The 42,175-nt window shown below is 65.8% G+C and carries 40 protein-coding genes, 2 tRNA genes and 1 pseudogene (1 of these 43 running past the window's edge); 27 read left to right on the top strand and 16 right to left on the bottom strand.

Annotated features, from left to right (window positions below; all coding sequences use genetic code 11):
• Window positions 1-306 precede the first annotated feature (306 nt).
• Window positions 307-749: pseudogene (locus PKE80_RS02970) on the top strand (transposase); the annotation flags it as partial.
• Here PKE80_RS02970 and PKE80_RS02965 read toward each other — a convergent pair.
• The 3 genes from PKE80_RS02965 to yghU all read right to left on the bottom strand — a co-directional run bounded on the left by PKE80_RS02965 (window position 750) and on the right by yghU (window position 2,152).
• Window positions 750-914: an Arm DNA-binding domain-containing protein gene (locus PKE80_RS02965; protein ID WP_271181215.1), complete on the bottom strand. Its 165-nt coding sequence runs from the start codon at window positions 912-914 to the stop codon at window positions 750-752.
• A gap of 219 nt (window positions 915-1,133) precedes the next feature.
• Window positions 1,134-1,208: transfer RNA gene (locus PKE80_RS02960), tRNA-Gln, on the bottom strand.
• A 98-nt stretch (window positions 1,209-1,306) separates the two neighbouring features.
• The gene (gene yghU / locus PKE80_RS02955; RefSeq protein WP_271181214.1) at window positions 1,307-2,152 is read right to left on the bottom strand and encodes a glutathione-dependent disulfide-bond oxidoreductase; all 846 of its coding nucleotides are present in this window, start codon (window positions 2,150-2,152) and stop codon (window positions 1,307-1,309) included.
• Between the two features lie 186 nt (window positions 2,153-2,338).
• Between yghU and PKE80_RS02950 the strand changes: the two genes are divergently transcribed.
• A complete protein-coding gene (locus PKE80_RS02950; RefSeq protein ID WP_271181213.1) occupies window positions 2,339-2,926 on the top strand; it encodes a DUF7700 domain-containing protein in 588 nt (195 codons plus the stop codon).
• Window positions 2,927-2,947: 21 nt separating this feature from the next.
• Here PKE80_RS02950 and PKE80_RS02945 read toward each other — a convergent pair whose 3' ends face one another.
• On the bottom strand, window positions 2,948-4,048 hold the full coding sequence (locus tag PKE80_RS02945) for a branched-chain amino acid aminotransferase (protein ID WP_271181212.1): 1,101 nt from the start codon (window positions 4,046-4,048) through the stop codon (window positions 2,948-2,950).
• A gap of 783 nt (window positions 4,049-4,831) precedes the next feature.
• The gene (locus PKE80_RS02940; RefSeq protein WP_271181211.1) at window positions 4,832-5,392 is read right to left on the bottom strand and encodes a hypothetical protein; all 561 of its coding nucleotides are present in this window, start codon (window positions 5,390-5,392) and stop codon (window positions 4,832-4,834) included.
• A gap of 49 nt (window positions 5,393-5,441) precedes the next feature.
• Between PKE80_RS02940 and PKE80_RS02935 the strand changes: the two genes are divergently transcribed.
• The 8 genes from PKE80_RS02935 to PKE80_RS02900 all read left to right on the top strand — a co-directional run bounded on the left by PKE80_RS02935 (window position 5,442) and on the right by PKE80_RS02900 (window position 11,060).
• A complete protein-coding gene (locus PKE80_RS02935; RefSeq protein ID WP_271181210.1) occupies window positions 5,442-6,218 on the top strand; it encodes a TlyA family RNA methyltransferase in 777 nt (258 codons plus the stop codon).
• A gap of 89 nt (window positions 6,219-6,307) precedes the next feature.
• A complete protein-coding gene (locus PKE80_RS02930; protein ID WP_271181209.1) occupies window positions 6,308-6,862 on the top strand; it encodes a TspO/MBR family protein in 555 nt (184 codons plus the stop codon).
• A 41-nt stretch (window positions 6,863-6,903) separates the two neighbouring features.
• Entirely contained in the window at window positions 6,904-7,155 is a 252-nt protein-coding gene (locus tag PKE80_RS02925) for an accessory factor UbiK family protein (protein ID WP_271181208.1), read from the top strand.
• Window positions 7,156-7,234: 79 nt separating this feature from the next.
• Entirely contained in the window at window positions 7,235-7,498 is a 264-nt protein-coding gene (locus tag PKE80_RS02920; protein ID WP_008832516.1) for a hypothetical protein, read from the top strand.
• A gap of 27 nt (window positions 7,499-7,525) precedes the next feature.
• The gene (recO, locus tag PKE80_RS02915) at window positions 7,526-8,131 is read left to right on the top strand and encodes a DNA repair protein RecO (protein WP_271181207.1); all 606 of its coding nucleotides are present in this window, start codon (window positions 7,526-7,528) and stop codon (window positions 8,129-8,131) included.
• A 10-nt stretch (window positions 8,132-8,141) separates the two neighbouring features.
• Window positions 8,142-9,185: a 3-isopropylmalate dehydrogenase gene (leuB, locus tag PKE80_RS02910; RefSeq protein WP_271181206.1), complete on the top strand. Its 1,044-nt coding sequence runs from the start codon at window positions 8,142-8,144 to the stop codon at window positions 9,183-9,185.
• Window positions 9,186-9,243: 58 nt separating this feature from the next.
• Window positions 9,244-10,440 (top strand): glycosyltransferase, encoded by a 1,197-nt coding sequence (locus PKE80_RS02905; protein WP_271181205.1) that lies wholly within the window; start codon window positions 9,244-9,246, stop codon window positions 10,438-10,440.
• Complete coding sequence (locus PKE80_RS02900) at window positions 10,425-11,060, top strand: DUF2238 domain-containing protein (protein WP_488168475.1); 636 nt, start codon at window positions 10,425-10,427, stop codon at window positions 11,058-11,060. The genes PKE80_RS02905 and PKE80_RS02900 overlap by 16 nt, the downstream gene beginning before the upstream one ends.
• On the opposite strand, the gene PKE80_RS02895 is transcribed toward PKE80_RS02900, so the two are convergent.
• A complete protein-coding gene (locus PKE80_RS02895) occupies window positions 11,047-12,327 on the bottom strand; it encodes a phospholipid carrier-dependent glycosyltransferase (protein ID WP_271181203.1) in 1,281 nt (426 codons plus the stop codon). The genes PKE80_RS02900 and PKE80_RS02895 overlap by 14 nt on opposite strands.
• 208 nt (window positions 12,328-12,535) lie before the next feature.
• Between PKE80_RS02895 and PKE80_RS02890 the strand changes: the two genes are divergently transcribed.
• The 4 genes from PKE80_RS02890 (at window position 12,536) to PKE80_RS02875 (ending at window position 15,203) form a co-directional block, all read left to right on the top strand.
• The gene (locus PKE80_RS02890; RefSeq protein ID WP_271181202.1) at window positions 12,536-13,744 is read left to right on the top strand and encodes a trans-sulfuration enzyme family protein; all 1,209 of its coding nucleotides are present in this window, start codon (window positions 12,536-12,538) and stop codon (window positions 13,742-13,744) included.
• 73 nt (window positions 13,745-13,817) lie between these two features.
• A tRNA-Asn gene (locus PKE80_RS02885) sits at window positions 13,818-13,892 on the top strand.
• An 86-nt stretch (window positions 13,893-13,978) separates the two neighbouring features.
• Window positions 13,979-14,377 (top strand): Co2+/Mg2+ efflux facilitator ApaG/CorD, encoded by a 399-nt coding sequence (apaG, locus tag PKE80_RS02880; protein ID WP_008831267.1) that lies wholly within the window; start codon window positions 13,979-13,981, stop codon window positions 14,375-14,377.
• A gap of 37 nt (window positions 14,378-14,414) precedes the next feature.
• A complete protein-coding gene (locus PKE80_RS02875) occupies window positions 14,415-15,203 on the top strand; it encodes a LysR family transcriptional regulator (protein ID WP_271181201.1) in 789 nt (262 codons plus the stop codon).
• A gap of 203 nt (window positions 15,204-15,406) precedes the next feature.
• Here PKE80_RS02875 and rlmN read toward each other — a convergent pair whose 3' ends face one another.
• On the bottom strand, window positions 15,407-16,735 hold the full coding sequence (gene rlmN / locus PKE80_RS02870) for a 23S rRNA (adenine(2503)-C(2))-methyltransferase RlmN (protein ID WP_271181200.1): 1,329 nt from the start codon (window positions 16,733-16,735) through the stop codon (window positions 15,407-15,409).
• Window positions 16,736-17,036: 301 nt separating this feature from the next.
• Here rlmN and PKE80_RS02865 point away from each other — a divergent pair, with 301 nt between their 5' ends.
• A complete protein-coding gene (locus tag PKE80_RS02865; protein ID WP_037520291.1) occupies window positions 17,037-17,708 on the top strand; it encodes an outer membrane protein in 672 nt (223 codons plus the stop codon).
• Between the two features lie 53 nt (window positions 17,709-17,761).
• On the opposite strand, the gene PKE80_RS02860 is transcribed toward PKE80_RS02865, so the two are convergent.
• From PKE80_RS02860 to PKE80_RS02840, 5 genes are read right to left on the bottom strand one after another with little or no spacing between them, the layout of a single operon-like run.
• Window positions 17,762-18,256 (bottom strand): hypothetical protein, encoded by a 495-nt coding sequence (locus PKE80_RS02860; protein WP_271181199.1) that lies wholly within the window; start codon window positions 18,254-18,256, stop codon window positions 17,762-17,764.
• A 1-nt stretch (window position 18,257) separates the two neighbouring features.
• Window positions 18,258-19,031 carry a TSUP family transporter gene (locus PKE80_RS02855; protein ID WP_309298974.1) on the bottom strand — a complete coding sequence of 258 codons (774 nt, stop codon included), beginning with the start codon at window positions 19,029-19,031 and terminating at the stop codon, window positions 18,258-18,260.
• Window positions 19,031-19,510, bottom strand: coding sequence for a transcription elongation factor GreB (greB, locus tag PKE80_RS02850; protein WP_036523799.1), 480 nt, complete (start codon window positions 19,508-19,510; stop codon window positions 19,031-19,033). The genes PKE80_RS02855 and greB overlap by 1 nt, the downstream gene beginning before the upstream one ends.
• 30 nt (window positions 19,511-19,540) lie before the next feature.
• Entirely contained in the window at window positions 19,541-19,837 is a 297-nt protein-coding gene (locus PKE80_RS02845; RefSeq protein WP_271181197.1) for a hypothetical protein, read from the bottom strand.
• Window positions 19,838-19,856: 19 nt separating this feature from the next.
• The gene (locus PKE80_RS02840) at window positions 19,857-21,848 is read right to left on the bottom strand and encodes a lytic transglycosylase domain-containing protein (protein ID WP_271181196.1); all 1,992 of its coding nucleotides are present in this window, start codon (window positions 21,846-21,848) and stop codon (window positions 19,857-19,859) included.
• Between the two features lie 100 nt (window positions 21,849-21,948).
• Here PKE80_RS02840 and dapA point away from each other — a divergent pair, with 100 nt between their 5' ends.
• Complete coding sequence (gene dapA, locus PKE80_RS02835) at window positions 21,949-22,830, top strand: 4-hydroxy-tetrahydrodipicolinate synthase (RefSeq protein WP_271181195.1); 882 nt, start codon at window positions 21,949-21,951, stop codon at window positions 22,828-22,830.
• 49 nt (window positions 22,831-22,879) lie between these two features.
• Here dapA and PKE80_RS02830 read toward each other — a convergent pair whose 3' ends face one another.
• Window positions 22,880-24,832 carry an alpha/beta hydrolase family protein gene (locus PKE80_RS02830; RefSeq protein WP_271181194.1) on the bottom strand — a complete coding sequence of 651 codons (1,953 nt, stop codon included), beginning with the start codon at window positions 24,830-24,832 and terminating at the stop codon, window positions 22,880-22,882.
• Between the two features lie 225 nt (window positions 24,833-25,057).
• On the opposite strand from PKE80_RS02830, the gene smpB reads away from it, so the two are divergent.
• From smpB to recA, 4 genes are all read left to right on the top strand, one after another.
• Window positions 25,058-25,540, top strand: coding sequence for an SsrA-binding protein SmpB (smpB, locus tag PKE80_RS02825; RefSeq protein WP_008831278.1), 483 nt, complete (start codon window positions 25,058-25,060; stop codon window positions 25,538-25,540).
• Between the two features lie 6 nt (window positions 25,541-25,546).
• A complete protein-coding gene (locus PKE80_RS02820; protein WP_271181193.1) occupies window positions 25,547-26,134 on the top strand; it encodes a DUF2062 domain-containing protein in 588 nt (195 codons plus the stop codon).
• Between the two features lie 13 nt (window positions 26,135-26,147).
• Window positions 26,148-28,583: a hybrid sensor histidine kinase/response regulator gene (locus PKE80_RS02815; RefSeq protein ID WP_271181192.1), complete on the top strand. Its 2,436-nt coding sequence runs from the start codon at window positions 26,148-26,150 to the stop codon at window positions 28,581-28,583.
• A gap of 122 nt (window positions 28,584-28,705) precedes the next feature.
• Window positions 28,706-29,776: a recombinase RecA gene (recA, locus tag PKE80_RS02810; RefSeq protein WP_008831281.1), complete on the top strand. Its 1,071-nt coding sequence runs from the start codon at window positions 28,706-28,708 to the stop codon at window positions 29,774-29,776.
• Between the two features lie 409 nt (window positions 29,777-30,185).
• Here recA and PKE80_RS02805 read toward each other — a convergent pair whose 3' ends face one another.
• Window positions 30,186-30,386: a hypothetical protein gene (locus tag PKE80_RS02805; RefSeq protein WP_271181191.1), complete on the bottom strand. Its 201-nt coding sequence runs from the start codon at window positions 30,384-30,386 to the stop codon at window positions 30,186-30,188.
• A gap of 72 nt (window positions 30,387-30,458) precedes the next feature.
• Between PKE80_RS02805 and alaS the strand changes: the two genes are divergently transcribed.
• Complete coding sequence (gene alaS, locus PKE80_RS02800; protein WP_271181190.1) at window positions 30,459-33,107, top strand: alanine--tRNA ligase; 2,649 nt, start codon at window positions 30,459-30,461, stop codon at window positions 33,105-33,107.
• Between the two features lie 142 nt (window positions 33,108-33,249).
• Window positions 33,250-34,185 (top strand): glutaminase, encoded by a 936-nt coding sequence (locus tag PKE80_RS02795; protein ID WP_271181189.1) that lies wholly within the window; start codon window positions 33,250-33,252, stop codon window positions 34,183-34,185.
• Between the two features lie 106 nt (window positions 34,186-34,291).
• Here PKE80_RS02795 and PKE80_RS02790 read toward each other — a convergent pair whose 3' ends face one another.
• Window positions 34,292-35,230 carry a DMT family transporter gene (locus PKE80_RS02790; RefSeq protein ID WP_271181188.1) on the bottom strand — a complete coding sequence of 313 codons (939 nt, stop codon included), beginning with the start codon at window positions 35,228-35,230 and terminating at the stop codon, window positions 34,292-34,294.
• A 113-nt stretch (window positions 35,231-35,343) separates the two neighbouring features.
• On the opposite strand from PKE80_RS02790, the gene PKE80_RS02785 reads away from it, so the two are divergent.
• Window positions 35,344-35,820: an Lrp/AsnC family transcriptional regulator gene (locus tag PKE80_RS02785; RefSeq protein ID WP_271181187.1), complete on the top strand. Its 477-nt coding sequence runs from the start codon at window positions 35,344-35,346 to the stop codon at window positions 35,818-35,820.
• Here the strand turns inward: PKE80_RS02785 and PKE80_RS02780 are convergent.
• Entirely contained in the window at window positions 35,817-37,595 is a 1,779-nt protein-coding gene (locus tag PKE80_RS02780) for a cation:proton antiporter domain-containing protein (RefSeq protein ID WP_271181186.1), read from the bottom strand. The two genes, PKE80_RS02785 and PKE80_RS02780, sit on opposite strands and share 4 nt — an antisense overlap.
• Before the next feature lie 100 nt (window positions 37,596-37,695).
• Between PKE80_RS02780 and PKE80_RS02775 the strand changes: the two genes are divergently transcribed.
• The 4 genes from PKE80_RS02775 to recN all read left to right on the top strand — a co-directional run.
• Entirely contained in the window at window positions 37,696-38,490 is a 795-nt protein-coding gene (locus PKE80_RS02775) for an outer membrane protein assembly factor BamD (RefSeq protein ID WP_271181185.1), read from the top strand.
• Window positions 38,491-38,938: 448 nt separating this feature from the next.
• On the top strand, window positions 38,939-41,476 hold the full coding sequence (locus PKE80_RS02770; RefSeq protein WP_271181184.1) for a TonB-dependent receptor: 2,538 nt from the start codon (window positions 38,939-38,941) through the stop codon (window positions 41,474-41,476).
• A 259-nt stretch (window positions 41,477-41,735) separates the two neighbouring features.
• The gene (locus PKE80_RS02765; RefSeq protein WP_271181183.1) at window positions 41,736-41,888 is read left to right on the top strand and encodes a hypothetical protein; all 153 of its coding nucleotides are present in this window, start codon (window positions 41,736-41,738) and stop codon (window positions 41,886-41,888) included.
• A gap of 65 nt (window positions 41,889-41,953) precedes the next feature.
• On the top strand, window positions 41,954-42,175 hold the start of the coding sequence (recN, locus tag PKE80_RS02760; protein WP_271181182.1) for a DNA repair protein RecN. It continues 1,443 nt past the right edge of the window; 222 of the gene's 1,665 nt are visible here — the first part of the coding sequence; its start codon is at window positions 41,954-41,956; its stop codon lies off the right edge, out of view.

The following is a 42,175-nucleotide window of genomic DNA, read 5'->3' as shown; positions in this document are numbered from 1 at the left end:
AACCTGATCCTGCCGTAGATCGACGGTTCCTACACCACCCCGCGGGACACGACCGAAAGGGGTGGTAAGCGGTCATAGGTTAGCTGCTCTGAAGGCGACACAAGTGACATAAAATTTCTGGTGTCATTGGTGCGCGCATATTGATCCCGAGCGCAGTTCCGACACCGGGCACCTCGAAGGCAAGCCTTACCTCCACGCGATCGTCCCGAGGCACGCTGATCTCAGTTAGCCCCCCATAGCGACTGACGTGCTCCCCTGAAATGTGACCGATTTTGAGTAGAGTCCGACGAGAAGGAGTCGGACGGAATGAAGCGCAGCAGGTTCAGCGAAGAGCAGATCATCGCGATCTTGAAGGAGCAGGAGGCCGGGATGGCGACAGCGGATGTGTGCCGCCGCCACGGGATCAGCTCAGCGACGTTCTACAAGTGGAAGTCGAAGTATGGCAGCCTGGAGGTGTCGGAGGCTCGGCGCCTGCGCACGCTCGAGGAAGAGAACAGCCGGCTGAAGAAGTTGCTGGCCGAAGCCATGCTCGACAACGTGGTGTTGAAGGATCTGGCATCAAAAAAATGGTGACGCCCGGCGCTAAGCGGGATGCCGTCGCCCATGCCCGTGAGCATCACGGGCTGAGCGAGCGTCGGGCGTGCAACCTGGTTGGCGTGAGCCGGCGGGTGATCCGGTATCGATCGTCGCGTCCGGACTATGGTCCGCTGCGACAGCGTCTGCGCGAGCTGGCGGCCGAGCGTCGCCGCTTACTCGCCGCCATAGAAAGTCTTCTGCTTGCCGTCGAAGCGATAGGCGAGACGCCAGCGCTTCTTGCCGTTGGGCATGACGATGATGTGCAGGCCGCCGGCATCGGATTTCTTGATCGGCTTGTCGCGGGCGGTGAGGGTGGTGAGGATTTGGTCGGTCAGCATGGTCGGCACCTTGGGCTCTGCTGTCGCTGATCCGTTCCTGCCTAGGCCGATTTAGCTGCCTTCGAGGCCTGTTTTACCAACAGGATGACCAACAAATCGCATGACACTGCCTGATCGGAATGGCTCCGGTGTGAGACAGATTATCCGAAATATGTCATTGAAAAAGTAGATTTTTTCGATACCTCTTGAGACCTTGTTGGTCAAAATGGGCCGAAATATTGGCTGGGGCGGCAGGATTCGAACCTGCGAATGCCGGTACCAAAAACCGGTGCCTTACCACTTGGCGACGCCCCAGCGGATCGGCCGTGCATGGCGCCGCCGATCGGGAGAGGGGCGCTTAGCGTGTTGTCCCGGCGCTGGGAAGAGGTTTTCCAGCGTCGGGCACATCATTTTCAGGCGTTCAGCACCGCGTCGATGTCGGCGGCGCTGTGGCGCTCGGGCAAGAAGCCTTCGCCCTTGCGGTTAACGATGCGGCCACGGCGCACCGGCTCGCGCGCGCCCAGTTCCTCGCCCCAGCGCGTGAGGTTCTCGTAGCTCGGGACGTCGAGGAACGTCGCCGCGTCGCCATAGGCGTCGCCGCGCACGAAGCCGCCGAACCAGCCGTAGGCGGCAATGTCGGCGATGGTGTACTCGTCACCCGCCAGATAGCGCGTTTCGCCGAGGCGCTTGTCGGCGACGTCAAGGATGCGCTTGGCCTCCATCGCGTAGCGGTCGATCGGGTACTGGTACTTTTCCGGCGCATAGGCGTAGAAGTGGCCGAAGCCGCCGCCCAGCATCGGCGCGCTACCCATCTGCCACATCAGCCAGTTCATGCATTCGGTGCGGCCGGGGCCGGAGGTGGGCATGAAGGCGCCGAACTTCTCGGCAAGGTGGAACAGGATCGAACCCGATTCGAACACGCGTACCGGCTCTGGGCCGGACAGGTCGAGCAGGGCGGGGATCTTGGAGTTCGGGTTGATCGACACGAAACCCGAGGAGAACTGGTCGCTGTCCGAGATCGAGATCAGCCACGCATCGTATTCTGCGGCATATCCGGCGGCGAGCAGCTCCTCGAGCATGATCGTCACCTTCTGTCCGTTCGGGGTGCCGAGCGAATGGAGCTGGAAGGGATGCTCCCCGCGCGGCAGTTCGCGTTCGAAGCGGGCACCGGCGGTCGGGCGGTTGATGCCGGCGAACTCGCCGCCGTTAGGCTGGTCCCAGGTCCAGACCTTGGGCGGGGTGTAGGTGAGATCGGCCATGCTGGAACGCTCCTTGGGAGATGGAATACGGCGCACAGGTAGGTTCGCGAGGGGGCGCCGACAAGGCCGGGACATGGCAATAAAGGCGCTCCGTCCGGACGTTCGATCAAGCCGGTACGGTTGACAGCGGGGAGCTTCGCGCGTGCAATCCGCCTATCGGATAAAGGGACGAGGGGAGACCGCGCCATGAACACCACCGTCGCCATGCGGCCGGCAGGTAACCGCACCGTCGAGACGATCCGGGGGCAGCATCACAAGTTCATGCTCATCCCGATGATCGAGCGCAATGCCCGATGGTTCGACGCCGGGCCGGTCTCGATCGCGGTGGAGGCACGGGCGCTGGGGGATTCGCCGCAGCGCATGGTCCGGGGGCCGAGCATCCACGTCTTCAACGCCGCTCGCACCGAAGAATACCTGCGCTTCGATGTTTTCGGGCGGGTGCTGCACTATCACTACATCCTCAATGCAGAGGGGCACAACGTGCTGTGGGGCTACGACCCGGACGTCAACGGGCCGATGATTCCGTGGGTGGTCGCAGCCTTGCTGCACCGGCTGCCGGTGATGCTGCGCCGTGCCGGGACCGAGGTTCTGGCGGACGAAATTGAGCAGCAGGGCTGGGACAGCTCCGTCCTGCCCGATGTCGCACGGGAGGCGGCGGCGGCGCTTGCTCCGCGCGAAGACGACATGGTCAGGGCGCGCGAGGGGATGGACTGGATGTACGAATGGAAACGCATCCATCCGCAGTTCAATACGGTGGAGGAGGGGGAGTACTGAGCCTCCCCCGAATCCCCTGCTTCAGCCGATCTTGCGGATCCAGCCGTGAGTGTCCGGCGCTTCGCCGCGCTGGATCGACACGAGGCGGTTCTTCAGCTTGCCGGTCAGCTGGCCGGGGCCGCCGGTGCCGATGGTGAAATCTCCATCGCGGCCCGAGACCTTGCCGACCGAGGTGACGACCGCAGCGGTGCCGCAGGCGAACGTCTCGATCAGCTTGCCCGAAGCGGCATCCGCGCGCCACTGGTCGAGGCTGTAGCGGCCTTCCGTCACCGTCAGGCCCTCTTCACGGGCGAGTTGCAGCAGGCTGTCACGGGTGATGCCGGGCAGGATGGTGCCGGTCAGTTCAGGAGTCAGCAGGGTGCCGTCGTCGAACGCGAAGTACAGGTTCATGCCGCCCAGTTCCTCGATCCACTTGTGCTCGGCGGCGTCGAGGAAGACGACCTGGTCATGGCCGCGCGCGATCGCTTCGGCTTGGGGGACGAGGCTGGCGGCGTAGTTGCCGCCGCACTTGGCTGCGCCGGTGCCGCCGGGGGCGGCGCGGGTATAGTCCGAAACCCAGATCGAGACGGCAGGCGCGCCCGACTTGAAGTAGTTGCCCGCCGGACTGGCGATGACGATGAACTTGTACTGCTTGGCCGGGCGCACGCCGAGGAACGCCTCGGTGGCGATCATGAACGGGCGCAGGTAGAGCGACGCGCCTTCGCCCTCGGGAATCCAGGCGCGGTCGATCTGCACCAGCTTCTCGATGGCTTCGACGAACACATTCTCGGGAAGCGCGGGCATGGCGAGACGCTCGGCCGACTGGTTGAAGCGCGCGGCGTTGGCTTCGGGGCGGAACAGCGCGATGGCGCCGTCGGCCTGCTTGTAGGCCTTGAGGCCCTCGAAGATTTCCTGCGCATAGTGCAGCACCGCCGCCGCCGGATCGAGCGGGATCGGCTGGCGAGGGCCGATTACCGCGTCATGCCAGCCCTGACCTTCAGTCCACTCGATCGTCACCATATGGTCGGTGAAATTGGTGCCGAAGCCAGGGTTCGCCAGCACGGCTGCGCGCGTCTCGGCGCTGGCGGGGGCGGGGTGGGCAAGGGTGGTGAAAGTCAGGCCGGCATCGGCGAGAGTCGCCATCGAACGTATCCTCAAGTCTGCAACAGAATTGCGCCGTTGAACGAAAATTTCGCAGAATGCAACCCGGAAGCAATATTGCTACTCAGACATTCAGTCTTAGCACGATGGTCCGGAGAGGCAAATCATCGAAGAATACCCCTCCGTCAGCGACTTCGCCGCTGCCACTTCCCCATCGCTTCGCGACAGGGAGGATCAAGCCCATCCTCCCTGTCGCGAAGCGATGGGGAGGGGAACCGCCGACGCAGTCGGCGGTGGTGGGGCGCACAAATGAGAAGGGCCGCACCGGCTTGCCGGTACGGCCCTTCGCATGGTCAGCGGCCGGGAAGTGCCGCCAGCGAAGCCTTTATCGCTTGTTTATCAGCGATAATGCCTCGCGACGGGAATTGCCGACCTCTCTGCTGAACCATGAGACATCGGATCACCTCCTTTCGCGCTGTTTAGCCATAGTGCGCCGCTTTCACGGCTGGGACTTCGGCTGCTCCCGGGCGCGTATCCCGAAGGCCGTTGTCTTGAGTGAAATCTGGTATATTCCGCAGCGCACAACAAGTCTTGAAAACTAATTTTTTCAGGTCATGATCTTCGCTTCCGGCCAGTTATCCCCAGCCGCGCGGTGATTTGAAATCGCTGCTTTTGGGGGCTCTGGAGTGCGGCCTGAAATCACCCTTTTTGATGTTGTGCGCGGCTTGGCTCCGTTCGACAGGCTCAGCCTGAGCGGGATTCAAAAGTGATCTCTCAATCCCGCTCACGCTGAGCTTGTCGAAGCCCCGTCGTTAAAGCGCTCCCTCAGCGGCAATCCTCGATCACACGCGAGATTTCGGTCCAGCTCGGCAGGTAGAGCGTGGGCTCTCCGGTCACTAATACGGCGAAGCGGCCGCGACTGAATGCCATGGCGTCGAGCGCCGAATCGCGGGCGGGCAGAGTGACGACCACGCCGCGCGGCGTGGCCGTGCCGGTCAGCGCGCGTGCGCCAGTGGAACTGGTGATCGACATGCCCACCGCTCCTGCCCGGGGCGCTGCGGCGCGCAGGAGGGTGACGGTGCGCGCGGTGTCGCACTGGACGATGAACTGGCCGTTCCCGAACGTCGCGCCCGAGGCGGCGCCGTTGCCCGCGTAGCTCCAGTTGCCCGGCGTCTGCGGTGCATCGCGCCAGTCTGCGGCCATTGGCGAGGGCGGCGGGGCAGTCGGAGTCGCCGGGCGGGGCTGCGGTGCATGCGTGGTGCCGGGGCGCGGGGCGGGCGTGCTCGGCGGCGGCGGTACGCATCCCGACAAAGCCGCCGTTGCAGCGAGACCGGTAAGAAGCAGGGCGGAAAGAGGGGTGGCGCGGCTGCGCGGATTTGCCTTCATGCCCGTGGTATGGAATGAGGCGCCGCCCATCTCAAGTGCATACCATCCCATGACCGACACGCCTCGCCCCCGTTCCCCTGACAAGAAACCTGCCAAAGTGCGGGTCGACCAGCTGTTGGTCGATCGCGGGCTGGCGGAGAGCCGTACCCGCGCGCAGGCGCTGGTGCTGGCGGGCCTCGTGTTCTCGGGCGAGACCAAGATCGCCAAGCCGGGCCAGTCGGTGAAGGACGACGCCGCCATCGAAGTGCGCGGCCGCGACCATCCCTGGGTCTCGCGCGGGGGGATCAAGCTGGCCCACGCGATCGAGCATTTCGGGCTCGATCCGAAGGGCGCGGTCGCCATGGACATCGGCAGTTCGACCGGCGGCTTTACCGACGTTTTGCTGACCAATGGCGCGAAGCGGGTGTTCGCGGTCGATTCGGGCACCAACCAGCTCGCGTGGAAACTGCGCACCGATCCGCGCGTGACCGTGCTTGAGCAGACCAGCGCTCGCATCCTTACCCCGGAGCAAATCGACGCGCCGTGCGACTGGGTGGTGTGCGACGCCAGCTTCATCGGCCTCGCCAAAGTGCTCGAAGTGCCGCTGCGCCTCGCCGCGCCGCGCTGCCGGGTGGTCGCGCTGATCAAGCCGCAGTTCGAGGTCGGGCGCGGCGAAGTGGGCAAGGGCGGCGTGGTCCGCGACCCGGCTCTCCACGCCCGCGTGTGTGAGGAAGTGCGCGAATGGCTGGAGGGCGACGGCTGGGAAATCCAGGGCATCGTCGAAAGCCCGATCAAGGGTCCTGAAGGAAACTTGGAGTTTCTCGTTTCGGCACACCGGGGTGACTGACTGTTCGCTAACGATTGCGCAGCGGCCCGCCGCGTACCACAAACCGCGCCATTCTTGGGTAAATTCCTGATTCGGGACCTTTTGCGCGCATGAACCTGTTAGCTTCCCCCGGCCAGTTGCGCGCCAGCCTGATGCGCTGGCTGCTGGTATGCGTTCCCGTCGTGCTGCTGCTGGGGTTCCTCTCCGGACAAATGGCGGGAAGCGGGCCGGGCAATCCGTGGTTCGACGCATTGGTGAAGCCCGCCGTCTATCCGCCGCCGGTGACTTTCGCGATCGTGTGGTCGGTGCTCTACGTGATGATGGGCGTGGCTCTGGCGATGGTGCTCGCGGCGCGCGGCGCGCGTGGACGCGGGATCGCGGTGCTGGCCTTCGCGGTGCAGTTCGTGCTGAACCTGGCGTGGTCGCCGGTGTTCTTCGGCATGCACCGGATGAGCGCGGCGCTGGTGCTGATCGCGGCGATCCTGCTGGCGGCGGTGGTGACGACGATACTCTTCGCCCGCGTGCGCACTGTCGCGGCGGCGCTGCTACTGCCTTACGTATTGTGGCTGGTCTTCGCGACTTATCTCAACTTCGCGTTCCTGCACGCCAACCCGGGCATGGACGGCGTGCAGCGTTCGAGCGCGGTGGAGCGGTTCGACATCTGATACCCCTTGCGCCTTGCCTTCGCGCGCTCCATTTAGGGCCCATGCAAAGCGAAAACCCCTTCGTCGCCGACTTCGCCAAGATGTTGAACAGCGCCGCCGGCACTCTTGCGGGCATGGGCCGCGAGGCGCGCGATTCCGCGCGTGAGCGCGTGAAGGAGTTCATGGGTGACATGGACTTCGTCAGCCGCGAGGAATTCGACGCGGTCAAGGAACTCGCCGCCACCGCGCGTGCAGAGACGGAATCGCTCAAGGCGCGGCTCGACGCGCTCGAGGCCAAGCTGAGCGCCAACTGATCAGCTTGCGTTATGTGCGCCGGGAACGTTTCTCGCGCACGCAGGGTTGAACATCGCGATAGCCCATGAAAGGCACGCGATGTTCACGCAGCTCAATCCTACTATTCCGCTTCACGTCGTCGGCAAGGGCGATGGCTATGCCATCGGCATGATCGACTACGGGCAGGAGCATAATCTGATCTGGGTCACCGCTCTCGACGGTTCGGGCGAGATCTGGTGTGCGCCCAACCAGACCGTCCGCCTCGGTCGCAACTGGACGATGGGGCGAGTGGAAAACCCCCTCATCACCAAGGACAAGCAGGCCGAGCACGCGCGCGCCGAGGTCGAGGAAATTTGCAACTGACGCATTGAACCGGCAGAGGAAGGCGCGATGCACTTTCGCGCCCCCGCCCTTGTCTGCGCCGCCCTGCCGCACGGCGAGAACGCCGTCATTGCGCGCCTGCTGACCGCCGACCACGGCCTCGTCGCGGCCTTCATCGCCGGGGGAAGGGGGCGCGAACTGCGGCCGGTCCTGATTCCCGGCAACACCGTCGAGGCGGACGTCCGCTCGAAGTCCGACACCCAGCTTCCCTTCGCCCGCCTTGAACTGCTCCAGAGCCGCGCGCCCTGGATCACGGAGCCGTTGCCCGCCGCCGCGATCGGCTGGGTCACCGCACTCGCGGCCTCGGTCCTGCCCGAGCGGCAGCCGTTTCCCGCTCTCTACGAGGCGCTGTCGGGCGTGCTGGAGGCGATCTGCGTCGCGCCGTCCGCGCGCGGCTGGGCGCTGGGGCTCCTGCGCTACGAAGTGCTGACATTGCGCGAACTGGGCTACGGCGCGCGAATTGCGCGCCCGCCGGAGCACGATTGGCCCGCGCTGCTGGCCACCTTCGACGCCATTGGTCGAGAATTGGCCCGCTACCCGCTTGCCGATCGCAGAAGAGACGTTATGGCGGCGCGCGTCCTGCTGCGCGAGCGGCTGGCTCGGATCGAGGCTTGAGGAAACGACTATGCGCATCGCTGTATTTGCCGGAGACGGGATCGGTCCCGAAGTGACTGCCGAGGCAGTCCGCGTGCTCGAAGCGCTGCAGATCGACGGTCTTGAGCTGGTCGAGGGCGACGTCGGCGGCGCGGCTTATCGCAAGCACGGCCACCCGCTGCCCGCCGCGACGCTCGAGATCGCGCGGTCTTCCGACGCGATCCTGTTCGGCGCAGTGGGCGACTTTTCGCTCGACCACCTGGAGCGCGCGCTGCGCCCCGAGCAGGCGGTGCTGGGCCTGCGCAAGGAGCTGGGCCTCTTCGCCAACTTGCGTCCCGCGACGGTGTTCAAGGGCCTTGAGGACCTCTCCACCCTGCGTCCGGAAGTCGCCGGCAAGATCGACCTGCTGATCGTGCGCGAACTCAACGGCGACGTGTACTTCGGCGAGAAGGGCACCCGCACGCTGGAAGACGGCCGCCGTCAGGGCTGGGACATGATGTCCTACGCCGAGGACGAAGTTCGACGCATCGCCCACGCCGGTTTCAAGGCCGCGCAGGGTCGCTCGAAGAAGCTGTGCTCGGTGGACAAGGCCAACGTGCTGGAAACCTCGCAGCTTTGGCGCGACGTAGTGATCGAGGTTTCGGCCGAGTACCCGGACGTCGAACTGACGCACATGTACGTCGACAACGCGGCGATGCAGCTGGTGAAGAACCCCGGCGCCTTCGACGTGATCGTCACCGGCAACCTGTTTGGCGACATTCTGAGCGATCAGGCCAGCATGTGCGTCGGTTCGATCGGCCTGCTCGCATCGGCCAGCCTCGCGGAAGGCAGCTTCGGCCTCTACGAGCCGATCCACGGTTCGGCCCCGGACATCGCGGGCAAGGGCCTGGCTAATCCGATGGCGACGATCCTTTCGGCCGCCATGCTGCTGCGCCACTCCTTCGGTCTCGAAGCCGAAGCCGCCCGCATCGAAGCCGCCGTTGCCGCTGCGCTCGCGGACGGTATCAAGGGCGGCGACCTCGGCGGCTCGGCCGGCACGAAGGAAATCGGTGACGCGGTGCTCGCGCGCCTGTAAAGGTTGCGCCGCTACGCAATAATCGTTTCTTGACGTTTACAACCTAAAAACAGGGCGCATGAACATTTCCACGACCGATCTCGCGCAGGCTTCCGAAGCCGCCGTTCGCGCAGTTTCGCCGCAGGCGAAGCCGCTGGAACTGGCGGTGGTCCTGCCGACCTACAACGAGCGCAAGAACATCGCGACGATGATCGAGCGACTCGACAAGGCGCTCGCCGGAATCACGTGGGAAGCCATCTACGTCGACGACAACAGCCCCGACGGCACCTCGGACGAGGCGCGCCGCCTGTCGCTGTCCGATCCGCGCGTGCGCTGCATCCAGCGCATCGGCCGCCGCGGCCTCGCCAGCGCCGCGATCGAGGGGATGTGCTCCACCGCCGCTCCTGTCGTCGCGGTGATGGACGCCGACCACCAGCACGATCCCGCGCTGCTGCCGGGCATGCTCAAGGCCGTCGCCTCGGGCGAGTACGACCTCGCCTATGCCTCGCGCTTCGCCGAGGGCGCCAGCACCGAGGCATGGGGCCGCCCCGACCGCGTCAAGGCATCGGGCTTCGCCAACCGCATCGCCAACAAGGTGACCGGAGTGGAGCTGACCGACCCGATGAGCGGCTTCTTCATGCTGCGCACCCAGACCCTGCGCGCCGACGCGCACCGCTTGTCGGGCGTCGGCTTCAAGATCCTGCTCGACATCCTGGCGACGGTGGACACCCCGCTGCGCGTCAAGGAATTCCCCCTCAACTTCGCCGCGCGAGCAGAAGGCGAAAGCAAGCTGGACCAGACCGTCGTGTTCGAATTCCTCGTGGGCCTTTACGACAAATGGCTGGGCCGGATCATCCCGACCCGTTTCGCGCTGTTCGGCACCGTGGGCGCCATGGGCGTGGTGGTGCAGCTGGCGGTGCTGTGGACGATGCTCCACGTCGTCTTCGGCGAGCGTTTCGTCTACGGCAACTGGTCCGAGAGCACGACCTTCAACATTGCGAACACGATCGCCGCGCTGGTGGCGATGACGTTCAATTTCGTGCTCAACAACGAACTGACCTATTCGGACAAGCGCCTGCGCGGCTTCGCGCCGTTGATGCGCGGCTGGGCGCAGTTCGCGCTGACCTGCTCGCTGGGCCTGCTCACCAACATCGGTTCGGCCGCCGTGCTCAAGACCATCGGCATCCACGACGTGCTGGCGGTGATCACCGGCGTGCTGCTGGCCTCGGTGTTCAACTTCGCGCTCTCGTCGAAGTTCGTCTGGGGCAAGTACTGATCCCGAACCGCACGCAAGCGGTTCTGCTGGGGCTGACGGCGCTATGGGCGCTCGTCAGCCTCATTGATTCGCCGTACCCGACCCTCGCGCCGCTGCAGAACCTGCCGACGCTGGTGATCGTCGCGGGGTTGTGGCTGGCGCTGCGGCGCTGGCCGATGCCGACGAGCGCTGTAGCCTGCGCCTGCCTGTTCCTGTGGCTGCACACGCTAGGCGGACGCTACATCTATTCCTTCGTTCCCTATGAGGACTGGGCGAGGGCGCTCGGCCTGCCGTCGCCCGCTGCGACGCTGGGATTGCAACGCAATTCGTGGGACCGGCTCGTCCATTTCAGCTTCGGGGCCTGCTGGGTCCATCCCATCTCGGCCTGGCTGGCACGGCACCGCAAGCTCTCGCTTTCGCTGGCGACTTACATCGCGGTCGAGTTCGTGCTGGCGGGCAGCGCGATCTATGAAATCTTCGAGTGGCTGTTGACCGTGTTCATGGCCGGGCCCGACGCGCTTGCCTACAACGGGCAGCAGGGCGATCCGTGGGACCCGCAAAAGGACATGGCGCTCGCCGGGATCAGCGCGGTGGCGGCGGCAGGGTTCCTGCGGCTGCGCACGCGGCTTACCGCCAGCTAGGCAGCCACATCCACAGGTTGTAGGCGTCCTTGAAGGGCAGCGGCCAGCCCGAGATGATCGGGTAGAACACCACGAACAGCGCCAGCGACAGGCCGAAGACCCACCGCGCCACCAGTCGCCAACGGTCGCGCCGGTCCCACAAGGCGTCGAGGCCGAGCGCCAGCAGCGCCATCAGGAACGCGCCCGGCAGCAGGTAGTGGTAGTAGAACTGCACCGGCTTGCCGTTCACCGCCCACATGCCCACGCACACGAAATAGAGCACCGCGAAGAACAGCACGTCCCGGCGGCCGCGGAAGAGGGCGGCCCACACACTCCAGAAGAACGCGAGGAGGCCCGCGATCATCGCCATCGGATTGCCGATCATCACCACGCCGCGGTGCGCGCCGTCGACGTTCTGGAACAGATACCAGATGCCCCGCCAGTCGACGATCCACTGATACCAGTACGTCTTGTAGGGGTGCGGCTTCTTCACGCTATCCTGCAGGCGTACCATCAGTTCGTGCTGTTGGACGAAGCCCCAGGGCGAGAGGGTATGGTGCGGGTAGAACATCGCCGGGATGAACGTCGCCCAGTAGACCGCGATCGGAAACAGGCCGAGCCACAGCGCGGCTTCGAGCAGGCTCACGCCCTTGATCGGCCCGGCCCCGCGCTTGCCGATGAAGACCGGCCCGGTATCCGCGATGCGCATGGCCAGGAAGGCAAGGCCGGGCATCGCCAGTGCCGGAGCACCGCTCCACTTCGCGCCCAGCGACAGGCCGAGGGCCAGGCCGCTCAGGATCAGGTGCAGGCGCGCGATGCCGGTGCGCTTCGCCCGCCAGGCGGCGGCGAACTGCCACAGGCCCACCATGCACATGCCTGCGGCGATCATGTCGAGCATGGCGATGCGGCTTTGCACGAACCACATGAAGTTGGTGGCCAGCAGCGCCGTCGCCAGCACCGCCGCGCGGCGCAGCTGCGTCACGTGCCAGACCAGCCGCGCAAAGGCGAACAGGCCGAGTCCGCCGAATAGTGCCGGGCCGAGGCGCCACGCCAGCGGCTTGTCGCCCAGCAGGTGGATGAAGCCGGCGATCACTTCCTTGGCGAACAGCGGATGTTCGCGGTTGGCGGGGATCAGCTCCAGCAGCTTGAGCGCGGCGGGGACGTAGTGAACCTCGTCGAAGTAGTAGCGCGAGGGGATCGTCAGCCGCCACAGCACCAGCGCCTGGAACGCAGCGACGATGAGAAGGCACCAGCCGAGCGGATCGCGATTTTGACGGGAGAGTGGCATCGGATGCGCGGATAAAGAGGGGCACGGGTTTGGGCAAGCGCTTGAGCGGTTCGCCCCACCCCGTCCGGCTAAGCCGCTTCGCGGCCAAGCCTACCGCCCATCCCGCATGGGGGAGGGGTAGCGAGACTTGGCAGTTTGCTGCCTAGTCGCAGCGGGGTGGGCCCAGCGCGCTTGCACAGACTCGCGCGCGCCCTTAGAGGCTTGCGCCATGAAACGCACCACCGGACAGGACCGCAGCCAGACCCAGAGCTGGCGCCCCGCAACCCGCGCCATCCGCGGAGGCACCTGGCGTTCGGAAATGGGCGAGACCAGCGAAGCGCTGTTCCTGACTTCGGGTTACAGCTACGACGATGCCGCCACGGTCGCCGCCCGCTTCCAGGGCGACGAGGAAGGCATGACCTACTCGCGCCTGCAGAACCCGACGGTGGCGATGCTGGAGGAGCGCATCGCCCTCCTCGAAGGCGCGGAAGCCTGCCGCACCCAGGCCACCGGCATGGCGGCGATGACCGCCGCGCTGCTGTGCCAGCTCTCGGCGGGCGACCACATGGTGAGCGCGCGCGCCGCCTTCGGTTCGTGCCGCTGGCTGGGTGATCACCTGCTGCCGCGCTTCGGCGTCGAGGTGACGCTGGTGGACGCCGGTGACACCGCGCAGTGGGAAGCGGCGATCCGCCCCAACACCAAGGTCTTTTTCTTCGAGACCCCGGCGAACCCGACCATGGGCGTTGCCGATCTTGCCGCTATCGCCGAGATCGCCAAGGCGCACGGCATCACCACGGTCGTCGACAACGCCTTCTGCTCGCCCGCGCTGCAGCGGCCGATGGAATTCGGCATCGATGTCGTCGCCTACTCCGCGACCAAGCTGATGGACGGGCAGGGGCGTGTGCTCGCGGGCGCCGTCTGCGGCTCCGAACAGTTCATCAACGACGTGCTGCTGCCGTTCCAGCGCAACACCGGCCCGAACCTCTCGCCCTTCAACGCCTGGGTCGTGCTCAAGGGCCTCGAGACGCTGGACCTGCGCGCCAAGAAGCAGAGCGAGAACGCGCTGGCTCTCGGCAAGTTCATGGAAGATCGGGTGCCCACGATCCTGCACCCCTGGCTCGACAGCCACCCGGCGCAGGCGCTGGCGATGAAGCAGATGGATGCTTGCGGGCCGATCTTCTCCTTCGTGCTCGACGGCGGCCGCGAACAGGCACACGGGTTGCTCGATGCGCTCAAGCTCATCGACATATCGAACAACATCGGCGACTCGCGTTCGCTGATGTGCCACCCGGCCTCGACCACGCACCACAACATGGGGGCGGAAGGCCGCGAGGCGATGGGCATCGGCGAAGGCATGCTGCGCATCAACGTCGGCCTCGAGGATATCGAAGACCTCAAGGAAGACATGGACCAGGCGTTGAAGGCCATCGGCCTTTAAAGTAGCGCCGACGCGGTCGCGTTGAAGAGCGACTGCCAGTTTAGCCTGCCAGCCCCCGACGCTGGCAGGCCGTTCCCCGATAGCTCAGCGGTAGAGCATTCGACTGTTAATCGAATGGCCGTAGGTTCGAATCCTACTCGGGGAGCCAAAGTCCGATAGCGGAGCAGATTGCCGGAACCTGCTCACTTCTACACGGTTGTAGCCTGAAAGAATCGTGGTTAGGTTGCCCGTGTCATGAAGGAACTGTTCCAGCACTCCGCGATCACCGACGGCCTCACCGTGCGTGTGGCCGTCAATTTCCTGCCCGAGCAATCGCGTATCGAGGCGGGTAAATGGTTCTGGGTGTATCACATCCGGATCGAGAACGAGACCGACCACACGCTGCAACTGATGACCCGTCACTGGCGCATCACCGATGCCAACGGCAAAGTCGATGTGGTCGAGGGCGAAGGCGTTGTTGGCGAACAGCCGTTGCTCGAACCGGGCCGCAGTCACGACTACGTCTCGGGATGCCCGCTCTCGACGCCGCAGGGTTCGATGGAGGGGTATTACACCTTCCGCCGCGATGACGGCACCGAATTCCGCGCCAGCATCCCCTTCTTCCCGCTTGCTGCGCCCGCGACCGCAGGCTGATATTGCCCCGCGCGATTGTGGCGCTTAGGGAAGCGTCATGAAGCGCACGCACCTGCCCCTCAACGCCCTGCGCGTCTTCGACGCAGCGGCACGCCATCTCTCGTTCACCCGCGCCGCCGACGAACTGGCGGTGACGCCCGCCGCCGTCGGCCAGCAGATCCGCGCGCTGGAAGACCTGCTCGGCGTGGTGCTGTTCCGCCGGACCAGCAAGGGGCTGGAACTGACCGAAGAGGCGGGCGCCGGCCTTGCCGCGCTGCGCAGCGGGTTCCTCCATTTCGAGGACGCCGTGCAGGCTATGCAGGCGGGGCAGTCGAGCCACGTCTACACCATCGCCTGCCCGCGCGAGTTCTTCGCCGCCTGGCTGGCACCGCGCCTTGCCGCATTTCGCGCGGCGAATCCGCAAGTGCGATACGTGCTGGTCGATGGCGAGATGACGGATTTCACAGAAGCTAACCTCGACCTCGCGGTGCGCTGGACGGATGGGCCGGGCGACCTTGAGGGCGTGGCGCTCGGTAGCGCCGAATGGGTCGAGGTCGGCTCGGGCGACTGGATCGGCTGGCCGGGCGACCCCGAGCCGGACGGTGAGGGAGAAGAGGCCAAGCCGCCGGTCGTGGTGAGCGATGCCGGGCAGGCGATCGCCGCCGCGCTGGCCGGGATCGGCCGTGCGCGCATTCCGGCGCTGCTTGCGGCGGGCGTCGCCGGGCGCGATGCGGCGGTAGGTGAACCTACGCCGAGCCGTCGTGGCTATTGGCTGGTCGCGCCCACGCCGCAATGGCGGCAGAAGAAGGTCAAGGAACTCGTCGCGGCGCTTACCGGAGATCAGTGAGACCGCAACCTCGCGCACGGTCCTTCGACAAGCTGAGGACGAGCGAGGTTTGGTAAAACCACCATCGTCATTGCGAGCGTAGCGAAGCAATCCGGGGCGGCTCAAGACTGCCCTGGATTGCTTCGCTACGCTCGCAATGACGATCGGTTCGGTTCGCGCTCAGGCTGAGCCCATCGAAGCCCCGGCGTGCGGGGCTTGACCGTTCAACCCAGCAGCGCGGCTTCCTTCTCCGCCAGCAGGCGGTCGATCTCGGCGCGGCTCTTCTTTTCCGCCGCCGTCTTGAGCTGGCCGCAAGCCGCATCGATGTCGCGCCCGCGCGGCGTGCGGACCGGCGCGGAAATCCCGCCCTGGAACACGATCTCCGAGAACGAACGGATGCGCTCGGGCGTCGAGCATTCGTAAGGCGCGCCGGGCCAGGGGTTGAACGGGATCAGGTTCACCTTGGCGGGCAGCTTGTAGTGCTTGAGCAAGCGGACCAGTTCGCGCGCGTCGTCATCGCTGTCGTTCTTGTCCTTGAGCATCACGTACTCGAAGGTGATGCGCCGCGCGTTGCTGGCGCGCGGATAGTCGGCGCAGGCCTGCAGCAACTGCTCGATGCCGTACTTCTTGTTCACCGGCACGATCTCGTCGCGCACTTCCTTGGTCACCGCGTGGAGCGAGACGGCAAGGTTGACGCCGATCTCCTCGCCGCAGCGCTCCATCTGCGGGATCACGCCCGAGGTGGACAGCGTGATGCGGCGCTTCGACAGGGCGAGCCCGTCGCCGTCCATCACCAGCTTGAGCGCATCGCGCACGTTGTCGAAGTTGTAGAGCGGCTCGCCCATGCCCATCATCACGATGTTGGTCAGCAGGCGGCCGCTGGGGTGGTAGCCGCCTTCCTCGTCATCGTCGTCACCAATGTCGTCCATCAATGCGGCGAGGCGGCGACTGTCTTCGGCGTTCTTGGGCCACTCACTGAGCGAATCGCGCGCCAGCATGACCTGGCCGACGATCTCGCCCACGGTCAGGTTGCGCACGAGGCGCATGGTGCCGGTGTGGCAGAAGCGGCAGTTGAGCGTGCAGCCGACCTGCGAGGAGACGCAGAGCGTCCCGCGATCGGCGTCGGGGATGAACACCATCTCGAAGTCGTGCGCGTCTGCCGTGCGCAGCAGCCACTTGCGGGTGCCATCGCTGGAATGCTGCGCCTCGACGATCTCCGGGCGGCCGATGACGAAGCGCTCCGCCAGCCAGGGACGCATGGTCTTGGCGATGTCGGTCATCGCCTCGAACTCGGTCACGCCGCGGTGGTAGAGCCAGTGGTAGACCTGCTTGGCGCGCAGCTTGGCGGCCTTCACGTCCAGTCCCGCGCCCTCGAACAGCTCGGCGATGCGCTTCTTGGGCAGGCCGATGAGGTCGATGCGCCCGTCCTCGCGCGGGGTCACGCCGTCCACCAGTGAAGGACGCGCCACGGTCATCGGGTCGACGTTGCCCGGGATCGGCGTGAGGCCGGCGGCGGTCGAGACCGCTGCGGGGGAGATGTGCTGCTCTGACATGATCGGCGGGCATATAGTGCATATCGCCCCGAAACGGAAGATGCGTGCCCATGCGAGCGAACGCGCGGGCCTGCGCGAACGGCGAGCGCTTCGCCAGGTTCCCGTCACACATCGCGCAAGGAACTCCGTCCATCGACGCAGTGTTGCGAAAAAACATCAACGATTTCGTTGTGTTAGGTTCAGGAAACTCCGGACCGTAGATCGGCTTTTGACCAGTCCAAGGCGGGGCGACCCGCTCACTGGCACCCGATGGGCAAGCGGGAACAGCCCGCCTCACGGGATCGTTTTTGGAGTACCGTTTATGAAGAAGATCCTTGTTTGTCTCGCCGCAGGAACCGCCATGGCCTCGGCCGCTCCGGCTTTCGCGCAGAATGTCGCGCCGGTCGATCCTTTTTCGCAGTTCCACGTCGAGGCGCTGGGCGGCTACGACGCCACCAAGGCGGGGAGCAGCGTTGACGACGACGTCAACGAGGACAACAACAAGACGGTCGACGGGTTCACCTACGGCGTCGGCGCGGGCTACGACTTCCGCGCGGGCAACCTTGTGGTCGGCCCCGAGGCAGAAGTGACCTGGTCCACCGCCAAAACCCGCTTCAACGACGGCGAGTTCGAGGGCTTCGGCCTCGGCAACGTCAAGGCGAACCGTGATCTCTACGTCGGCGCGCGCGTCGGTTACGTGATCAGCCCGAAGACGATGCTCTATGCCAAGGGTGGCTACACGAACGCCAAGTTCGACGTTCGCAGCACCTTCGGCACGGTCGACACCAATCGCGACATCGATGCCGACGGCTGGCGCATCGGTGCGGGCGTCGAGCAGGCGGTGACGAACAACGTCTTCGCCAAGATCGAGTACCGCTACTCGAACTACAGCAAGGGCGAGATCGACTACACGAACGAAATCCCCGACAGCCAGCGCTTCAACCTCGACCTCGACCGTCACCAGGTCATGGCGGGCGTGGGCGTGCGCTTCTAAGGTTTCACGACCTCATGGCGAGGGAAGGGCGGGGCCGTGGCTCCGCCCTTCTTCTATCTGAGCCGGGAGCAGCCGATCAGCGCGGCGTCCATGGCGGAAGCGGCCCCGGGCAGGACATACGTATCGCCGAAAGGCAGCCCCCGGTCGTCGCGCGCGCCGATGGTCATCGTGCGGGCAGAGCGCATGGCGGCGCTGATCGCGGCGTTGTCGGCATCGCTGCGCGGCCATGCATCGCCGCCGCCGCCGGTCAGTTGCAGGCGCCTGTCACCGATGCGAAGGGTGATCACCGCATTCTGCGCGAGCTTGCGCGACAGCCGGAAATGCACCTGCCCCCGCGCTCCGCGACTCGGCCATGTGCCGATCGCCGCGTAAGGCTGGTAGTCACGCCGCTTTGCGCTCGGCTCGGCCTTGGCGATGGCGTAGCAGCGCGGGACGAGCGGATCGCGAAAGGCGCCCCATGTGCCGTAGAGGCCGAGGCTCTCGCGGGCCTGTGCCGAGGGGGCGAGCGCAAGGCATGACAGGGACAGGAGAGCTGCGAAGCGAAGCATTTCAGAACAGGCTCCACAGCGGGTTCTTCGGGTCGGAGAGCAGCTTCACCGTCAGTGCGAAGGACATGACGACGAGCAGCGGCCGCACGCCCTTGCCGCCGTAGCGGATCGCGAGACGCGCGCCGACCTGGTTGCCCGCGACGTTCGCCGCCGCCATGCCCGCGCCCAGCAGCCACAGTACCTTGCCGCCCGCGATCATCGCCAGCAGCCCGGCGACGTTGGTGGACAGGTTCAGGAACTTGGTATTGGCGATCGCGCGCACGAGGCCGAGCCCGCCCAGCGCCACCAGCGCCGTCGTCAGGAACGAGCCGGTGCCGGGGCCGAAGAACCCGTCGTAGAAACCGATGCCGGTGGTGATCAGCGTCAGCCCCACGCGGCCGACGCGGGCGTGGCGATCGACCTCGCTCATCGGCGGGGCGAGCAGGAAGTAGAGCCCCATCGCGATCAGCAGCACCGGCACGAAGGCGGCGAGGAACTTGGGATCGACGAACTGCACCGCCGTTCCGCCCGCCACCGACCCAATGAAGGCGCCGAGCGCCGGAAAGGCGAAGGCTTTCAGGTCTACATGCCCGGCGCGGTGGAAGGTCAGGAAGGCGGAGGACGTGCCGATGGTGCTCTGCAGCTTGTTGGTCGCCAGCGCAGAGACGGGCGGTATGCCCGCTGCCATCAGCGCCGGGATCGTCAGCAGCCCGCCGCCGCCCGCCAGCGCGTCGACCCCGCCCGCAAGAAAGGCGATGGCGATGAGGAAGCCGATCGCTTCGACGCTCAACTCCATCATGGGTAGCTTACCGCCATGATCTCCCACTCCTTCTCGCCGGACGGGAGGCGCACGATGCGCAAGTCGCCCACGCCTGCGCCGCGCAGGGCGCGGGCGATCGGGGCGCTCCAGCCGATGCGGCCGGTGGAGGCGTCCTGTTCGTCGTCGCCGACGATGGTGATGGTCAGGCGCTCGTCGTCCTCGTCGGCGAGTTCGACGGTGGCGCCGAAGAAGACTTTGCCGCGCTCGGTCTGGTCGGCCGGATCGACGACCCGCAGCGCCTTCATGCGGCGGGCGAGGAAGGCCAGTTCGCGGTCGATCTCGCGCATACGCTTGCGGCCGTAGAGATAGTCGCCGTTCTCGGAGCGGTCGCCGTTGCCCGCCGCCCACGATACGATCTCCACGATCTCGGGGCGCTCCTTGCCGAGCAGGTGGTCGTAGCGGGCGCGCAAGGCGGCCATGCCAGTGGGAGAGATGGGAGGACCGGCGGGTTTCATGTCGCCGCTGATAGGGCGAGCGGCGCCCGATTAGAAGCGGCGTTTGCGCGTCATCAACCATGCCAGCGCGCAGGTGCCGACGAGCGGGCCGATCCAGTCGATCCACTGGTCCACCTTGGGCCAGACGCGCAAATCGAACGGCCCCCACCACGGCATGTTCGCGCGCAGGCCGTGGCCGAACTGCTCGATCCAGCGATACTCCGCCTGCGCCGCCTCGCGCCCGATGAAATAGGCGCTTGCGAGCGCCGCGCCGGTCCACCAGTTGCCGGTCAGGCGGGCGACGAGGACCTGCACCGCCAGCGCCAGCAGCAGATGTTCGAGGTACATCACCGGGCGGGCGCAGCGATCAGCCCGGCGCGCGCTTGCCCGGCATCAGCCGCGAGAGCTTGTTCGCGCCGTTGTAGTCCGACTTCTCCGGATACATCGTCTCGTAGACCACGGCGTTTTCCAGCACGCGCTGGACGTAGTTCTTGGTCTCGTAGATCGGGATCTGCTCCAGCCAGTCGAGCCACTCGACGGAGCCGGTGCGCGGATCGCCGTTGGCGCGCAGCCACTTGTTCACGTTGCCGGGGCCGGCGTTGTAGGCGGCAATGGCCAGCGGAAGCGCACCACCGAAGTAGTCCTTCACGCGGCGGAAGTAGGCGTCGCCCAGCAGGATGTTGTAGCTGGGATCGCTGATCAGCGAGTCCTGATTGTAGGCGAGGCCCATCTTGCCCGCCTGCTCGCGCGCGGTGCCAGGCATCAGCTGCATCAACCCGCGTGCGCCCGCGTGGCTGAGCGCGTTCTGGGCGAACTGGCTTTCCTGCCGGGCGAGGGCATGCACCATCGTCCAGTCGGTGCCCTGCGGGGTCGGCACCAGCGGGAAGGAAATCTTGCCGAACTGGTCGAACCCGCCCGCGTGCGCGCTCTGGCCCATGATGACGGCGAGGTCGCGGCGGCCGATCTCACGCGCCAGATCGGCGACGAGCACGTAGTCCTCGGCGGTCTGCGCCTGGTTGGAGATCTCGCGGTAGAACTGCACGCCGGTGCGCCAGTCGGCGTCGCGGGCGACGTCGCGCACCGCCCGCGTGATCGGCAGCGAGGCGAACGAGGTGCGCTGGGCCATGCTCGGCACCGCGCTCGGCCGGGTGTCGAGGTTGGGGATCGGGCGGCTCAGCCGTTCGAGCGAAAGCTGGCCGTAGAAGTACTGCGGATACTGCGCCGCCATCTCGAAGTAGCGGTTGGCGCCTGCCGTGTCGCCGCCCATCGCGGCGGCGCGGCCAGCCCAGTAGAAGCCCTTGGAGCGCGTGCCCGGCGTCTGCGCGGCGGCGCCGTAGCGGTAGAACAGCGGTGCGGCCTGACGGGGGCTGGAGAGGCTCCACAGTGCCTTGGTGCCGCCCAGCCACATCAGCGTGGTGTAGTCGTCGCGCACGCGGAAGGACTGGCGGCTGACGTCCGTGCCGGGGGCGAAGGCGTCGTCGATCGAGGCGGCGATGCGCACCGCGCTCGATGCGTCGGCGGCTTTCGCGGCGGTGAGCAGTTCGCGCACCCACTGCTCGGGCTGGGCTACCGGGCGCGACAGTGGCGGGCGATTGGCGAGCAGGCTCACCGCACCGGCGCTGTTGCCCGAACGGCGCGCCTGCACCGCGCGGTTGTAGATATAGCCGGGGTCGGACGCGATGCCGGAGGGCAGGCTCATCCCCAGCGTACCGGGGGCGGAGCCTTGCAGCAGCGTCAGGCGCTCCATGAACTCGGAGCGGCGCGCGGCGGAGACGAAGGAAATCTGCCGCTCGGCCTGCGCGGTTTCGCCCTGCCACAGCAGCGCATCCATGCGCGCGTCGTGATCGGCGGCGGTGAACTGGCCTCGATAAAGGCCGAGGAGGGCGGCCTCGTCCGAATCGATCAGCGCCCCCATGCGCCAGGCGGCGACGGCATTGGTCGCGGCATCCGCGCGGCGCATCGTCGAGAGCGCCACGGCATAGCGGCCCGCCGCGCGGCTGCCGATCGGGGCGAAGCGGTCGAAATAGCCGATCACCGCCTGGGCCGAGGGCGATTCGGTCAGCAGCGCCTTTTCGGCATAGCCCCTGATCTTGTCCTGCTGCGGATAGCCCGGATAGGTCAGCAGGAACGAGGTATAGGCGGCGAAGCCCATGCGGTCGTTGGCGCTCAGCAGCTTCCACTGGTCGATCGACTGATGAACGTTCATGTCGTGCGTCTGCATCGACTGCGCCCTTGCCGCATCCCATTCGCGGCCGTCCGGCGTCCCGTAGGGCGACGTTGACTGGGCGAGTGCGGGAACGGCAAAAACGGTGAAAGAAATGCTCAGCAGCAGGTGGGGGGCGCGCAACATGCTGGACATTTTCTCAAGAGGCTCCTTATCAGGCGCTGAACGTGACGTTCAGCAAGCGGGGTTGTTCCCCGGCTGAGCGATCATTGAGCATCGCTAAGAGGTAAAGTCCATGTTCTCCGGCTCGATTCCCGCGCTTGTCACACCGTTTCGCGACGGGGCGTTCGACGAACAGGCTTTCCGCCGCCTTGTCGACTGGCAGATCGAATCGGGCTCCTCCGCGCTCGTCCCCTGCGGCACCACGGGTGAGAACTCGACGCTGTCGAACGCCGAACACCACCGCGTCATCGAAGTCTGCATCGAGCAGGCGGCGGGCCGCGTGCCGATCATCGCCGGCTGCGGCAGCAACGACACGATGAACGCGCTGCTGCACATGAACTTCTCGAAGAAGTGCGGCGCGGCCGCCGCGCTGCTGGTCGCGCCCTACTACAACCGCCCGAGCCAGGCGGGCCTGCTGGCGCACTTCAGCTATCTTGCCGAGAACAACGATCTGCCGATCGTGCTTTACAACGTGCCCGGCCGCACCGTCACCGACCTGTTGCCCGAGACCGTCTGCGAACTCGCCCGCCGCTTCCCGGGGCGCTTCATCGCGATCAAGGACGCGAGCGGCGACCTCAGCCGCGTGACCGACCACCGCATGGGCATCGGCAAGGACTTCGTGCAGCTTTGCGGCGATGACGAACTGGCGCTGCCGTTCAACGCGGCGGGCGGCGTCGGCTGCATTTCGGTGACCGCCAACGTCGCGCCTGCCTTGTGCGCCGAATTCCAGGCCGCCTGCGCCGCCAATGATCTGGAGAAGGCGCGCGAGTTGAACGACCGCCTCTACCCACTGCACTACGCCATGTTCGAGGACAGCTCGCCGGGGCCGTGCAAGTACGCGCTGGCGCAAGTCCACGACTGGATGGAGAACGAACTGCGCCTGCCGCTCGTCACCTGCGGCGAAGCGGCGATGAAGTCGGTGGACGAGGCGCTGGTCCACGCCGGCCTGGTGTAAGGCTTCCGCGGCGCCCCGGCACAAGTCCGGGGCGCCGCGCCTTTCCGCCTTACTCCGCGGGATTATGCTGCTGAACGAAGCGCATCGCCGCTGCCAGCATCTGCTTGCGGGTCTCCTCGCGCGAGAGCCAGTGGTCCTCGCCCGCCAGCGTGACCAGTTCGTAGGGCTTACCGGCATCCTTCAGCGCATCGGCCATGACCAGGCTCTGGCGATAGGGGACGACCGTATCGTCCTTGCCGTGGATCAGCAGCACAGGCGCATCGGCCCGTGCGGCGAAGCGGCGCGGCGATGCGGCTTCGAAACCCTTGCGGTCGCCGAGTTGCTCGACCAGTGAACGGCCCAGCATCTTGGATCCCCCGCTTTCGCGAAGATCGGTGTCGTACATCAGCTTGATGTCGGCGACGCCCGCCACCGAGACCGCGCACTTGTAGAGCCCCTGCTGGATCGTCACCCCGGCCAGTGCGGCATAGCCGCCGTAGCTGGCGCCGACGATGCAGGCCCGCTTCGGATCGACGATGCCGCGGCTGGTGAGTTCTGCAACGCCATCGGAAATGTCGGTCTGCATCTTGCGACCCCACTCGCCGTCACCGGCATGGCGAAAGGCGTCTCCGCGTCCGGTCGAGCCCCGGAAGTTGGGCTGGAACACGGCATACCCGCGCGAGGCGAAAGCCTGCGCCCACCAGTCGAACGCAGGCTTGTCGTAGGCGGCCGGGCCGCCGTGGGGCAGCACGACGAGCGGCAGTCCCTTGGCCTCGCGTCCCGGTGGCAGCGTGAGGATGCCGTCCATCTCCAGCCCGTCCTGCGCCTTGTAGTCGATGGCCGAGATCGGTCCGACCTGCTCGGGAGCGATGCTTGGCCTTTCGTCGCCGACCGGATCGGCCCGGCGCTGCGCGACGTCGACGAGATACCAGGTGCCGCTGTCCTGGTTGCCGCTGGTGCGCAGCAGGACCTTGGAGAAGCCCGGCGTCCAGTCGATCAGGTCAACCTGCCTGCCCGCGAAGGCTTTGAAGATGCGGGTGATGGCGTGCTGCTGCACAGGATCGTCCATGACCGTGCGCGGCACTTCCTCCATCGTGCGGTAGCCGATGAGGATGCCGGTGGTGCGGTCCACGAAAAGGCGATCGATGGCGATGCCGGGCAGATACTCCTGAGGTGTTCCCCCGGCGAGCGGCACTTCGAACCAGCGCTGGACGCCGTCCTTGTCCTCGATCTGGTAGATCACGCTCGCCCCGCCGCGCCCGAAGGCGACAAGGCTGACGTCGCCGGTCGGGTCGACGCCGCGCACCAGTTCCTTTCCGCGCAGCGTGTCGATCGTCCACAGGCCGCTTTCCTCCGCGATGTCGAGCGTGACCGAGACCGTGCCCGAGGCATCGACGAGCCAGTCGCGATAATGGTTTTCCGAGGCTGGAGGAGCGACCACGCGCGGTTTGTTGGTGGCGATGTCGACGGCGTAGAGCGTCGTGCGCCCGTGCTTCCAACTCGGCTCGCCACGGGTGGTGGTGTCGAGTGCGATGCCGCCGAAGAAACCTACCGTGCGCCCGCCGATGGTGCGCAGGCCATAGCGGCCGCGCGTGGCATTCACGATCGCGCGGTTCTTGCCGAAGACCAGCCCGGTCTCGTTCCCCGCCTTGAGCGGGATCAGCACGGTGCCGTTCATCTCCACCTTGTCGGCGGTGAAGCCGAACAGCGGCACGGTGGCGCTGTTGGTGAGGAGCACGGTGTCGGCATCGGCCCAGTCGATCCGTCGTATCTTGTTGGTGCCGCTGGCGGCGTTGAAGCGAACCTTGCCGTCCCGGGTGACCACCAGGATCCGGCGCTCGCCCTGGGACTGGGCGACGCTGGCGATGGAACCGCCGTCAGGCGAGAGGGCGGCATCCTCCACGCGCGGCAGTTCTCCATAGGCATCGAGCGGTGGCGGTTCGACCGTCGCCGCCGAAGCTGCCGGCAGCACTTGCAGGAAGAGAAGGGCGGTCGGAACGGCCGCCCGCAGGACTGTGCGCATATGAGAAATTCCCCCGAATTTGTACGCGATATTCCCGCAATTCCGGGCGTTTGCAACGCAAGGTTGATCCGGAAGGCGATGACAATCCGTTAACACCGCCGTTCATTCGCGGGCGCGGCTGTCCATCCGGTTCGGCCGCTTCGTGGCGCGTGGAGGATTTCTCGCGCTGAACCGGATCAAAGGGGCGTTTTCTTTTCGCCGTCTTGTCCCTACATGCGGCTGATCATGGCACGCCCTCAAAACTCCGTATTCGACAAGTTCAAGACCGTTGCGGAAAACCGCAAGGCACGGTTCGACTATTATATCGAGGACAAGTTCGAGGCCGGCATCGCGCTCACCGGCACCGAAGTGAAGTCGCTCCGTTTCGGCGAGGGTTCGATCGCCGAATCCTTCGCCGAGATTCGCGGCGGCGAATGCTGGCTGGTCAACGCCAACGTGCCTGAATTCAGCCACGGCAACCGCTTCAACCACACGCCCAAGCGCCCCCGCAAGCTGCTGCTGCATGAACGGGAAATCTCCCGTCTGCAGGGCGCTGTGGAGCGCAAGGGCATGACGCTCGTGCCGCTGTCGATCTACTTCAACAGCCGGGGCCGCGCGAAAGTCGAACTGGCGCTCGCCAAGGGCAAGAACGCCGCCGACAAGCGCCAGACGATCAAGGACCGCGACTGGAAGCGCGACCAGGCCCGCATCATGCGCGACCACGGCTGAGCCGGGATGAGCGCAATCCTCCACCGCATGTCCGTGTGGCTGCACCGGCAGATGCCCACTCACGCCCAGCTTGAGGGGAATCGCTTCACCGCGCCTTTCGCAAGGCGGCAGGAACTGTTCCGCTTCACCCGCCGCTCGGTCCCGCGCGGCATGGCGGTGGGCATGTTCATCGGCATCTTCGCGCTGATTCCGGGCGTACAGATCGTCGGCGCGGCGCTGATGTGCGTGCCGTTTCGCGGCAACATCCCGCTCGCGGCGGCGGTGACCTTCATCTCCAATCCGTTCACGACGCTGCTGATCATCCTCCCGCTCGCGGTTTCGATCGGCAATAGCTTCGGTTACCATGCCGACATCGCCACGGTGAACGCGATGGTGCGTGAAGGCGCGGGTTTCCAGCAGTGGTGGCACTGGCTGCTTTCCGATACCGCGCCCGCCGTGGTGATCGGACTGTTCATCCAGTCGGTCATCGCCGCTTTCGTCAGCTATTTCCTGACCTTGTGGTTCTGGCGCTGGTGGATCGGCCACAAGCACCGCGCCCGCCGCCTGCGGCCGAAACGGGATCGCATTGAAGCCCCCACGGAAACCCCCGCATGAATGAAGTCTCTGCATGAACTCTGGCATACAGCGCCCCGGACTGCGCACTGACGTCCTCGTCGTCGTCGGAGCCCTGCTTCTGAGCGCCGTGCTGATCTGGATCGTCTCGGGCGACGTGCTGCTGATGGCGACGTTCCTCGCCGCGATCCTCGTGTTCGGTGCAGGCGCATGGGCGCTTGCCCGTCGCCGCGCGCCCGCCGCCGAGGTCGAGTTCGCCCAGCCCGACTGGTCGGTCACCGTCGCCGGGATCGAGCGCGCCGACATGGCGATTGCCGTCACCGACCGTGCCGGGCGCCTGACTTGCGCCAATTCCTGTTTCGAAAACTGGTTCGGCCCCGCTGCCGCGCCGCCCAGCCTGCCGGTTCTGCCGATCTCGCTCGAACGCCTCGCCGAAGCCACTCGTCGCGCCTGGCGCGACGGTCACGGCACGGCCGAGATTGCCAACGAGGACGGCGTCCACTGGCGCGCAGACGTGCGCCGCACCGGCAGGGGCGACGATTTCCTCGTCTGGCGCATCGGCGCCATCGGCTCCAGCGACCCGGTCGGCGAACTCGTCGCGCAGCTTGATGGCAAGCTGGGACGCGGCCTTTCCAAGGCGGGCATCGCCGCCGCGCTGGTCGATCCCGACGGCACCATCCGCGCCGCGAGCGCCGGTTTCGCCCTGCGCGCCACCGGTGATGCCCATGCCGACATGACCGGCGCCGACTTCGTCGCGCTGCTCGGGCAGGAGGAGGGCGAGCGGATCGGCTGGGCGCGCGATGGCGGGCGCGGCGGCGCGCTGGTACTCTATCACGTCCCCGTCACCGACCCTGACCGTACCGACGAGGCCGACCCCAACACGACCCCGTCGCTGATGCTCGTGGTCGAGGCCTCGCAGGGCATCGGCACCGGAGGCGGCGGCACCGGCTCCGCGCCGCATCTGGAGGCACTTCTCAGCCAGCTCCCGCTTGGCCTCGCCATGGCCGACCGCGACGGACGCCTCCTCTTCGCCAACCCGGCCTTCATGCGCGCGGCCGGCCACGAAGGGCAGGAGCCGCCGACCTACCCGACCGACCTCGTCGTCAAGGATGACAAGCGCGCGCTGTCCGAAGCGATCCGTCGCTTCGCGCAAGGCCCGGCTGCGGCGGGAGACCTCGCGATCCGCCTGACCAGTCAGCCGGATGATCCCGTCTCGCTCAGCCTCGCGGGCGTGCGCGGCCTTGGCGATGCCGCTGTGTTGCTCGGGCTTACCGATACCTCTGAGGAAATGCGCCTCAAGCGTCAGGTCGCACAGGCCACCAAGATGCAGGCGGTGGGCCAGCTTGCGGGCGGCGTCGCGCACGATTTCAACAATGTGCTCACCGCCATTCTCGGCACCTGCGACCTCATGCTGATGCGCCATACGCCGGGCGATTCGGACTATGACGACATCCAGCAGATCCGCGCCAACTCCAACCGCGCCGCCTCGCTGACCCGCCAGTTGCTCGCCTTCTCGCGCCAGCAGACCCTGCGGCCCGAGGTGATCCAGGTGCCCGACGTCGTCGCCGACGTCTCGCAGATGCTGCGCCGCCTGATCGGCGAGAAAATCCAGCTTGCCGTCACCCACGACCGCGATCTCGGCCCCGTCCGTGCCGACCCGACGCAGCTTGAGCAGGTCATCGTCAACTTGTGCGTCAACGCCCGCGACGCCATGCAATCGCGCGGCGACGGCGCGGGCAAGCTGACCCTCGCCACTCGCCGCATCACCACCACCGATGTGCGCGCGATGCGCTCGGAAATCATCCCGGCGGGCGAGTACACCGCCCTCATCGTTGAGGACACCGGCGGTGGCATCCCGCCCGAAATCCTCGGCAAGATCTTCGAGCCGTTCTTCACCACCAAGGAGCAGGGCAAGGGCACCGGCCTCGGCCTCTCGACGGTCTACGGCATCGTCAAGCAGTCGGGCGGCTTCATCTTCGCCGAGACCGACGTGGGCCAAAACGGCAAAGGCGGCGGCACGCGCTTCACCGTCTATCTTCCCGTCCACCACGCGACCCCCGGCAGCCTCCCTGAAAAGGCGATCGTCGCCCCCACCCCGCCGCCGACGCAGTGGGCGGGCGGCGGTTCGATCCTGCTGGTCGAGGACGAAGACCCGGTGCGCATCGTCGCCGAACGCGCGCTCACCCGGCAGGGCTACCAGGTCACCTGCGCGCGCGACGGTGAAGAGGGCCTCGAACTGGTGGAGGAGGGCGGCCAGTTCGACCTCGTCGTCTCCGACGTCGTCATGCCCACGCTCGACGGTCCGGCCATGGCGCGCGAGATTCGCCGCTTCGCGCCCGACCTGCCGGTGCTGTTCATGTCGGGCTATGCGGAGGAGCAGCTGCGCAAGCAGATCGGCATCCCCAACGCCTGGTTCATGCCCAAGCCGTTCTCGGTCCAGCAGCTCTCCGAAAAAGTCGGGGAAGTTCTGGCGCAGACCGTCAAGGGCTGATTCCCGCGTTAAAAAACGGAAATCTGCCGAAGTTCCTGTCTTGTTCTGGTGGAACGAAGCGAGTACAGGTCGCTTCGTGACGTTGACCTTTCCGGTCAGCTAGGTAGCAGGAGGTAAGTAATATGGCCGCTCAGCTCAAGCTGATCCAGGAAGGCAAGGAAAAGGACTCCATGGACCGTCAGAAGGCGCTCGAAGCCGCGCTCGCACAGATCGACAAGGCGTTCGGCAAGGGCTCCGCGATGAAGCTGGGCTCGAAGGAGACCATGCAAGTCGAAGCGATCTCCACCGGTTCGCTCGGTCTGGATATCGCACTCGGCGTCGGCGGCCTGCCGCGCGGCCGCGTGATCGAGATCTACGGTCCGGAAAGCTCGGGCAAGACCACGCTCGCGCTGCACTGCATCGCCGAAGCGCAGAAGACCGGCGGCACCGCCGCCTTCATCGACGCCGAACACGCGCTCGACCCGGTCTATGCCAAGAAGCTGGGCGTCAACATCGACGAACTGATCGTCTCGCAGCCCGACACCGGTGAGCAGGCGCTGGAAATCGTCGACACGCTGGTGCGCTCGAACGCGATCGACGTGCTGGTGGTCGACTCGGTCGCCGCCCTCGTCCCCCGCGCCGAAATCGAAGGCGAGATGGGCGACAGCCACGTCGGTCTGCAGGCCCGCCTGATGAGCCAGTCGCTGCGCAAGCTGACCGGTTCGATCAGCCGCTCGCGCTGCATGGTGATCTTCATCAACCAGCTGCGCATGAAGATCGGCGTCATGTACGGCAACCCGGAGACGACCACGGGCGGCAACGCGCTCAAGTTCTATGCCTCGGTCCGCCTCGACATCCGCCGCACGGGCGCGATCAAGGACCGCGATGAAGTCGTCGGCAACGCCACCCGCGTCAAGATCGTCAAGAACAAGGTCGCCCCGCCGTTCAAGCAGGTCGAATTCGACATCATGTACGGCGAAGGCGTCTCCAAGATCGGCGAAATCCTCGACCTCGGCGTCAAGGCCGGCCTCGTCGAGAAGTCGGGCGCATGGTTCAGCTACGATTCGATCCGCATCGGGCAGGGGCGTGAGAACGCCAAGACCTACCTCAAGACCAACCCCGAAGTCTGCGATCGTCTCGAGAAGGCGATCCGCACCAAGACCGACGGTCTGGCGGAGGAAATGATGGTCGGACCTTCCGAGGACGACGCCTGATCCGACAAGGAACCCCGGCAGGAATGTCGGGGTTTTTTGTTTCGGGAAGAGATTGAAGTATGAATGCGAGGGTTAACACCCTCGCGCTCCCGGGACTGTCGGCCTCGCGTCTTGCAGCGGCGTTGGGCTGTCGGGCAAAGTCCTCGTCATTGCGAGCGCAGCGAAGCAATCCATGGCGGTTTACGCTGCCCTGGATTGCTTCGCTGCGCTCGCAATGACGAGCGATGGAAGAAATCAGAGGTGGGACAGGGCCAGGATGGTACCGGCTACTGTCACGGCGGCGCCGATGCTCAGTTGGATGGGATTGGTCAGGCGCCGCAAGGGCAGGGCGAGGGATTGTTCGATCTTGGACATCCTCTGAATATACGACTGAAGCGCTTGCAGTGCTCACGCAGAGAATCGTTCACAGTCATGCGCTTTCCGCGGCGAAGCCGTCTTCCATGTCGAAATAGCCCGCGGCACCGTGATCCACGAAGGCAATGCGTACCCAAGACTGCTGCACGCGCGGCGACGACAGGTAATGGGGGTGCAGGGGGGCTATGCTCCCCTGCGTCTTCTTCCCTTCTTCCGTAACCCGCCCGCCACTATGGTGCAAAAACCGGCGTATCATCGCAATTCCCGACCAGTCTGACCGCAGACTCCCGCTTGCCGCCGCGCGCGGTGTCCATTATCGGCGCAAATCATGCAGACTACGAACGACATCCGCCGGTCCTTCCTCGACTACTTCGCCAGCAATGGTCATGAGGCCGTGCAGTCCGCGCCGCTCGTTCCTTACAACGACCCGACGCTGATGTTCGTCAATGCGGGCATGGTGCCGTTCAAGAACGTGTTCACCGGCCTGGAAACCCGCGCCACGCCGCGCGCCACGTCCTCGCAGAAGTGCGTTCGCGCGGGCGGTAAGCACAACGATCTCGATAACGTCGGCTACACCGCGCGCCATCACACGTTCTTCGAGATGCTCGGCAATTTCTCGTTCGGCGATTACTTCAAGGAGCAGGCGATCACCCATGCGTGGACGCTGCTGACGAAGGAGTGGGGCCTGCCGGTCGAGAAGCTGCTGGTCACCGTCTATCATACCGACGACGAAGCCTTCGACTTGTGGAAGAAGATCGCCGGTCTGCCCGAGCAGAAGATCATCCGCATCCCCACGAAGGACAACTTCTGGGCGATGGGTGATGAAGGCCCGTGCGGTCCGTGCTCGGAAATCTTCTTCGATCATGGCGACCACATCTGGGGCGGCCCTCCGGGATCGCCGGAAGAGGACGGCGACCGCTTCATCGAGATCTGGAACCTCGTGTTCATGCAGTTCGAGCAGTCGGCGGGCGAGATCGTCGGCAACCTGCCCAAGCCCTCGATCGACACCGGCATGGGTCTGGAGCGCATCTCCGCCGTCATGCAGGGCGTGCACGACAACTACGACATCGACACCTTCAAGGCGCTGATCGCCGCGTCGGAAAGCCTGACCGGCGTTGCCGCCGAGGGTGACAGCCGCGCCAGCCACCGCGTGATCGCCGATCACCTGCGCTCGACCAGCTTCCTGCTGGCCGATGGCGTGCTGCCTTCGAACGAGGGTCGCGGCTATGTCCTGCGCCGCATCATGCGCCGCGCCATGCGCCATGCGCACCTGCTGGGCGCGCACGATCCGTTGATGCACCGTCTAGTGCCCGCGCTAGTCGCTGAGATGGGCCAGGCCTATCCCGAACTCGGCCGGGCTCAGCCGCTGATCGAAGAGACGCTGGAGCGCGAGGAAGTACAGTTCCGCCGCACCCTGTCGAACGGCATCAAGCTGCTCGACGAGGCGACCACCGGCATGGGCGAGGGCGGCGAACTTCCGGGCGAAACCGCGTTCAAGCTCTACGACACTTTCGGCTTCCCCTATGACCTGACCGAAGACGCCCTGCGTTCGCGCGGCATCGCGGTCGACAAGGCGGGCTTCGACGCCGCCATGGCGCAGCAGAAGGCCGCCGCGCGCGCCGCGTGGAAGGGTTCGGGCCAGGCCGCCGACAGCGAAGTGTGGTTCGACATCGCCGAGCGCGAAGGCGCCAGCGAGTTCACCGGCTACACCTCCACCACCGGCGAAGGCCAGGTCGTGGCGCTGGTGAAGGACGGCAAGGAAGTCCAGTCGGCGAACGCGGGCGACGAGGTCGTCGTGCTCACCAACCAGACCCCGTTCTACGGCGAATCGGGTGGTCAGGAAGGCGATCGCGGCTCGATCTCTGGCGCGAACGGCCTCAAGATCACCGTAACCGACACCGCCAAGCCGCTCGGCCGCCTGCACGCGATGAGCGGCACGGTCGAGGCGGGCACGATCAAGCTGGGCGATGCCGTCGCCATGGCGGTCGATGTCGAGCGCCGCGATGCCGTGCGCGCCAACCACTCCGCGACGCACCTGCTGCATGCGGCACTGCGCGGCCGTCTGGGCGACCATGTCACGCAGAAGGGCTCGCTTGTTGCGGCGGACCGTCTGCGCTTCGACTTCTCGCACCCCAAGGCGCTTTCCGACGACGACATCGCCGCGATCGAGGCCGAGGTGAACGCCGAAGTCCGTGCCAACGAGCAGGTGCTCACCCGCCTGATGACGCCGGAAGACGCCATCGGAGCAGGCGCCATGGCGCTGTTCGGCGAGAAGTACGGCGACGAAGTCCGCGTACTCTCGATGGGCCGCCATTCCGGCGACCGGACGTATTCGGTCGAGCTTTGCGGCGGCACCCACGTGCGCGCCACCGGCGACATCGGTGTGTTCCGCATCGTGTCGGAAAGCGCGGTGTCCTCGGGTGTGCGCCGTATCGAGGCGATGACCGGCGAGGGCGCGCGCCAGTGGCTGGTCGGCCGCGAGGATGCGCTGAAGAACGCCGCCAGCCTGCTGCGCACGACGCCGGAGGACGTGGAAGCCCGCGTCGCCGCGCTGCTCGACGAACGCCGCAAGCTGGAGCGCGAACTGGCCGAGGCGAAGAAGGCGCTTGCCCTCGGCGGTGGCGGCGCGAAGGCCGAGGCGGCTGACGAGGACGTAGGCGGCGTGAAGTTCTCCGGGCAGGTGCTCGAAGGTCTCGATCCCAAGGAATTGCGCGGGCTGCTCGATCAGGCCAAGCAGCGGCTCGGTTCGGGCGTGGCGGCGATCGTCGCGGTGAACGAGGGCAAGGCGAGCATCGCCGCTGCCGTCACCGAAGACCTCACCGGCACCGTCAGCGCGGTCGAACTCGTCCGCAAGGGCGTCGAGGCGCTTGGCGGCAAGGGCGGCGGCGGCCGCGCCGACATGGCGCAGGGCGGCGGTCCCGACGGCGACAAGGCGGCGGATGCCATCGCGGCGGTGAAGGCGGCGCTGGCGGGGTAACCGCTGGCTGCGAATGAGGCGTCGTCCCGGACTTGATCCGGGACCGGTGGCTGTCTTTAGGTGAGAGGCGGCCGCGCGCGGTGCGAGGTGGGTCGTTCACGGCCAGCGGTCCCGGATCAAGTCCGGGACGACGGGAGTTGTAATGGCGTCCGACCTTGCTGAAATCGTCGCCGATATCGCCGAGGAAATGCGCGGCATTGCCGAGCGCGGCACCGTCGCCTCCTATATTCCGCCGCTCGCGTCGGTTCCGGCCGACAAGTTCGGCATCGCCGTGGTCATGGCCGACGGCACGGTTCACGCCGCAGGCGATGCGGACGAGGCGTTTTCGATCCAGTCGATCTCCAAGGTCTTCGCGTTGACGCTGGCATTGGGCGCGGTGGGGGACCAGTTGTGGAACCGGGTGGGCCGCGAGCCTTCGGGGTCGGCGTTCAACTCCATCGTCCAACTGGAAACCGAGCACGGCATTCCGCGCAATCCCTTCATCAACGCCGGGGCTATCGTGGTGTGCGATGTGCTGCTTGGCCGGTTGCAGCCGCGCGAGGCGATCGGGCAGATGCTGCGTTTCGTGCGCGAACTGGCGGGCGACGACGATACGATCCGCATAGACGAGACCGTCGCCCGCGCCGAGCAGGAGACCGGCTTTCGCAACATGGCGCTGGCCAATTACATGCGCGCCTTCGGGAACATCCATGGCGACGTGGAACTGGTGCTGGGCACCTATTTCCACTTCTGCGCGCTGGCGATGAGCTGTCGGCAGTTGGCAATGGCGGGGCGCTTCCTGATGGGGGACGGGCGTGTGGAGGGGCACCGGGTGGTCACTGCACGGCGGGCGCGGCGCATCAATGCGCTGATGATGTCCTGCGGGCACTACGACAATTCGGGCGACTTCGCCTATCGCATCGGCCTGCCGGGCAAGTCGGGGGTCGGGGGCGGCATCTTGTCGGTGGCTCCGGGGATCGCCAGCATCGCGGTGTGGTCGCCGGGGCTGAACGAGGCGGGCAACTCGCACCTCGGGCAACTGGCGCTGGAACAGCTTGTCCACCGCACGGGATGGTCGGTGTTCGAGCCGAGGGGATAGGTCCTTGAGGTGGGGCTTTCCACCAATCGTCATTGCGAGCAGAGCGAAGCAATCCAGAGCGGTGTAATGCTGCCCTGGATTGCTTCGCTGTGCTCGCAATGACGAATCAGGGGCGGCGATGCGCCGAAAGGCAGGTGACCACGCTCGCTACGACTAGCGTGAAGGCCGCCAGTTCCATCGGCGTCGGCAGGCGGCCTTCCCATGCGAAGCCGTAGATCAGCGCGAACAGCGTTTCGAACAGGATCATCTGGCCGACGAGGGTGAGTGGCAGCAGGCGGCTCATCCGGTTCCACAGCGCATTGCCGAGAATCGAGGCGAGGAGCGCGACGGCGACGCAGACGGCCGCGAAAGTCAGCCATTCGGGGGCGGGGCGGCGCCAGTCCTCCAGCACGAGCGAGACGGGGAGGAGGAGCAGGGCCTGCGCTCCGGTGACGAGGCCGGTCAGCAGGTTCCACTCATGGACTGAGACTTTGGTACGGACGAGGCAGCGGGCATTGCCGATCGCGAACGTGGTCCACGAGGCGAGCGCGCCGATGGCGCAGGCGAGGCCGGTCAGTTGCGCGGTCGTCGATCCGGAGGCGGGCGAGGCCAGCGACTGCCAGCCGATGCAGACCGCTCCTCCGGCGCAGAGCAGCAGCGAGGGCGCGAGGCGGCGCAGCGGTACGGCACCATGGTCGCGGCTGCCCACGATGGTCACCGCTACGGGCAGGAAGCCGATCACCAGCGAGGTCATCGCGACCCCGCCCGATTGCACGGCGCTGGCGAGGAACACGAAGTAGGCGGTGTTGCCGAGCAGGGCGAGCCAGGCGAGGCTCCACCACTCGCGCCGGGTCAGTGCTGAGAAGACCTGGCGGCGGCGCGGGGCGATCAGCACGGCCGATGCGGCTCCGTAACACAGGTAGCGGCCGATGCTCAGCTGGAGGGGGGAGAAGCTGCCCGCCAGTTCGGGCGCCAGGAACACGAGGCCCCACAAGGCCCCCGCGCCGATGCCGCAGAGCACGCCGGTCAGGCGGTTGTCAGTGGGGATTGCCGTGCCTGTGGTCATCGTGTGGTAGCTTTATGTGCCGCTGAGTGCCGTTATGTGCCGTGAGCGAATATCACCTGGACAGCGGGTTGTGCGCTCTTGATTTAGCGGCGAAACGCAACAAAAACTCGCATATGCCCAAGAAGACCACCCCGCTCGACGCCTTCGACCGTGAAATCCTGCGAATCCTGCAGCGTGATAACAAGACGCCCCAGCGCGCGATCGGGGAAGCGGTGAACCTCTCGGCGGCGGCGGTGCAGCGGCGAATCGCGGCGATGGAGCAGTCGGGCACGATCGTCGCCAACGTCGCGCTGGTCGATCCGGCGGCGCTCTCGCTGACGGTCACCGCGATCGTCGAGGTGTTCCTGCGCGACGAGCGCACCGCCAGTATCGATCGCGCCAAGGCGCTGTTCCGCGAGACGCCCGAAGTGCAACAGTGCTACTATACGACCGGCGGCACCAGCTTCGTTCTGGTGGTCGTCACTACGGACATGAGCGCCTACGAAGTGCTGACGCGGCGGCTGTTTTCCGACCACGAATGGGTGGCGAGTTTCCGCACGCTGATCGCCCTTGACCGGGTCAAGGGTGGTGCGGAAGTGGTTGTTCCCTAAGCTCTTTCCGCCTCACGCAGCTGGCCGGATTTCAGCGAGGGCTTCTCCGAAAGGCCGCCGCGTTCCATGATCATCTCGCGGAATTCGTCGCGCTTTTCGTGGATCGAGGCGATGATCGGTCCCATCGCGACGCCGGTTTCGACAAGCGCGGCCTCGGAAAGCTGCAGCGAACTTTCCAGTGTTTCGGGCACGGCATAGCTGGCTCCGGCGCGGTAGAGCTGGGCGGCATGGTCGGCGTCGCGGGCGCGGGCGAGAATCGGCAGGTCGGGGAACTGCTGGCGTAGTTTGCGCACGATGCGCTGGGCGGTGACAGGCTCGTCCATGGTGAGGATCACCGCCGCCGCCTCCGCCGCGCCGAGCCGCACCAAGGCGTCGCCGCGACCCGCGTTACCGAAGGCGACGGTGTAGCCGAGGCGCCGGCCGTGGGTCACGAGGTCGGCGTCGCTGTCGATGGCGAGATAGGGCCGCCCGTGCCGGGTCAGCATGTCGGCGACGAGGTGGCCGACGCGGCCGAAACCGACGATCAGCGTGCGCGGGCGGGTGGCGTCGTCGGCGGGACGGTGCGGCGTTTCGGCGCCGTCCACGCGCTTGCCCATGACCTTACCGGCCATCGCCAGGAGCGGGGTCACCGTCAGGCCGAGCGCGGTGACGATCTGCCAGAACTGCGCCGTGCCGGGCTGGATCAACTGGGCGGTGCTGGCCGCGGTCAGCACGATCAGCGTGGTCTCCGAAGGGCTCGACATGAGGATGCCCGCTTCGGTCGCAGTGCCGCGCCGGGCGCCCATCACCCGCAGCATCACGCCGGTCACCACCGATTTGAGCACGATGACCACGACCGTCGCGATCAGGATCGAGGCGAGGTTTTCCCAGACGACATAGAGGTCGATGCTCATGCCGATGGTGATCAGGAAGACGCCGAGGGCGAGGCCCTTGAACGGTTCGGTGATCTGCTCGACCTCCGAATGGTACTCGGTCTCGGCGATCAGCAGCCCGGCGACGAGGGCGCCGACGATGGGGGAAAGCCCGGCGGCGGCGGTTGCCAGCGAGGCGACGATCACCACCAGCAAACTCGCGGCGAGGAACAGTTCGGGGCTCTTGGTGCGGGCAGCCTGCGCGAACAGCGGCGGCAGCAGGTAGCGGCCGAAGATCAGCAGGCCGCCGACCACCACGGTGCCCCACAACAGGGTGTTGAGCAGGTCGCTGACACCGTCCCCGGTGTGCGGGCCGAGCGCGCCGAGCAGGAAGATGATGGGGACGAGGGCGATATCCTCGAACAGCAGCATCGCCAGTGCGGCCTTGCCGACCGGCGTTGTCGTCTCGGTGATCTTGAGCACCAGTGCGGTGGACGACAGCGCGAGGGCGAGACCCAGCGCCATGGCGCCGGAAAAGCTCTGGCCGATCGCCGCAAGGATGAAGGTCAGAGAGGCGGCGATGACAATCAGTTCGAGCGAGCCCAGCCCGAAGACCATGCGCCGCATCTCCCACAGGCGGGCGAAGGACAGCTCCAGACCGATCGAGAACAGCAGCAGGATGATGCCGAATTCGGCGAAGATATCCAGCCCGTCCGGGTCGGTGATGGTGATGTAATGCAGCCAGCGATGGTCGAACACATGGCGGCCGAGCCCGAACGGACCGACCAGCAGGCCGACGAGGATGAAGCCGATGACGGGCGTGATGCGGAACCGGTTGAACACCGGGATGACGATGCCTGCCGCGCCCAGGATCACCAGGGCGTCGGACATCATCGGGGAATAGAGATCGCTGCTGCCTGCCATGCGGGAAGCCTAGAGGTTGTAGCGGCTTGCGACAATTGCGCTGTCCACTCTTGCGCAACTTCACTTGGCGTTCAGCGAAGCGCTGGTTATAGACCCGTCCATGTTCGCACGCTCGTCGCTCAAGACCGCCATCCTCGCCGCCGCTACCGGGGCGATCGTTCTCACTGCCGGTTGCGGGGGACGGGCGAAGAATCGCGATACCGCCTACGTCGCGCGCGACGTCGATACGCTCTATGCCGCCGCGCAGGAACGGCTGGAAACCGGCCGCACCAAGCAGGCCGCCGCGCTGTTCGACGAGGTCGAGCGCCAGCATCCCTATTCGCCCTGGGCGCGCCGCGCGCAGCTGATGAGCGCGTTCAGCTACTATGCAGCGCGTGACTACAACAAGGCTGTCCAGTCGGCGCAGCGCTTCCTGTCGATTCACCCGGGCAACAAGGACGCGCCTTACGCCTACTACCTGATCTCGATCTGCTATTATGAACAGATCAGCGACGTGACCCGCGACCAGAAGACCACGCAGCAGGCCAAGCAGGCGCTGACCGACGTGATGCGCCGTTATCCCGGCACGACTTATGCGCGTGACGCCCAGCTCAAGATCGACCTCGTCAACGATCACCTCGCGGGCAAGGAAATGACCATCGGCCGCTCCTATGAGCGTAGCGGCAAGTGGCTGGCGGCGACGCTGCGCTTCCGCAATGTGGTCGATAACTTCCAGACCACCAGCCACACGCCCGAGGCACTGTACCGCCTTGTCGAGGGCTACCTTTCGATGGGTATCCCCGAAGAAGCGCAGAAGGCAGCAGCCGTTCTGGAGCACAACTACCCGAACAGCGACTGGTATGCCCGTGCCTACAAGCTGATGGAAAAGAGCGCGCCGAAGAACGTCGCGGCCTGATATTCCGGCCCTCTTCCGGGCTTGCTCGGGAGAGGAGTACAGCCCCGTACACGGGGCCAATCATGCTTTACATTTGTCCTCTAGCGGCCGCGCTTCCCAGCGCCGCCGCTTTTTCTCGTGGGCCACGCCGCGGCGATCCCTCGCTTTGCCGCCGAGCAGTTTCACTTTAGCGCCTGATAGCTGAAGTCTATTGTCCACTAAATAAGTTGAGATTAGAAAAGCTCAACAAGAGGCGAAACGGCCTGGAGGAAAAGTCATATGAGGGCCACGCGGTGCCACCGCAGGCATTCCATGATCCCTTCCGGCCGAACCCGCAAGCGGCGCATTCGACAGCGAAGTGCCGCGCGCAGACCCTCGAGCCATACCTGCCGGCCCTGAAGGGGGAAGGCCGACCAGGTGCACACCGGATCGCCGGTTGCATTCAATTCCCTGACAGAGGATTTGAATAATGACTTCGTTCGTCCGCCGGACATTACTGGCAACCACCGTACTCGCTTCGGCGACGATCGGCTTCTCTGCGGCACATGCCGAAGAAGCCGCGCCTGCTGCCGCAGCCACCGCGTCCGCCGCCGACGAGCAGGACAATCCAACTTCGGTCGGTACCGGTGCGCGTGACCGCGGCGCCGACATCGTCGTCACTGCACGCCGCCGCCAGGAATCGAGCCAGGAAGTGCCGCTCGCGATTTCGGTCGTTGGAGGGGAGCACATCGATTCGACCGGTTCCTTCAACGTCGGCCGCCTGCAGCAGCTGACGCCGACGCTTCAGTATTACTCGTCAAACCCGCGCAACACCGCCGTCAACATCCGTGGTCTGGGCGTTCCGTTCGGCCTGACCAACGACGGCATCGAGCAGGGCGTCGGCATCTACGTCGACGACGTCTACAACTCGCGCGTGGCCTCCGCGACGTTCGACTTCCTCGACGTGGCACAGGTCGAAGTGCTGCGCGGGCCGCAGGGTACGCTCTACGGCAAGAACACCACGGCAGGCGCGATCAACATCACGACCAACCAGCCGACCTTCGACTTCGAGGGCAAGGCCGAGGTCTCGATCGGCAACTACAACTTCAAGCAGGCCAAGGCCGCGATCTCCGGCCCGCTGACCGATAATCTCGCGGCGCGCATCGCCGTCTCCTCGACCAGTCGCAAGGGCACGATCTACAACGTCACCACTGGCGAGCACATCCAGAGCCAGGACAATCTGGGTCTGCGCGGCCAGCTGCTGTGGAAGCCGACCGATACCATCGACGTGACCCTCGCGGGCGACTTCAGCAACCAGGACGCCAACTGCTGCGGCTCGGTCTACGTCCGCACCGGCGCCACCCAGCGAGCCATCAATCGCCAGTTCGCGGCTCTCGCCGCTGCTCAGGGCTATGCGCCGCCGAGCCTGAATGCGTTCGACCGTCTGACCGATCTCGACACCGACCTGCGCGCCAAGAACAAGATCGGCGGCGCTTCGCTGCGCGTGAAGTGGGAACTGGGCGAGGGCACGCTGACCTCGATCACTGCCTGGCGCTTCTGGGACTGGGATCCCTCGAACGACCGCGACTTTACCGGGCTGCCGATCGTCGCGTTGTCGCAGAACCCGTCGCAGCAGGACCAGTACACGCAGGAACTGCGCTACAACTACAGCAGCGACAAGATCGACTTCGTCGTCGGCGCCTTCGGTTTCTACCAGCGCATCGACACGCAGGGCACCGAGGCGCAAGGCGCGGCCGCGAGCCGCTGGAGCATCAATCCGGGCAGCGTCGCCGCCGTCCCGCCGGGCTCCTCGGGCTGCGGTACGAGCGCGGCGAACCAACTCGCCTGCGATCCGACGGTGCTTGACGGCCTAGTCGCCTACAACACGCAGTACCTGAAGAACACCAGCGCCGCACTCTATGGCCAGTTGAGCTGGCACATCACGCCCGAACTGACCCTGCAGCCCGGCGTGCGCCTCAACTACGACAAGAAGGAAGGCTACTACCAGCGCCGCGTGTTCGACGGGCAGGGCAACGAACTGCTGCTCGGCCTGCCCAGCTACACCGCGCGGCAGAGCGCGCAGCTGGCGATCTATACACCGCAGGAAATCTCGCCGACGTTCAGCGACTGGAACTTCAGCTACGACTTCACCGCCAGCTACAAGGTGGCGCAGGACGTGCTGCTCTATGCGACCTATGCGAAGTCGTTCAAGTCGGGCGGCATCAACCAGAACGGCGTGCCGGTCGATGCGCAGAACAACCCGATCCTGGCGACCGCGACGGTCAAGCCCGAGTCGGTCCATCACTATGAAGCCGGCATCAAGACGCAGTTCTGGGATCGCCGTGCGACCTTCAATCTCTCGATCTTCCGCACCGACATCACCAACTACCAGGCCAACGTGAACAACGGCCAGTACGGCGTGCTGCGCGGCTATCTCGCCAATGCAGGAGCGGTGCGTTCGCAGGGTGTCGAGGCGGACTTCTCGGTCCGTCCGAGCGAACGGTTCAACGCTTACGTCAACGGCGCCTACACCGACGCGACCTATCGCAAGTTCACCGACGCGCCGTGCCCGCCGGAGCTTTCCGGCGGCACCACCGTCACATCGACCACAACGGTCAGTCCCGCAGGTACACCGGGCGGCATCAGCCCCGAAAACTGCGACATCTCTGGCCAGCGCCTGCCGGGCGTCTCGAAGTTCTCGTTCTCGTTCGGTGCCGAGGTCAACGCCCCGGCCAAGCTGCTCGGCAAGGAGGGTGAGGTCTACTTCGGCTATGACGGCTCGGTGCGTTCGAACTTCTCGTCGAATCCGTCGCCCTCGGCCTACACGTGGATCGACGGTTACAGCCTGCACAACTTCCGCGCTGGTTTCCGCACTGAAAGCGGGTTCGACGTCTACGGTTGGGTGCGCAATGCCTTCGACGAGAACTATTTCGAGCAGCTGATGGTCGGCCCCGGCAATACCGGCCTGATCGCCGGCCTTCCGGGTGACCCGCGGACCTGGGGCTTCACCATCAAATCCGCCTTCTGAAACCCGCCTGAAGCTTGTACCCCCGCAGCGTCATCCGCGCTGCGGGGGTAAATTTATTGCGGCAAGCCGGGAACTTTTTCCGACGGGCTGATCTGAAAAATCGCTTAAATCGTTTGCACTGTGAACCTTAAGTAATTTCTCTTTGATGGAAATCGTCCTTATGGTGGTTTTTACCAATTAAGGTGAGCCTACATAAAGGGAATTCGGACAAAAGCCGGAGACTGCCGACAGGCTGGGACAGGTCGCAAGAGCAATGAACATGAAGCACGATTTCCCGTTCGAGCCCGACATCCGCGTCGAATCCGCCCAGAAGCGGACATGGCGACCCGAGCTTGCCGCGATCGTCGCCATATTCCTCGCGGGCTGGGCCGCGCTCGTCGCCCATTACTTGAACGGCAGTACGGGCTGGTAATCGCCTTTGCTTCGCGCGAAGCGGGGTGACGGGCGGTCACGCATCGGCTAGAACGCTTCGCGAACATGCTTAGCCGGCTTTCCATTCGCAACATCGTGCTGATCGAGGCGCTCGACCTCGATTTCGCCCGTGGCCTCGGCGTCCTCACTGGTGAGACCGGTGCGGGCAAATCCATCCTGCTTGATGCGCTGGGCCTCGTGCTCGGCAATCGGGCGGATAGTGGACTTGTGCGCGGGGGAGAGGATCGGGCCAGCGTCACCGCCAGCTTCGATGTCTCGGCGATTCCT

The sequence above is a fragment of the Novosphingobium resinovorum genome, from assembly GCF_027922145.1.
Lineage (GTDB): Bacteria > Pseudomonadota > Alphaproteobacteria > Sphingomonadales > Sphingomonadaceae > Novosphingobium > Novosphingobium resinovorum.
Note: the sequence above shows the minus strand (reverse complement) of the source record. Positions and strands in the feature narration are given on the sequence as shown.

Coding starts and splice junctions, on each gene's coding strand:
- PKE80_RS02860 (WP_271181199.1), bottom strand. CDS start 18,256: ATGCTTCGCTTCGCAGCTCTCCTGTCCCTGTCATGCCTTGCGCTCGCC.
- PKE80_RS02940 (WP_271181211.1), bottom strand. CDS start 5,392: ATGAAGGCAAATCCGCGCAGCCGCGCCACCCCTCTTTCCGCCCTGCTT.
- rlmN (WP_271181200.1), bottom strand. CDS start 16,735: ATGTCAGAGCAGCACATCTCCCCCGCAGCGGTCTCGACCGCCGCCGGC.
- PKE80_RS02945 (WP_271181212.1), bottom strand. CDS start 4,048: ATGGCGACTCTCGCCGATGCCGGCCTGACTTTCACCACCCTTGCCCAC.
- greB (WP_036523799.1), bottom strand. CDS start 19,510: ATGAAACCCGCCGGTCCTCCCATCTCTCCCACTGGCATGGCCGCCTTG.
- recA (WP_008831281.1), top strand. CDS start 28,706: ATGGCCGCTCAGCTCAAGCTGATCCAGGAAGGCAAGGAAAAGGACTCC.
- PKE80_RS02865 (WP_037520291.1), top strand. CDS start 17,037: ATGAAGAAGATCCTTGTTTGTCTCGCCGCAGGAACCGCCATGGCCTCG.
- PKE80_RS02935 (WP_271181210.1), top strand. CDS start 5,442: ATGACCGACACGCCTCGCCCCCGTTCCCCTGACAAGAAACCTGCCAAA.
- PKE80_RS02765 (WP_271181183.1), top strand. CDS start 41,736: ATGAAGCACGATTTCCCGTTCGAGCCCGACATCCGCGTCGAATCCGCC.
- PKE80_RS02785 (WP_271181187.1), top strand. CDS start 35,344: ATGCCCAAGAAGACCACCCCGCTCGACGCCTTCGACCGTGAAATCCTG.
- smpB (WP_008831278.1), top strand. CDS start 25,058: ATGGCACGCCCTCAAAACTCCGTATTCGACAAGTTCAAGACCGTTGCG.
- PKE80_RS02795 (WP_271181189.1), top strand. CDS start 33,250: ATGGCGTCCGACCTTGCTGAAATCGTCGCCGATATCGCCGAGGAAATG.
- PKE80_RS02950 (WP_271181213.1), top strand. CDS start 2,339: ATGAACACCACCGTCGCCATGCGGCCGGCAGGTAACCGCACCGTCGAG.
- PKE80_RS02875 (WP_271181201.1), top strand. CDS start 14,415: ATGAAGCGCACGCACCTGCCCCTCAACGCCCTGCGCGTCTTCGACGCA.
- leuB (WP_271181206.1), top strand. CDS start 8,142: ATGCGCATCGCTGTATTTGCCGGAGACGGGATCGGTCCCGAAGTGACT.
- recO (WP_271181207.1), top strand. CDS start 7,526: ATGCACTTTCGCGCCCCCGCCCTTGTCTGCGCCGCCCTGCCGCACGGC.
- PKE80_RS02845 (WP_271181197.1), bottom strand. CDS start 19,837: ATGTACCTCGAACATCTGCTGCTGGCGCTGGCGGTGCAGGTCCTCGTC.
- PKE80_RS02770 (WP_271181184.1), top strand. CDS start 38,939: ATGACTTCGTTCGTCCGCCGGACATTACTGGCAACCACCGTACTCGCT.
- PKE80_RS02790 (WP_271181188.1), bottom strand. CDS start 35,230: ATGACCACAGGCACGGCAATCCCCACTGACAACCGCCTGACCGGCGTG.
- PKE80_RS02930 (WP_271181209.1), top strand. CDS start 6,308: ATGAACCTGTTAGCTTCCCCCGGCCAGTTGCGCGCCAGCCTGATGCGC.
- PKE80_RS02920 (WP_008832516.1), top strand. CDS start 7,235: ATGTTCACGCAGCTCAATCCTACTATTCCGCTTCACGTCGTCGGCAAG.
- PKE80_RS02775 (WP_271181185.1), top strand. CDS start 37,696: ATGTTCGCACGCTCGTCGCTCAAGACCGCCATCCTCGCCGCCGCTACC.
- PKE80_RS02830 (WP_271181194.1), bottom strand. CDS start 24,832: ATGCGCACAGTCCTGCGGGCGGCCGTTCCGACCGCCCTTCTCTTCCTG.
- apaG (WP_008831267.1), top strand. CDS start 13,979: ATGAAGGAACTGTTCCAGCACTCCGCGATCACCGACGGCCTCACCGTG.
- PKE80_RS02890 (WP_271181202.1), top strand. CDS start 12,536: ATGAAACGCACCACCGGACAGGACCGCAGCCAGACCCAGAGCTGGCGC.
- PKE80_RS02905 (WP_271181205.1), top strand. CDS start 9,244: ATGAACATTTCCACGACCGATCTCGCGCAGGCTTCCGAAGCCGCCGTT.
- PKE80_RS02895 (WP_271181203.1), bottom strand. CDS start 12,327: ATGCCACTCTCCCGTCAAAATCGCGATCCGCTCGGCTGGTGCCTTCTC.
- dapA (WP_271181195.1), top strand. CDS start 21,949: ATGTTCTCCGGCTCGATTCCCGCGCTTGTCACACCGTTTCGCGACGGG.
- PKE80_RS02840 (WP_271181196.1), bottom strand. CDS start 21,848: ATGTCCAGCATGTTGCGCGCCCCCCACCTGCTGCTGAGCATTTCTTTC.
- PKE80_RS02815 (WP_271181192.1), top strand. CDS start 26,148: ATGAACTCTGGCATACAGCGCCCCGGACTGCGCACTGACGTCCTCGTC.
- PKE80_RS02965 (WP_271181215.1), bottom strand. CDS start 914: ATGCTGACCGACCAAATCCTCACCACCCTCACCGCCCGCGACAAGCCG.
- yghU (WP_271181214.1), bottom strand. CDS start 2,152: ATGGCCGATCTCACCTACACCCCGCCCAAGGTCTGGACCTGGGACCAG.
- PKE80_RS02855 (WP_309298974.1), bottom strand. CDS start 19,031: ATGGAGTTGAGCGTCGAAGCGATCGGCTTCCTCATCGCCATCGCCTTT.
- PKE80_RS02925 (WP_271181208.1), top strand. CDS start 6,904: ATGCAAAGCGAAAACCCCTTCGTCGCCGACTTCGCCAAGATGTTGAAC.
- PKE80_RS02780 (WP_271181186.1), bottom strand. CDS start 37,595: ATGGCAGGCAGCAGCGATCTCTATTCCCCGATGATGTCCGACGCCCTG.
- PKE80_RS02805 (WP_271181191.1), bottom strand. CDS start 30,386: ATGATACGCCGGTTTTTGCACCATAGTGGCGGGCGGGTTACGGAAGAA.
- alaS (WP_271181190.1), top strand. CDS start 30,459: ATGCAGACTACGAACGACATCCGCCGGTCCTTCCTCGACTACTTCGCC.
- PKE80_RS02820 (WP_271181193.1), top strand. CDS start 25,547: ATGAGCGCAATCCTCCACCGCATGTCCGTGTGGCTGCACCGGCAGATG.